The sequence below is a fragment of the Hymenobacter miniatus genome (assembly GCF_016427455.1).
Lineage (GTDB): Bacteria > Bacteroidota > Bacteroidia > Cytophagales > Hymenobacteraceae > Hymenobacter > Hymenobacter armeniacus.
The window spans coordinates 115344-173014 of sequence record NZ_JAELXR010000007.1 but is presented as its reverse complement, the minus strand read 5'-3'; the positions used below and the strand labels follow the sequence as shown (position 1 = coordinate 173014).

47 protein-coding genes (2 of these 47 cut by a window edge) are annotated in these 57671 nt (G+C 62.6%); 23 read left to right on the top strand and 24 right to left on the bottom strand.

Annotated features, from left to right (window positions below; translation table 11 throughout):
* Window positions 1-459, bottom strand: the 5' portion of a protein-coding gene (locus tag JAO73_RS12920) for a M1 family metallopeptidase (RefSeq protein ID WP_198977429.1). 2556 nt of this gene lie to the left of the window's left edge; only the first 459 of its 3015 coding nucleotides appear in the window; the start codon lies at window positions 457-459; its stop codon lies off the left edge, out of view.
* Window positions 460-624: 165 nt separating this feature from the next.
* On the opposite strand from JAO73_RS12920, the gene JAO73_RS12915 reads away from it, so the two are divergent.
* Window positions 625-1053, top strand: coding sequence for a DUF1810 domain-containing protein (locus tag JAO73_RS12915; protein WP_198977428.1), 429 nt, complete (start codon window positions 625-627; stop codon window positions 1051-1053).
* Between the two features lie 12 nt (window positions 1054-1065).
* On the opposite strand, the gene JAO73_RS12910 is transcribed toward JAO73_RS12915, so the two are convergent.
* From JAO73_RS12910 to JAO73_RS12890, 5 genes are all read right to left on the bottom strand, one after another.
* The gene (locus tag JAO73_RS12910) at window positions 1066-1752 is read right to left on the bottom strand and encodes a DUF1361 domain-containing protein (RefSeq protein WP_190922028.1); all 687 of its coding nucleotides are present in this window, start codon (window positions 1750-1752) and stop codon (window positions 1066-1068) included.
* 132 nt (window positions 1753-1884) lie between these two features.
* Window positions 1885-3351, bottom strand: a complete 1467-nt coding sequence (locus JAO73_RS12905; protein ID WP_198977427.1) for a TolC family protein — start codon at window positions 3349-3351, stop codon at window positions 1885-1887.
* The gene (locus JAO73_RS12900; protein WP_198977426.1) at window positions 3335-4729 is read right to left on the bottom strand and encodes an HlyD family secretion protein; all 1395 of its coding nucleotides are present in this window, start codon (window positions 4727-4729) and stop codon (window positions 3335-3337) included. Before JAO73_RS12900 ends, JAO73_RS12905 begins: the two co-directional genes overlap by 17 nt.
* 147 nt (window positions 4730-4876) lie before the next feature.
* Window positions 4877-6607, bottom strand: a complete 1731-nt coding sequence (locus tag JAO73_RS12895; protein WP_198977425.1) for a peptidase domain-containing ABC transporter — start codon at window positions 6605-6607, stop codon at window positions 4877-4879.
* Between the two features lie 24 nt (window positions 6608-6631).
* Window positions 6632-7288: a TetR/AcrR family transcriptional regulator gene (locus tag JAO73_RS12890; RefSeq protein ID WP_198977424.1), complete on the bottom strand. Its 657-nt coding sequence runs from the start codon at window positions 7286-7288 to the stop codon at window positions 6632-6634.
* Window positions 7289-7502: 214 nt separating this feature from the next.
* Here JAO73_RS12890 and JAO73_RS12885 point away from each other — a divergent pair, with 214 nt between their 5' ends.
* The 5 genes from JAO73_RS12885 (at window position 7503) to JAO73_RS12865 (ending at window position 12957) form a co-directional block, all read left to right on the top strand.
* Window positions 7503-9245 carry an ABC transporter substrate-binding protein gene (locus JAO73_RS12885; protein WP_198977423.1) on the top strand — a complete coding sequence of 581 codons (1743 nt, stop codon included), beginning with the start codon at window positions 7503-7505 and terminating at the stop codon, window positions 9243-9245.
* A 142-nt stretch (window positions 9246-9387) separates the two neighbouring features.
* Window positions 9388-10686 carry a glutamate-1-semialdehyde 2,1-aminomutase gene (gene hemL, locus JAO73_RS12880; protein WP_198977422.1) on the top strand — a complete coding sequence of 433 codons (1299 nt, stop codon included), beginning with the start codon at window positions 9388-9390 and terminating at the stop codon, window positions 10684-10686.
* Window positions 10687-10802: 116 nt separating this feature from the next.
* Window positions 10803-11699, top strand: a complete 897-nt coding sequence (locus JAO73_RS12875) for a hypothetical protein (RefSeq protein WP_198977421.1) — start codon at window positions 10803-10805, stop codon at window positions 11697-11699.
* Window positions 11700-11740: 41 nt separating this feature from the next.
* A complete protein-coding gene (dcd, locus tag JAO73_RS12870) occupies window positions 11741-12277 on the top strand; it encodes a dCTP deaminase (RefSeq protein WP_190922036.1) in 537 nt (178 codons plus the stop codon).
* A 131-nt stretch (window positions 12278-12408) separates the two neighbouring features.
* The gene (locus JAO73_RS12865; RefSeq protein WP_198977420.1) at window positions 12409-12957 is read left to right on the top strand and encodes a DUF4890 domain-containing protein; all 549 of its coding nucleotides are present in this window, start codon (window positions 12409-12411) and stop codon (window positions 12955-12957) included.
* 84 nt (window positions 12958-13041) lie between these two features.
* Here JAO73_RS12865 and gldC read toward each other — a convergent pair whose 3' ends face one another.
* Together gldC and dnaN are read right to left on the bottom strand one after the other, a co-directional pair.
* On the bottom strand, window positions 13042-13377 hold the full coding sequence (gene gldC, locus JAO73_RS12860) for a gliding motility protein GldC (protein WP_190922038.1): 336 nt from the start codon (window positions 13375-13377) through the stop codon (window positions 13042-13044).
* A 119-nt stretch (window positions 13378-13496) separates the two neighbouring features.
* Entirely contained in the window at window positions 13497-14621 is a 1125-nt protein-coding gene (gene dnaN / locus JAO73_RS12855) for a DNA polymerase III subunit beta (protein ID WP_190922039.1), read from the bottom strand.
* A gap of 149 nt (window positions 14622-14770) precedes the next feature.
* On the opposite strand from dnaN, the gene JAO73_RS12850 reads away from it, so the two are divergent.
* On the top strand, window positions 14771-17023 hold the full coding sequence (locus JAO73_RS12850; RefSeq protein WP_198977419.1) for an NACHT domain-containing protein: 2253 nt from the start codon (window positions 14771-14773) through the stop codon (window positions 17021-17023).
* A gap of 87 nt (window positions 17024-17110) precedes the next feature.
* Here the strand turns inward: JAO73_RS12850 and gldG are convergent, their stop codons facing one another.
* From gldG to JAO73_RS12830, 4 genes are all read right to left on the bottom strand, one after another.
* The gene (gene gldG, locus JAO73_RS12845) at window positions 17111-18841 is read right to left on the bottom strand and encodes a gliding motility-associated ABC transporter substrate-binding protein GldG (RefSeq protein ID WP_198977418.1); all 1731 of its coding nucleotides are present in this window, start codon (window positions 18839-18841) and stop codon (window positions 17111-17113) included.
* Window positions 18841-19566: a gliding motility-associated ABC transporter permease subunit GldF gene (gene gldF / locus JAO73_RS12840; RefSeq protein ID WP_198977417.1), complete on the bottom strand. Its 726-nt coding sequence runs from the start codon at window positions 19564-19566 to the stop codon at window positions 18841-18843. Before gldF ends, gldG begins: the two co-directional genes overlap by 1 nt.
* Window positions 19567-19718: 152 nt before the next feature.
* Window positions 19719-20627, bottom strand: a complete 909-nt coding sequence (gene gldA, locus JAO73_RS12835) for a gliding motility-associated ABC transporter ATP-binding subunit GldA (protein ID WP_198977416.1) — start codon at window positions 20625-20627, stop codon at window positions 19719-19721.
* 141 nt (window positions 20628-20768) lie between these two features.
* Window positions 20769-21461: an SDR family oxidoreductase gene (locus JAO73_RS12830; protein ID WP_198977415.1), complete on the bottom strand. Its 693-nt coding sequence runs from the start codon at window positions 21459-21461 to the stop codon at window positions 20769-20771.
* 81 nt (window positions 21462-21542) lie between these two features.
* On the opposite strand from JAO73_RS12830, the gene JAO73_RS12825 reads away from it, so the two are divergent.
* Window positions 21543-22280: a GIN domain-containing protein gene (locus JAO73_RS12825; RefSeq protein WP_198977414.1), complete on the top strand. Its 738-nt coding sequence runs from the start codon at window positions 21543-21545 to the stop codon at window positions 22278-22280.
* A gap of 29 nt (window positions 22281-22309) precedes the next feature.
* Window positions 22310-22771, top strand: coding sequence for a hypothetical protein (locus JAO73_RS12820; protein ID WP_198977413.1), 462 nt, complete (start codon window positions 22310-22312; stop codon window positions 22769-22771).
* Window positions 22772-22773: 2 nt separating this feature from the next.
* On the opposite strand, the gene JAO73_RS12815 is transcribed toward JAO73_RS12820, so the two are convergent.
* The gene (locus tag JAO73_RS12815) at window positions 22774-23496 is read right to left on the bottom strand and encodes an SDR family oxidoreductase (protein ID WP_198977412.1); all 723 of its coding nucleotides are present in this window, start codon (window positions 23494-23496) and stop codon (window positions 22774-22776) included.
* Window positions 23497-23594: 98 nt separating this feature from the next.
* On the opposite strand from JAO73_RS12815, the gene JAO73_RS12810 reads away from it, so the two are divergent.
* Complete coding sequence (locus JAO73_RS12810) at window positions 23595-24326, top strand: MlaE family ABC transporter permease (protein WP_190922047.1); 732 nt, start codon at window positions 23595-23597, stop codon at window positions 24324-24326.
* Between the two features lie 91 nt (window positions 24327-24417).
* On the top strand, window positions 24418-25233 hold the full coding sequence (locus JAO73_RS12805) for an ABC transporter ATP-binding protein (protein WP_190922048.1): 816 nt from the start codon (window positions 24418-24420) through the stop codon (window positions 25231-25233).
* Window positions 25234-25286: 53 nt separating this feature from the next.
* Here the strand turns inward: JAO73_RS12805 and JAO73_RS12800 are convergent, their stop codons facing one another.
* From JAO73_RS12800 to JAO73_RS12785, 4 genes are all read right to left on the bottom strand, one after another.
* Window positions 25287-25817 (bottom strand): YfiT family bacillithiol transferase, encoded by a 531-nt coding sequence (locus tag JAO73_RS12800; protein ID WP_198977411.1) that lies wholly within the window; start codon window positions 25815-25817, stop codon window positions 25287-25289.
* A 76-nt stretch (window positions 25818-25893) separates the two neighbouring features.
* Entirely contained in the window at window positions 25894-26526 is a 633-nt protein-coding gene (locus JAO73_RS12795; protein WP_190922050.1) for a bifunctional nuclease family protein, read from the bottom strand.
* 217 nt (window positions 26527-26743) lie between these two features.
* Window positions 26744-27721 (bottom strand): electron transfer flavoprotein subunit alpha/FixB family protein, encoded by a 978-nt coding sequence (locus JAO73_RS12790; protein WP_198977410.1) that lies wholly within the window; start codon window positions 27719-27721, stop codon window positions 26744-26746.
* 124 nt (window positions 27722-27845) lie between these two features.
* Window positions 27846-28586 (bottom strand): electron transfer flavoprotein subunit beta/FixA family protein, encoded by a 741-nt coding sequence (locus JAO73_RS12785; RefSeq protein WP_190922052.1) that lies wholly within the window; start codon window positions 28584-28586, stop codon window positions 27846-27848.
* Window positions 28587-28738: 152 nt separating this feature from the next.
* Between JAO73_RS12785 and JAO73_RS12780 the strand changes: the two genes are divergently transcribed.
* The 6 genes from JAO73_RS12780 (at window position 28739) to JAO73_RS12755 (ending at window position 39480) form a co-directional block, all read left to right on the top strand.
* Window positions 28739-29077: a tetratricopeptide repeat protein gene (locus JAO73_RS12780; RefSeq protein WP_190922053.1), complete on the top strand. Its 339-nt coding sequence runs from the start codon at window positions 28739-28741 to the stop codon at window positions 29075-29077.
* A 303-nt stretch (window positions 29078-29380) separates the two neighbouring features.
* Entirely contained in the window at window positions 29381-30187 is an 807-nt protein-coding gene (locus tag JAO73_RS12775; protein WP_198977409.1) for a DUF937 domain-containing protein, read from the top strand.
* A 123-nt stretch (window positions 30188-30310) separates the two neighbouring features.
* Window positions 30311-31591 (top strand): TolC family protein, encoded by a 1281-nt coding sequence (locus JAO73_RS12770; protein WP_198977408.1) that lies wholly within the window; start codon window positions 30311-30313, stop codon window positions 31589-31591.
* 140 nt (window positions 31592-31731) lie between these two features.
* Window positions 31732-32811 (top strand): efflux RND transporter periplasmic adaptor subunit, encoded by a 1080-nt coding sequence (locus JAO73_RS12765; RefSeq protein WP_198977407.1) that lies wholly within the window; start codon window positions 31732-31734, stop codon window positions 32809-32811.
* Between the two features lie 114 nt (window positions 32812-32925).
* Window positions 32926-36084, top strand: coding sequence for an efflux RND transporter permease subunit (locus tag JAO73_RS12760; protein ID WP_198977406.1), 3159 nt, complete (start codon window positions 32926-32928; stop codon window positions 36082-36084).
* Between the two features lie 249 nt (window positions 36085-36333).
* Entirely contained in the window at window positions 36334-39480 is a 3147-nt protein-coding gene (locus tag JAO73_RS12755) for an efflux RND transporter permease subunit (RefSeq protein WP_198977405.1), read from the top strand.
* 125 nt (window positions 39481-39605) lie between these two features.
* Here the strand turns inward: JAO73_RS12755 and JAO73_RS12750 are convergent, their stop codons facing one another.
* The 5 genes from JAO73_RS12750 to pseI form a co-directional block, all read right to left on the bottom strand.
* Entirely contained in the window at window positions 39606-41081 is a 1476-nt protein-coding gene (locus tag JAO73_RS12750) for a lipopolysaccharide biosynthesis protein (protein ID WP_198977404.1), read from the bottom strand.
* A 38-nt stretch (window positions 41082-41119) separates the two neighbouring features.
* Window positions 41120-42493, bottom strand: coding sequence for a DUF7033 domain-containing protein (locus JAO73_RS12745; protein WP_198977403.1), 1374 nt, complete (start codon window positions 42491-42493; stop codon window positions 41120-41122).
* A 31-nt stretch (window positions 42494-42524) separates the two neighbouring features.
* On the bottom strand, window positions 42525-44516 hold the full coding sequence (locus tag JAO73_RS12740; protein WP_198977402.1) for a LamG-like jellyroll fold domain-containing protein: 1992 nt from the start codon (window positions 44514-44516) through the stop codon (window positions 42525-42527).
* Window positions 44517-44640: 124 nt separating this feature from the next.
* Window positions 44641-45930, bottom strand: coding sequence for a glycosyltransferase family protein (locus JAO73_RS12735; RefSeq protein ID WP_233169188.1), 1290 nt, complete (start codon window positions 45928-45930; stop codon window positions 44641-44643).
* Window positions 45930-46973 carry a pseudaminic acid synthase gene (gene pseI, locus JAO73_RS12730; protein ID WP_190922062.1) on the bottom strand — a complete coding sequence of 348 codons (1044 nt, stop codon included), beginning with the start codon at window positions 46971-46973 and terminating at the stop codon, window positions 45930-45932. The genes JAO73_RS12735 and pseI overlap by 1 nt, the downstream gene beginning before the upstream one ends.
* Window positions 46974-47136: 163 nt before the next feature.
* Here pseI and JAO73_RS12725 point away from each other — a divergent pair, with 163 nt between their 5' ends.
* From JAO73_RS12725 to JAO73_RS12700, 6 genes are all read left to right on the top strand, one after another.
* A complete protein-coding gene (locus JAO73_RS12725) occupies window positions 47137-47811 on the top strand; it encodes a response regulator transcription factor (protein WP_190922063.1) in 675 nt (224 codons plus the stop codon).
* A gap of 33 nt (window positions 47812-47844) precedes the next feature.
* Window positions 47845-49203 (top strand): sensor histidine kinase, encoded by a 1359-nt coding sequence (locus JAO73_RS12720; RefSeq protein WP_198977401.1) that lies wholly within the window; start codon window positions 47845-47847, stop codon window positions 49201-49203.
* Between the two features lie 175 nt (window positions 49204-49378).
* The gene (locus tag JAO73_RS12715; RefSeq protein WP_198977400.1) at window positions 49379-49648 is read left to right on the top strand and encodes a hypothetical protein; all 270 of its coding nucleotides are present in this window, start codon (window positions 49379-49381) and stop codon (window positions 49646-49648) included.
* A 16-nt stretch (window positions 49649-49664) separates the two neighbouring features.
* Entirely contained in the window at window positions 49665-50858 is a 1194-nt protein-coding gene (locus tag JAO73_RS12710; protein ID WP_198977399.1) for an efflux RND transporter periplasmic adaptor subunit, read from the top strand.
* Window positions 50859-51038: 180 nt separating this feature from the next.
* Complete coding sequence (locus JAO73_RS12705; protein ID WP_198977398.1) at window positions 51039-54206, top strand: efflux RND transporter permease subunit; 3168 nt, start codon at window positions 51039-51041, stop codon at window positions 54204-54206.
* Between the two features lie 196 nt (window positions 54207-54402).
* Window positions 54403-55836: an efflux transporter outer membrane subunit gene (locus tag JAO73_RS12700; RefSeq protein WP_198977397.1), complete on the top strand. Its 1434-nt coding sequence runs from the start codon at window positions 54403-54405 to the stop codon at window positions 55834-55836.
* Between the two features lie 4 nt (window positions 55837-55840).
* Here JAO73_RS12700 and JAO73_RS12695 read toward each other — a convergent pair whose 3' ends face one another.
* Entirely contained in the window at window positions 55841-56515 is a 675-nt protein-coding gene (locus JAO73_RS12695) for an HAD family hydrolase (RefSeq protein WP_198977396.1), read from the bottom strand.
* A 5-nt stretch (window positions 56516-56520) separates the two neighbouring features.
* On the bottom strand, window positions 56521-57671 hold the 3' portion of the coding sequence (locus tag JAO73_RS12690; protein ID WP_198977395.1) for an NAD-dependent epimerase/dehydratase family protein. 793 nt of this gene lie beyond the right edge of the window; the window shows 1151 of its 1944 coding nt (coding positions 794-1944); the start codon falls outside the window, past its right edge — the gene reads right to left on this strand; its stop codon occupies window positions 56521-56523.

Below are 57671 nucleotides of genomic sequence, written 5' to 3'. Positions count from 1 at the left end.
CGACGCGCCCGGCGCCAGCGCCTGCGGCAGCACCAGCTTGGCAATGTCGGGGTTCTGGGGGTCGAATTCGAGCTTGGCCGCCTGCCCGTTCACCACGAAGCCAAGGCTGTCGATGAAGCCCCGGTCCTGGGCTTTGGCAAACAAAAACTTGCGGCTGCCGTGGCGCTGCTGCTCCTGGCCAAACGCCGTGTGGTTGTCGCGGTAGGCGTTGGGCCACAGGTGAAACCAGATAAAGCTCAGCGCCTGGGGCGAGTTGTTGAGGTAGGTCAGCTCTTCGCGGCCGCGCAGGTAGTGGGCGCGGTCGTCGAGCTTCACGTCGATGGAATAGGTGACTTCCTGCTGGAAGTAAGGCACCGCGGCGGCTTTGGCCGGGGCGGCGGGCTTGGGTTTGGGGCGGCGCTGGCCCAGGGCCAGGCCCGGCAGGAGGGCCAACAGGCCGAAGAGGAAACGTTTTCTCATGCGAAACAGGAAGAGCCGGGAGTAGAGCCGCGCCCCGGGGCGAAGCTACGGCGCGCCGGAGAACAGCACGGCGAAAGGCGACGCCGTAAGCGCCGGTTGCCACCAGGAAATGGCATCGGTAAGCGGCAAAATTCCGTTCAACGGAGCTCACCCGCCCTTTGCTTCATGCCCAGCGAAAACTCCCTGCAACGCTTTCTCGACGCCCAGCAAGCGTCTTACCCGACGGCCCTGGCCGAAATCAACAGCGGCCGCAAGCGCACGCATTGGATGTGGTACATCTTTCCGCAGATTCAGGGCCTGGGCCTGAGCGAAACCGCCCGGTTCTACGCGTTGCGCGACCGGGCCGAAGCCGCCGCGTTTTTGCAGCATCCGGTGTTGGGCGCGCGCCTGCTGGAAATCAGCCAGGCTCTGCTTGATTTGCCGTCGAACGACCCTTACCGCATCCTCGGCAGCCCCGACGATATGAAGCTCAAATCCTCGATGACGCTGTTTGCAAACCTGCAAGCCCACCCGGTTTTTCAGCGGGTGCTCGACAAGTTTTACGCCGGCGCATCAGACGACAAGACGCTGCAGATTCTGGCAAAACAACAGTAGCGCGGCTACTTGCTACGCCTCCTCCTCGTGCGCCCGGCCCAGCAGCCGCACCGTGCCGTAGCCCACCAGCAAAAACAAGCCGAAAACCAGCGTAACGCCCCAGGTGCCGGGAAAAGAGAAGGGGTGCAGAATGCGGTTCACAATGTCGTAAAACAGCGTGAGTGGGTTCGTGAGCACGTCCCAGGAATTGAAGCGCAGGTAGCGGCCCAGGTAGATGCCAAAGCTGCTGAGCAGCAGCGCCAGCGTGGCAAACACCCAGCCCGTCCAGAAGCCCAGCCGCGCCTGCACCAGCCGCTGCATGTCCGACAGCGAGGCGTAGGCCAGCATCAGCCCGTTCCAGGCGCAGCTCAGAATGAGGGCCAGGTCGTACCAGAGCGGCACGCCGGGGCGGGCATCGAGGTGGAAAAGGTCGGTGAGGATGTAAGGGGCGTTTGGGAAAAACAGCAGCCAGGCCGCGCCCACCGGCACCAGCATGCGGGTGCGCAGCGGGGCCTGCGCAATGCCCAGCAAGGTGCTCAGGGCAAAGGGAATGACGGCCAGAAACAGGTTCCAGACTAGAAACAAAAACGTGAGGTGCCCCGTCAGCAGCACCCGTCCCATTATCAGCAACATGCTGAGCGTGAGCGAAGCGCCCAGCACGAACATCAGCGTGAGGCGGGCGCGGGAAACGGGGAGGCTGGAGAGGGACAGTGCTTGCATAAGACTAATATACGGCGGGGCCAATCGGCAGGTCTGCCAGCGGCGGCAGGCACAACTCCAAACCGACCAGGCGTATTGTCCGGGCGGGCGGTTTTCTGTGCATCCTGCCTCCGCTGCTGCCCAAGGTCGCGTTTAGTCGCCACCGGCTGCATACCGCACCTGGGCCTGCGTCTGGGCGTATTTGGCTTGCAGCTCGGCCAGCTTCTGGCGGGCGGCCAGCAGGCTCGCCTCGCGGGAGTTGATGAAGAACACGGTGCTTTCGCCGCTCTCGAAGCGGATGAGCTCGCCGTCGCGCAAGCGTTGGTAGTTCACGGTGGCCTGCTGCTGCAGGCGCAGCTGCTCCAGCAGCGCCTGCCAGTCGTTGGCGGCAGTTTGCAAAGCGTTGGTTACCTGGCGCTGTTCGTTGCTGAGCTGGTAGCCGGCATCGCGCAGCTTGAGCTGCACCAGCTGGCGTTTAGCCCGCTCGGCCCGCAGCAAAATGGGTTGCGAGAAGCTGATGCCCAGCTTGTAGTTGTTGGTGGAATACGCGCCCGTGAAGGGGCTAGGGTTGCCTTCCAGGGCAAACGGCTGGCCCGGCAGCAGCAGGTTGTAGTCCACGCTGAGCTTGGGCAGCAGCTTGTTGAGCGCGAGGCGGTTTTCCAAGCCCAATTGCACCTGCTTGGCGCGGGTTTTGGCCAGGTCGGGGTGGCGCTGCAGGGCCTGCTCGGTGAGCTGGGCCAGCGAATCGGGCAGGAGCGGACGCCAGGCCGGCGCGGCCGGCAGCGGCTGCGGCTGCGCCGTGGGCGGCAGCTCGCGCGGGCGCCCCTCGGCGTCCCAGAGGTAGCTTGACGCCACCAAAGCGGCGTTTTGCCACTGCACGCGGGCGGCCACGCGCTGGGCCTGCCGGTTTTGCAACTCCGTGAGGGCTTCCACCGAGTCGATGGCGGCCAAGTCGCCGGCCAGCACGCGCTGGCGCGTGGCGGCAAAGCGCGTGCCGGCCACCCGCTCGTTGGCCGAGAGCAGGCGCAGGCGCTGCGTGGCCAGGGCCCATTCCCAGTAGTCCTTGCTGGCGCTCAGGCGCAGCTTGTTCAGCACCGCCCGGCGCTCGGCCTCGGCCAGGCCGGCGAGGGCCTGGGCCACGCGCACGGCCGTGCGCCGCTCGTCGATGAGCAGGCCCTGGCTCAGGGGCACGCTCAGGCCCACGTAGCTCAGGCCGCTGCTGGCAGTGTACTCCTGCGGGTTCACGTAGGGGCCCACGCCCCGGTCCCAGCCGGCTTTCACGTCCACGCCAAACCAGGTGGGAATGCGCAAGGCCGTTTCCCAGTCGTGGTAATAGTCTTTGCCTTTCAGCTCTTTGCCGTAGTACTTGCCCGTGAGCGCGGGGTCGAAGGCGCCGCGGGCCTGGCGAATTTCCTGCTGGGCGCGCTCCGGGTTCAGGTTGGCCTGCCGGGCCACCGGGTGAAACTGGTCGAGCACCGCCAGAAACTCGGCGTGGCTGATGACCACGGAATCGGCCGGGGGCGTGGGTTGGGCCTGAGATGCCCAGGGCAGCAGCAGGAGCAGGGCGGCCAGCAGCCCCCACCTCCGCGCCGCCCGCAAGCCCTTATTCCTCGTTTCCATAATCCGCACTTTTGGCTTTCTTCACATCCTTGCTGTCTTTGCCGCCCGCGTAGGCCGGCTCGGCGCCCACGTAGTTGGGCGGGAAGCCGTTGATTTGGCGCCACAGCTCATACCACACCGGCACATCGTCGAGCAGGGCCCAGCCGTACACGCCCGAGCCCACGCGCAGCGGGGCAGGCCAGGGCTCCGTGCCGGGCTCGTGCGTCACCAGAATGCGGTACTGGCCCTGCGAGTCAATGTTGTCAATCACTTGCACCACGCCGCCGAAGGTGCCGAAGCTGCTACCCGGCCAGCCCGTGAACACCAGCGCCGGCCAGCCGTCGAACTGCAGGCGCACCCGCCGGCCCACCCGCAGCAGCGGGATGTCCATGGGCTTCACGTAGAGCTCGGCGGCCAGGCGCGGGTTGGCGGGCATCAGCGTCACCAGGTCTTCGCCTTCTTTCACAATCTCGCCCTGGCCCTCCTTCAGGGCCCGCACCACGTAGCCGGTTTGGGGCGCCGTGATGAAGTAATAGCCCGCCCGGATGCTCAGGTTGGCCAGCTCGTTACGCATCTTGGCAATCTGCCCCTCGGTGTCGAACTGGTAGCCCGTGGCCGAGCGCCGGTCGCTCTCGCTCTTGGCAATTTTGTCGGCATACTCGGCGTCCAGCGACTGCAGCTCGATGCGCGCGCTCACCGAGTCCTGGCGCGAGGCCCCCAGCTTGTTCTGCACGGCCTGCAGCTTGGCGGTGCTTTCCTGAAATTTCAGGCGGCGCTGCTCCAGCTCGGTCAGGCTCTTGAGGCCCTGCCGGTAGAGCAGCTCCTGGCGCTCCAGCTGGCGCTGGGCAATGGCGTAGTCGGCGCGGGCCGCCACCAGCTCGGCGCGGTCGGAGCGCACTTTCAGGTCGGCCTGGCGCACCTTGTTGCGGGCCTTGGCCAGGCTGGCCTGCAGGGCCAGGCGCAGGGCGTCCTGCTGGCTGCCCAGGGCGCGGGTTTTGGCGGCGTTCTCGCGCAGGCCGGCAATTTTGGCTTCCAGCTGCTCGCGGGTGCGGGCCAGCAGCTCGGGGTCGAAATACTTGTCTTTGATTTCGACGATTTCGGCCAGCGTGTCGCCTTTTTGCACCAGCTGGCCTTCCTGCACGCGCCAGGTTTTGATGCGGCCCCCGATGGTGCTGGGCACGGTTTGGGGGCGGTCCTGCGGGCGCAGCGTGGTCAGCTTGCCGGTGGAGCGGATGTTCTGCGTCCAGGGCAGAAACCCGCACAGCAGCACCAGCAACCCCAGGCCGCCGGCCCACCGGGCCAGCGTGCGGCCGGCCCGGGGCGTGCGCGCCCGCCGAAACGCCGTGAAGCGCCCCGCGTCGGGGTGGGTTTCAGAGGTGGGATGTTCAGCAAATGGCATATTTCAGTAGGTTGGAGAGGCAGCGAAGCGCCCGTCGAATGAGTAAGGAGAAAAGGGGAGGTAGATGACGGCGGAAGGGTGAGCCGCGACTTGTCAATTCGTTGACTTCGTGCTGTTCATAATCCGCCATTCATTTTCAGCGCATGGCTACGCGCCCAGCAGGGCACGCATCTCGGGGGTTTGGCGCACTTCGTCCAGGGTGCCTTCGGCCACCAGGTGGCCTTCGTCCAGCACGGCCACGCGGGGCATGAGGGCCAGCAGCTCGGGCTGGGTGGTGCCCAGTATCACGGTCCAGGGCAGGCCGGGCGCCAGCAGGCGGCGCAGCACCCGCACCCGCTCGGCCAGCGAGGCGGCCGGCAGCAGGTGGTCGAGCAGGAGCAGGCGCGGGCGCCCCACCAGGGCGCGGGCCAGCAGCAGCTTCTGGGTGATGCCGGCCCCCAGCGGATGGCCCGGGCCCACCGGGGTTTGCAGGCCGCCGGGGCGGGCGTACAGGTTGTCGCGCAGGCCCACCAGCTCCACGGCCCAGGCGGCGTCGGCGGCCGTGAGGTGGGGCTGGTTGAGGGTGATGTTTTCGAGCACCGTGCCCGAAAACAGGTGCTGGTGCGAGAGGTTGTCGCCCACGGCCGCGGCCAGCGCCTCGGGGCCGAGGTCGGCCAGGGGCAGGCCCGCGTACACTATCTGGCCGGAATACCCGTCGAGCAGGCCCGCCAGCAGGCGCAGCAGGGTGGTTTTGCCGGCGCCGTCGGCCCCGGCCAGGGCCAGGTGATTGTCCGGCCCTAGGGTCAGCGACACGTCATCAAGGGTGGTGTGGGTGGCGTTGGGGTAGCTGTAGGAAAGGCCGCGCAGCTCCACCGCCAGGCCCGCGCCGGCCGCGCCCGCAGGCAGCAGCGCCGTGCCCGCCGGGGGCGTCACGGGTTCGAGGTCGAGCACGTGGCCGATTTTGTCGAGCGAGGTGAGGGCGTCGTACACCACGTCGAGCTTGAGCACCAGCTTTTCCACCGCCCCAATGGTGAGGATGATGACGATTTCGGCGGCCACGAACTGGCCGATGTTAATCTGCTTTTCAATCAGAAGCCAGCACCCAATGCCCAGCAGCGACGCGGTGACCAGCGTTTTGAACACCACGAACCCCCACGACTGCGTGAGCAGCACCCGGAAGTGGGCCGCGCGGGCCCCGAGGTAGCCGTTCAGCAGGTCGTCGGTGCGGCCCAGGGCCAGGCCCTGGCGGGGCGGCAGCCGGAAGCTGCTCACGGTGCGGGCCACGTCTTCGAGCCAGGCCACCACGCGGTATTTGTACTGGCTTTCGGTGATGCTGGTGCTCAGGCCTTTGGGGCCGGTGAGGGCTATCAGGCCGTACAGCACCAGCACCAGCGTGAGGCCAAAGGCGATGAAGATGGGGTGGTAGAACGAGAGCAGCAGCAAGCCAAACAGTATCTGGAGGGCGGCGGCCGAAAACTCAATCAGCAGCGTGGCCAGGCCTTTCTGCAGCGTCGGCACGTCGAGCAGGCGGTTCATGAGCTCGGGCAGGTACTCGCCTTCCAAGGCCTCGGCGCGCACCTTGGGCAGGCGCACGGCAAAGTCGAGGGCCACGCGCGCCATCAGGCGCTGCTGCATGTACTCCACCAGCGTCACCTGCATGATTTGCAGGCCGCCCACCAGCAGCGTGCCCAGCACAATGAGCCCGATGAGCACCACCAGCGAGGTGCTCACGGCCCCGCTGCTCACGAAGCCAATCACCGATTGCACCCCCAGCGGCAGGCTCAGGCTGATGACCCCGGCCAGCGCCGCGTACACGTAGAGGTAGACAATGTCGGTGCGCTCGGCCGCGAAGAGGCGGAACAGGCGCTGCATTGGGGTGAGGGAATGAGAAGAAGCCATAGCAGTACGTGGGTATTGAATCAGTTAAGCCAGCGCCGCAAAGGCCAGCTGGGTCAGAAAAGCCGGCACCTGGTCGGCGCCGTCGCTGAGCGAGGGCAGGTGCTGGGCAAAAAAGTGCTGCTTGCGCGCCGATTCCAGCAGCGTGCTCACCAGGGCGTGCGGGTGGGCGTAGCGCGCGTTCACGGCCTGCACCAGGGCCACCAGCTCGGCCACCAGCTGCTTGTATTCCTGAAACAGCCCGGCCCGGTTGTCGGCGTCCACTTCCTTGGTGAGGTAGGCCTTGCTGGCCTCGGCCACCACCACGCGGTAGAGGGCGGCCTCGTCGAAATCGGGCGTGGCGGGGTCGTCCACGCTGGCCTCGCACACGGCCGCCAGGGCCAGGCGCAGGCGCTGCTGCGGGTCGGCCACATTGTGCAGGGCCACCCGCACCCGGAAGCGCAGCCAGGCCCAGTGCCAGCTCACGAGGTAGGTGAGCAGGCGGTGCTTGTTTTCGAAGTAGCGGTAGAGCGAGGCCTCGGTCGAGCCCATGGCCGCGGCCAGCTTCTTAAAAGTGAAGGCCTCAAAGCCGATGTCGTCGAGCAGGCGGACGCTCTCAGCCAGCAGGCGGCGGCCCAAATCGGTGGCCTGCGGGTCGCGCAGGTACAGGTGCTGGTTGAGGTCGGGGCGAAGGGTGGGAAGCATTGGAAACAGCGTTTGTACTGCAAAATTCCGGCGCCCGGACAGCCGATGAAAGCAATACTATCATTTTTAATAGCGATTTAATCCTAGTTTAAGAGGGGTTTAATCTCGGCGGTAGCCAGCGGGGCGGGAACGGGGAGGGGCACCGCCGCGCCGGGGTATTTATGGCTAATTTTGCCCGGCTTTCCGTAGTAGCGGAAGTCTGTTTTTTGCTTCCATGACCCCATTCCCTTCGCTGCGACTTCCGCTTCGGTGGCTGGTGGCCGGCGTGCTGCTCGCTCAGCCTGCCTTGGCCCAAACGCCCGCCAAGCCCCGGCCCGCTGCCCCGCCCGCCGCGGCGGACCCCGCCGCGCGCTACCGCAGCGGCAAGGCCCAGCTCGACCAAGGCAACTACGCCGCGGCCGTGGCCCTGCTGGAGCCGCTGGCCCAGCCCGGCGCCCGCTTCGCCCGCGCCGCCGACGCGGCGTACCTCGGCGCCGTGGCCTACGCCCGCCTCAAGCAGTGGCCCGAAACCGAGCAGCTGCTCAACCTGCTGCGCACCGAGTACCCCGCGTACCCCAACCTGCCCGACGCGCTGCTGCTACAGGGCCAAGCCTCCTTCGAGCAGGAGGACTACGACACCGCCCTCAAAACCCTGGCCCAGCTGCCGGCCGACAAGTTTGTGCCCGAGCGCGAGGCCATGAAGGCCACCTATCTGCCCCGCATCAAGGAGCGCAGCACCTGGCAGCGCAACCTGCGCCGCTACCCCGACGATGCCGCCCTGGCCCGCGCCTACGCCGACAACCTCGTCGTCGGCGGCACCTTCACCGAGGCCGACCGCCCGCAGCTCGACGCCCTGGTGGCGCGCTTCAACCTCGACCGCACCCGCTACACGCCGCGCCCCCGCGCCGTGGTGGCCAAAAAAGCCAGCTACAACGTGGCCGTGCTGCTGCCCTTCGAGCTAAGCGACCCCAGCTGGCAAACCGTCCGGAAAAACCAGTTCGTGACCGACCTCTACGCCGGCCTCCGCCTGGCCCAGGACAGCCTGCAGCGTGCTGGTCACCCCGTCCAGCTCTTCGCCTACGACACTGGGGCCGACACCCTCACGCTCAAGCAGGTGCTGGCCCTGCCCGAGCTGGCCGGCATGGACTTGCTCATCGGGCCGGTGTATAAGTCGGGTGCCAAGCTGCTGGGCCGCTACGCCCGCGAGCACCAGATTGTGTGCGTCAACCCGCTGTCGCAGGACGCGGATTTGGTGCTGAACAACCCCTGGCATTACCTGTTTGCGCCCAGCACGGCCACGCAGGGCCGGGTGGCGGCCCAGTTTGCGCTCAATGCCTTTGGGGCCGGGCGCCCCGGGGTGGTGCTGCACGAAGACAGCAAGGACGACGCCGCCTTTGCCAATTCCTACAAAGCCGCCTACGAAGCCGACGGCGGCAAAATCGGCACGCTGCGCCGCTTCAACCCCGACGTGGACGAAAGCCTGACCGCCGCCTTCACCGGCCTCGACCTGGCCGGCGCCAGCCACCTGGTGGTGTTTTCCGACAACCGCCGCGTGGGGCCCGCCGCGTTCAAACAGTGGCAGCAGCTGCCCGCTGCCACGCGCCCGGCCCTGCTGTGCCCCGGCTCGTGGCTCGACAACGCCCGCCTCGACGTGTCGCAGCTGGCCGCCCCCGGCGTGTACATGCTGCAGCCCAAGTACTACGACGAGCAGGGGCCGGGCTTCCGCCGGTTTCGGCAGCTCTACCTGCAGCGCCAGCATCTGCCGCCCTCGCTCTTTGCCAGCCAGGGTTTCGAGCTGCTGCTGTACTTCGGCACGGCGCTGTTCCAGTACGGCCCCGCTTTCCAGACCAATCTCGCCAATGCCGGGGCCACGCCCGGGGCCATTTTTGAAGGCCAGAACTACGCCGGCGGGGCCCACGACAACCAGACGGTGCCCATCGTCAAGCTCAGCAACCTGGAGCTGCAGGTGCTTCGGTAGAACCTTGAAATCGGCGTAATTGACGACCGTCGTGCTGAGCGCAGTCGACGCATCTCTCCCGCGCAAGTGATGATTCCCGCTGCACGCGAGGTGCTTCGGCGGCGCTCAGCACGACCGTAATTTTTAAACCTAAGACTCAGTAATGCTTAACCTTACCACCTCCGCTGCCCTTTTCGAACGTGCCAAAACCCTTATTCCCGGCGGGGTCAATTCGCCGGTGCGCGCTTTCCGCTCGGTGGGGGGCTCGCCGGTGTTCATGCAAAGCGCCCACGGTGCCTGGCTGACGGACGTGGACGGCAACCGCTACGTGGATTTCATCAACTCCTGGGGCCCCATGATTTTGGGCCACGCCCCGCAGGTGGTGCTCGATGCCGTGGCCAAGGCGCTGCCGCACTCGCTCAGCTTCGGCGCGCCCACCCACCGCGAGGTGGACATGGCCGAGCTGATTCAGAAAATGGTGCCCAGCATCGAGAAAGTGCGCCTCGTGAACTCCGGCACCGAGGCCTGCATGTCGGCCATTCGGGCGGCGCGCGGCTACACGGGCCGCGCCAAAATCATCAAGTTTGAAGGCTGCTACCACGGCCACGGCGACGCCTTCCTCATTGCGGCCGGCAGCGGCGCCCTCACCGCCGGCGAGCCCGACTCGGCCGGCGTGACCCGTGGCGTGGCCCAGGACACGCTTACCGCGCCTTACAACGACCTGCCCGCCGTGGAAGCCCTCATAGCCGCCAACCCCGGCGAGGTGGCCGCGCTCATTTTGGAGCCGGTGGTGGGCAACATGGGCCTCGTGGCCCCGGCCGAAGGCTTCCTGCAAGCCCTGCGTGCCCTGTGCACCGAGCACGGCATTGTGCTCATTTTCGATGAAGTGATGACTGGGTTCCGCCTCGCGCAGGGCGGCGCGCAGGAGCTCTACGGCATCAGGCCCGACATGACCACGCTGGGCAAAATCATCGGCGGCGGCCTGCCCGTGGGCGCCTACGGCGGCCGCGAAGACATCATGAACTGCGTAGCGCCCGCCGGCAAGGTGTACCAGGCCGGCACGCTTTCCGGCAACCCCATGGCCACGGCCGCGGGCATGGCCCAGCTTCGCTACCTGCACGAGCACCCCGAACTGTACACTGCCCTCGACGCCAGCACCGCCCGCCTCGCCGACGGCACCCGCCAGATTGCCGCCGAACTGGGCCTGAACTATACCGTGAACCGTGTGGGCTCCATGTTCAGCCTGTTTTTCACTTCCGAGCCCGTCACCAACCTCGACGACGCCAAAAAGTGCGACACGGCTGCGTTCGGCCGCTATTTCCACGCCATGCTGGAGCGCGGCATCTACCTGGCGCCGTCGCAGTTCGAGGCCCTGTTCGTGTCCACGGCCATCACCGACGAGCTGGTGGAAATGTACCTGACGGCCTGCCGCGAGTCGTTGGTGGAAGCACACGGCTTGTAGGCCGGCATTGGTTTTCGCGCAAAATAGGTGCCGGCCGACCGACGTTGATGTGGCCGCCCGGCACCTATTTTCGCTTCGATTACCCGTGCGCTGAATTAATCAGCGACCTTTGCTCCATGGTAAAACAGCTTTTTCTAGCCCTGCTGCTACTTCTCGGGCCGCTGGCCCACGCCGAAACGCCGGCCCAGGCCAACAAGCGGCTTTTCGATAAAACCATCGACGAGCTGAACTTCCGGACCATGGAAACGGTGTACGACAAGTCGTTCACCCGCGGCAAGTTTCCACTCACGCTGCGCACCGCCGCCGCCCGCCGGCAGTTCGACGGCTTCGGCACCAACACGGCGCTCAAGCAGCTGTTTATGAACTACAACGGCGTGGCCGAGCGCTACAAAAACCGTTTCGGCAACGGCCCCATGACGCTGGCCGAGTTTGAGAAACAGCTCAAGTCGGTGCTGCTGGACAAGAACTTTGAGTTCTTCATTCACAACCTGCCGCGCGACGAGCGGGTGGCCCTCATTCGGGCCGAGCAGCGCCTCATTCAGCAGGCCAGCGCCCAGTTCAACGCCTCGGGCTCGGAAGAAACCGCGGCCGTGCCCCCCGCCGATGCCGACGCCCAGCCCGAAGCCCCCGTGGCGGCCCCCCTCACCACCCACGACGCCGATGGCCAGGAAGCTGCCCCGGTCGCTTCGTCCGACGAAGCCCCGCTCAGCAGCGCGCCGGTGGGGGGCACGGAAGCGCCCGGCGCCGCGCCGCGCCACGACTGGGTCGACTATTTCACGCTATTGCTCAGCCTCGGCAGCTTTCTGACCCTGCTGTACCTCACCACCAGCGTGCTGCCGGGCATGAGCCGCCGCATCAACAACCTGGCGGCCGACCCCGAGCCGGAGCCCGAGCCCCGCAGCATCGTGAGCCGCCTGCGCCCCACCCAGTCGCGAGGCCTGCGCGAAGACAGCTACGAAGACGATGACGACTTCGAGCCCACCGAGCCCGCCCGCCACCACGACGACGACTAGCGCCGCCCGGCCCCATTTTCTGCACCCCGTTTCTCAACCCCATGATTTTAACTGACCAGCAAATCCTCGCGGAAATCGAAAAAGGCACCATCGTCATCGAACCCTACGACCGCAGCTGCCTGGGCACCAATTCCTACGACGTGCACCTGGGCCCGTACCTGGCCACTTACCGCGACGAGGTGCTGGACGCGCGCAAGCACAACGAAATCGACACGTTTGAAATCCCGGAAGAAGGCTACGTGTTGCAGCCCGGCAAGCTCTATCTGGGCGTGACACAGGAATACACCGAAACCCACGCCACCGTGCCCTTCCTCGAAGGCAAGAGCAGCGTGGGCCGCCTCGGCATCGACATTCACGCCACCGCCGGCAAGGGCGACGTGGGTTTCTGCAACTACTGGACCCTGGAAATCAGCGTGTCGATGCCGGTGCGCGTGTACCGCCACATGCCCATTGGCCAGCTGATTTATTTCACGGTGCAGGGCGACGTCAACAACTATTACAACCGCAAGCAGAACGCCAAATACAACGAGCGGACCGACAAACCGGTGGAGTCGATGATGTGGAAAAATAACTGGTAGCATATTCGGCGCGCCCTATGTGCGCCGGCCGATTCCGAACCGTTCGGGCTTTTCCTGCGTTTAAATGAGCAACTGAGCCGCCTTTCCTCTGGCCCGGTCCTTGCGTAAGTGTGCACCAAAACCCCACGACGATGACGACGAAATCAGCATTTGCTTCCCTGCTGCTGGCGCTGATGGCCGGCACCGCTTCTGCCCAGCAAGCCTCCCGCGCTACCACCGTGGAGCCCCAGGATAAAACCCAATCTTCGCCGCGCCTCAACCCGGTGCAGGTGCGGGCCGACCGCCTGAGCAACCAGATGGTGCGCGACCTGCGCCTCAACAATTACCAGGCCGCCAAGCTGCGCGCTGTGAACGCCGACAAAATCGCCAAGATGGCGGCCATCGAGCGCAAAAATGCCGGCAACCCCAGCCTCATCGATGCCGAGTGCAACGGCGTGTGCAAGGAGCGCGACAAGGAACTGCAGGCTTTTCTCAGCAACGACCAGTACAGCAGCTATTTCGGCTCGCGTGCCACGTACTACAAGTACGACAAGGACTACGCCGCCCAGTCGGCCAGCATCCTGCTCACCAACTCGGTGCAGAACCCAGCCCCGGCCCGGGCCAACGACGCCACCATTGCGCCCACCAGCACCAAGCCCGTCAACCGGCCGGCCGGCAACCTGGGCCGCAACGCCCGGTAAAAGTTACCCTACTTGACACACAAAAGCCCCGCCGGAATATTCCGACGGGGCTTTTTAGCGTCTGGGCGGGCCGGAAACCTCTGGCTATTGGCCTTGTTCCTGCTTGTCGAGGTACTCCGACAGCTCTTTGCAAAGGGCACGCATCTTAGCCGCCATTTCCTTGTCGTCGGTGGCCGTTACGATGTTCTCGGCCATGGAGCCGATGTTGTCGACCACGAAGCGCTTCATCTCGTCAACGGGCATGTCCTTAGTCCAGAGGTCAATTTTCATGGTGCCCACCTGTTCCCGGTCCCACAGCGCAATGTTGATGGCTTTGGCAAAGTGAATGTCCGGGCCCGCGTCGGTAGCCGACCAACTGATGGCCTCAGGTACTTTATTGTCGTCCAGCGCAATGCTGAAGCGGATTTCTGATTTTTTCATGTTTGGTAAAAATGTGTCATCCTGAGCGGAGCGAAGGACCTCACCCTTGCCGAACGATTGGCGTTCTGACTTGAGTAGGTCCTTCGCTGCGCTCAGGATGACAGTTTTGAGGGCAAGATTTAAACGTAGTTGTTCAGCATCACCGGCATTACCAGCATGAGGATGCTCTCGTTGTCGTCGGGGGTGGTGGGCATGAGCAGGCCGGCGCGGTTGGGCGTGCTCAGTTCCAGCGTGATTTCCTCGGAGTCTATGTTCGAGAGCATTTCGAGGAGGAAGCGGGCATTGAAGCCGATTTCCATGTCTTCGCCGTCGTACTGGCAGGTGAGGGTTTCCTTGGCTTCGTTGCTGAAATCCAGGTCCTCGGCCGATACCACCAGCTCAGAGCCGGCGAGACGCAGGCGCACCTGGTGGGTGGTTTTATTGGAGTAGATGCTGATGCGGCGCACCGAGTTCAGCAGCTCTTGGCGGTTGATGACCAGCTTGTTGGGGTTGCTCACCGGAATCACGTTCTCGTAGTCCGGGTACCGCTCGTCAATCAGGCGGCACACGAGGCGCATCTGGTTGAACGAGAAGAAGGCGTTGCTTTGGTTGAACTCCATCTTCACCGGCGTGGCCTCCGAGGGCAGCGTGCCTTTCAGCAGGTTGAAGGCTTTGCGCGGGATGATGAGGTTGGCGGTTTGGCCGGCGCCCACGTCCTGGCGGCGGTAGCGGAGCAGGCGGTGCCCGTCGGTGGCCACGAAGGTCACCTGCGAGTCGGCCAGCTGCACCAGAATGCCGGTCATGGCCGGGCGCAGCTCGTCGGTGCTCACCGCGAAGATGGTTTTGTTGATGGCCCGGGCCAGCGACGAGGAGGGCATCTCAATCGGGGCCGAGCCCTTCACCACCGGCACGCGGGGGAAGTCGGCGGCGTTCTCGCCAGCCAGCTTGTAGCGGCCGTTGGCCGAGCTGATTTCGATGGTGTAAGTTTCCTCGTCCAGCGTGAAGGTCACGGGCTGGTCGGGCAGGTTCTTGAGGGTGTCGAGCAGGATGCGGGCGGGCGCGGCAATGCGGCCGGTGTCGCGGGCCTCCACGGGCAGCTCCGTAATCATGCTCGTCTCCAGGTCAGAGGCGGTGATGGTGAGCTTACCGGCCTCAATCTCAAAGAGAAAGTTCTCCAGAATGGGCACCACGGGGTTGTTCGTAACCACGCCGTTGATGCTTTGCAGCTGCTTGAGCAGCGCGGAGGAAGAGACGATGAATTTCATGGTGCGAGGCTAAGGCTGGGAGTAAGGGAGGGCAAAGATAGGGGGTGCGGTTGGGCTTTGGAAGGGGCGCGATGAGGCATTCAGAGTTTCATCCGCTCTAATACTATCTTAGCAACTCCATAAAACTTAAAAGCAATCCACATAATAGAATGGACCCTCACGAATTTGAAAGAGAAGTACTGCGCATTGCATCTCATATTTGGGCTGATGCCGAAAATGGCGGGTCTCTAATGGTAGATGGGCAAGAAAGAGATGGCGTTTATATAACGTCAGATACTGTACATCTGATTGAATGCACTACGTCTAGAACAAAAGAAAAAGCCGTAAAAGATGTAGGCAAGTTGTCAAAACTGACAAAGCAAATGCAGCGTTCATATCCTGATAAGGCTGTAAAGGGATGGTTTATTACTAAAGATGAACTTACTGCTGACCAAAGAACTGAAGTTACAAGTAATGGTTATTTAGTAGTTGGAATGTCTTTCAATCGGTTTCAAGCCAGGCTTATAGATGCAAGTTTGTATTTTTCTTGTAGAAACGATTATGCATTTGGTAGTGTAAGAGACCCTAAAACAGGAGATAATAATTACAAAGGCCCCTTCGTTCATATTGATTTGATTGAAAAGTCATCAAGCGGAGCCTTATGGTCTTTTACAAATATTGTTGACTCGTTAGGTAACGGAGTAAAAATTGTGGTGCAAGGTCATTATGGTGTTGGAAAAAGTATGTCTTTAAGAGAGATATATAAAGTTTTTATGGTTAATTATAAAAATAATAACACATCGAAATTTTGTATTTATTTAAATCTTAGAGACCATCATGGACAAACCAATCCTGTTGAGGCCATTGAGCGGCACGCTCGCAATATAGGTTTTAGCCATCCTTCACATTTGGTTAGAGCTTGGCGTGCAGGGTATTGCTCAATTATTCTTGATGGTTTCGATGAGATTGCTGCGCTAGGTTGGGCGGATAAAATATCTAAGCTCAAGGAAATTAGATATAATTCAGTACAACTAATCAGAGAGTTTGTAAAAAATACTCCTTCAAGTAGTGGCGTGCTTGTTGCTGGGAGAATTAACTTTTTTGACTCTTTAGAAGAATGCAAAGCTTCCTTCTCATTGAATTCAGAAGCTAGGATACTCTCTATTGGCGATTTTAGCGAGGCTCAAATTGAAGATTACTTAAAAAAGAATAAGATTTCAGGCGAAATTCCCGACTGGGTACCGTCGAGGCCTTTATTGCTTGGCTACTTAGTAGCCAAAGGAATATTATCAAATGTGCTGCAAGGCGAAACAGGGTTTTCTCCAGCAGAGGGTTGGGACTTTCTTTTAGATGAAGTGACGAAAAGAGAGTCAGATATTGAAGCTGGATTGATTGGCTCAACTATTCGAAGCTTAATAGAAGGTCTTGCTTCTTACGCTAGGAGATTTCAGTCGGGTTTAGGACCTATTTACCAGAAGGATTTAGAAGACGTATTTTTCGAAAAATGTGGTTACAAGCCAGATGACCGTGCCCTTGTGCTACTTCAACGCCTGCCTGGATTAGGTCCGCTTGACCAGCAAGATGGCTCAAGATATTTCATTGATAATACTTTTGCAGAAGTAGCGAAAGCCGGTGAAATAGCAAGATTTGTAACAGACCCCTACAATACTCCAAACTCATATGACCCAAGGAACTGGCAAGAATCATTAGATGAGCTAGCAATACAAGTGCTTGCTAATAAACTGACAGGTGAAAAATTGGGTTTGCTTGAGGAGGCAGTAATTGTTGCGAAAAGCAATGGTGCTGACGTGTTATCGGCTGATATAATTTCTTGTCTGAATTACCGAGGTAATATATGGAACAGAAATAATTTTATCGCTAGTAATGTAGTTATTCCTTCATTCGATTTGAAGCCTTGTAAAGGATGGAATAACATTACTTTCAAGGATATCATCTTTAAAAGATTATATATTGACGTGGATTCTGTAGGGGATTTACTTCCAAGTTTCGAATCATGCATAATCGGTGAGGTAGTTGGCTGCTTTAGTGAAGCTACTCTGCCACAAGGGATTTTTAATGACTGTCTATTTGATAAGTTTGAGGAAAAGTTGGAAACTACCTCAGCACTTCTGGATTTGGAATTGCCTACCGCTGTAAAAGTCGGATTAACAATCTTAAAGAAACTTTACTTACAGTCAGGAGGTGGTCGCCAAGAAAACGCCTTTTTTAGAGGCCTAAGCCCTAACGACCAACGTTATGTTGCTGATGTTTTAAAAGTTCTTAAGCAGGAGGAATTTACGCTTGAATCAAGCAGTAATAGCAAAGTGTGGCTACCGATTAGGAGCAAAACAGAGCGTGTAAAAACTGTGCTTTGGAGCAGGTCTTTAAAAGACCCGCTTATGGTGCGGTTATCAAAAATTTAGCAGCATTGCGTGAGAATCTTATTTCGTGAAAAGCCATTGTTTAAAATTGAGATTCTTACACAAGAAAAAATGAACTCGTAATCGCTCTCAATTGCTAAACCCCGCATATCGACGCTTGCGGCGCCACGCCCGCACGGCCCCAAACACGCCTAGCAGCGCCAGCGGCGCCCCAATGTTCAGCAGCTGCCAGCTGCGGCGCTGCTCAGCTAATTTCACTTTATCCAGCGGACGCAGGGTGATTTGCTTGCCGCGCACGGCGATGAGGCCGGTTTCGTCGAGCAGGTAGTCAGTGGCGTTGAGGACCAGCTCGCGGTTGGCGAATTCGGTGTTGGCGAGGCGGTCAAAGCCCAAGCGGTAGGGGTTGCCGGTTTTGGGGTCGATGTCGGAGCGGATAAAGTCGCCATCGGACACGACTAGGATTTTGCTAGGCTTGGCGTTGGCCGGCTTTTCGGGCTGGAATTGCAGGGTGCCGGGCCGTGCACGGTTGGCAAAGAGCGAGGTGAACTGGCCTTCGAGCAAATACGCCACCGGCTGAAAGCCCTTCTGGTAGAGCTTGGGGTTGGGCTCTAGGCGGGCGTCGTTGAAGTTGATGGGCACCGGGGCGGGCAGCACGCGGGTGTAGCGCGAGGTGGTCATCAGGGCGGTTTTGCGGATGCCGGTGGCCTTCACCGTGTCCAGGTTGCCAACGAACTTCAGGTACACCGCGTCGAGGTTGCGGGTGATGGGGTGGGGGCTGAACTTGTTGATGAGCGGGTAGAGCTGCCAGGGCATGGGCTCGATTTTGGGCTTGTTGCCGTCCATGCCGGTCACCAGCGGAATCTGGCCGCTGTTCAGGTCGAGCAGCAGGTTCTGGTTCAGGCGCAGGCCGTACTTGAAGAACAGGTCGTCGAGGTTGAGATTGTAAGGCGTGGCCAGGGCTACGCCGTTGCGGCTCACGCTGTCGAGGTCCACCCGTAGCGCATCGATGAAAAACAGGGCCCGGCCGCCGTTGGTGATGAACTGGTCGAGCTTGAACTTCTCGTCCTCGGTGTAGGGCGTTTTGGGTTGGGCCACTACCACAGCATCGAGCGCGCTGAGGTCCTTCACCTTGCTCAGCGTCACGCGAAACACGTCGTACTGCTGCTGCCAGGTGCCAAGGATGTCGCCGGCCTGCGCGTTGGTGAGTTCACCGTGGCCTTCCACCACACCGATGCGCTTGCGCAGGGCCGGCACCAGCGTGCGGATGGTACTGGCCAGCTCATATTCCAGCCCTTCAATGCTTTGGTTGAGGCGCACGTCGGCGGGGGCGGCCTGGTTGCCGCGCAGCAACAGCACGTTACGGTCTTTGCCGCCCACGCTCACCACCGCCCAGGGAAAGATGATTTTCTCGACGCGCTTACCGTTTTCGGTGGCGCCGAGGTTGGTGGGTTTCAGTCCCTTTTTGAAGAGGGTGGTGTAAAAGGCGTTGCGCGCCGCCTCGGTGCCGCCCGCGCTGGGGTCGATGAAAATGTAGTTCAGATTGGCCCCGCCGTACACCTGAAACTCGTTCAGCGTTTCGCGCACGCCCTGCTCCAGGCGGCGGAAAGCTGGCGGAAAATCGCCGGTGAGGTAGACCGTGATGGTGACCGGCTGCTTCAGGTCGCGCAGCAGCTTCTTGGTCGCGTCGGACATGGTGTAGCGCTTTTCCTCGGTCAAGTCGACGCGAAAAAAGAACCGCTGCGCAATGAAATTGAACAACAGCAGCCCGCCCAGTACGGCGGCAAACGCCAACAGGTCGCGCTGTTTGCGCGAAGCAGGAACGGGGGCCGTGGCCGGCGAATTAGTCAACGTATTTTCCATTACCAATTGCGGCTCCGTAACACCAGCCGCGTGGCCTGCAACGCCACCGCAACCACACTGAAGAAATACACCACGTCGCGCGAGTCAATCAGGCCCTTGCTCAGGTCGCGGTAGTGGGCCGCAATGCCCAGCTGGCTGATGTAATAAGCCGGGCTGCCCTCCAACACCGAAGCCAGCGAGTCGAAGCCTGAGTAAATCAGAAAGCACCCCACCACCGCCACCAGAAACGCAATAATCTGGTCGCGGGTAAGGGCCGAAGCCAGGATGCCGATGGCCGCAAACACCGCTGCCAGCAGCGCCAGGCCCAGATACGAGCCCACCGTGGCGGCCGAGTCGATGTTGCCCTCGGGGCTGCCCAGCTTGTACACCGAGAAGTAGTAGAGCAGCGTCGGAATCAGGGCCAGCAACGCCAGTAGCAAACAAGCCAGGTATTTGCCGCCGATAATCTGGCCATCGGTGAGCGGGCGCGTCAGGAGCAGTTCAATGGTGCCGGCCTTTTTCTCCTCGGCGAAGGTGCGCATGGTAATGGCCGGAATGAGAAACAGGAAAATCCACGGGGCCAGATTAAACAGCGTCTGCAGGTCGGCGTAACCGTAGTCGAGCACGCTGCTATCGGGAAATACCCAAACGAACAGGCCTGTCGCAATCAGGAAAACCCCCAGCACCACGTAGGCCACGGGGGAGTTCAGGAAGGCGTTGAATTCTTTTTGAAGGATGGTAAGCATTTATTCTCGTTTGTCATCCTGAGCGCAGCGAAGGACCTTATCACGTCCGCCTCGCCTCAATGATGTCGGCTGAATCTAATGATTTACTGCAAGCTGTTCAGTTGTCAGAAGGTCCTTCGCTGCGCTCAGGATGACAAATGATTTATTCGTTCTTACTTCGTCAGTTCCCCAAACACCTCTTCCAGGCTCTGGTGCTCCTGCCGCAGCCCCAGCAGTATCCAGCCTTCCTGGCCCGCCAGGCGCGACACGGCCGCGCGCACGTCCACGCCCGGGGCGGTGCGTAGCAGCACCACGCCACCCGGCGCGGCTTCCACGTGGCGCACGCCCGGCAGCTGCGCCAGCTTGGCAGAATCCACGGCGCCTTCGAATTCGGCGCGCACCACCGTTTCGCCAGCGGCGCGGGCGGCTAGTTCGGCCACCGGGCTGTCGGCCACCAGCTTGCCCCGGCTGATGATGAGCACGCGCGAGCATAGCGCCGTGACTTCGGGCAGGATGTGGGTGCTGAAAATGACGGTTTTGTCCTCGCCCACTTCCCGAATGAGCTGGCGGATTTCCAGAATCTGGTTGGGGTCGAGGCCGGTGGTGGGCTCGTCGAGGATGAGCACGTCGGGGTCGTGGATGAGGGCCTGGGCCAGGCCCACGCGCTGCCGGTAGCCCTTGCTGAGCGCCCCAATCTGCTTGTTCTGCTCGCGGCTCAACCCCACGCGGCGCACCAGTTCACCCACGCGGGTGCGCAGGTTTTTGCCACCGAGGCCGTGCACCGAGCCGATGAATTCGAGGTACTCGTGCACGTACATGTCGAGGTACAGCGGGTTGTGCTCGGGCAGGTAGCCCACGTGGCGCCGCACGGCCAAGCTGTCGGTCAGCACGTCGTGGCCGGCCACGCGCACGGTGCCGGCGGTGGGAGGGAGGTAGCCGGTGGCAATTTTCATGGTCGTGCTTTTGCCCGCGCCGTTTGGCCCGAGGAAACCCACAATCTCACCCTTGCCCGCCGTGAAGCTGATGTTGTCCACGGCGTTTTGGGCGCCGTAGGTTTTGGTCAGGTGCTCAATTTCTACCATTGATTGGTTTTGATTATCAAATAGAACGTCATGCTGAGCGTAGCCGAAGCATCTCGCGTGCTGTTACTAATTAATGACGTTTTATCAATTGAATTACTACCACACGCGAGATGCTTCGGCTGCGCTCAGCATGACGTTCTTTTACTTCACATTCGCCGGCCGCAGCTGGATTTCCGATATCATCGTCGTGTCCGGTGCCTCGATGGCATGCACAATGGCGTCGGCAATGGCTTCGGGCTGCATCTTGTAAGGGCTGGGCTCGGCGCCGGGCTCGTTGCCGTTGAAGTTGGTTTCCACCGAACCCGGCATCACGCACGTGACGCGGATGCCGGCCGGACGCACCTCTTTAAACAGGGCGTCCGAAAAGCCGCGCACGGCATATTTGGTGGCGCAGTAGCCGCTCATGCCGGCCGTGCCCGCCGTGGCGGCCAGCGAGGCCACGTTCACGATGTGGCCCTGGTGCTGCCGCTTCATCTGCGGCAGCACGGCGCGGGTGCACAGGAACGTGCCCAGCACGTTGGTGTCGAACATGGTTTTCCAGTCCTCCGTTTTGAAACCGTCGACTGCGCCCATGATGCCCAGACCGGCGTTGTTTACCAGGATGTGGATGTCGGGCCCCAGTTCGCGCTGCGTGTTGGTGAAAGCTTCGGCCACGGAGTGCTCGTCCTGCACATCGCAGGCAAAAAACTGAAACCGGTCGTGCACCAGCCCGGCGGGGGCCGTGCGCGCCCAGCCGGCCACGGCGGCCCCGTGCGCCAGCAAGGCCTCCACGGTGGCGCGGCCTATTCCTTTGCTTGCGCCGGTAACGATGGCGACTTTGCCGGTGAGGTCCATTTATCTTTGGGAAAAGTAAGGATGCAAATGCGCTATACGAGTTTGCGGCCGCAAGTTAGCGGCCTGGGGTGGTTTGAGGGAATGCGTGCCGCCGTCCGCAGCGCGGTGGCCGTGGGGCTGGCCGTGGGGCTGAGCACCTGCAACTCGGGGCCCGACTGCCTCAAGAGCACGGGCACCATCGTCACGCAGCAGCGGGCCGTGGATGCGGGCTTGGCCACCGTCACGGTTTTCGACAACGTGGACCTGCGCCTGGTGCAGGACGCCAAAACCTACGCCGAAGTGCGCGCCGGCGAAAACCTGATTAGCGAAATCGTGCTCACGCGCAAAGGCAATTCCCTCGAAATCAACAACACCAGCACCTGCAACTGGACCCGCAGCTACGACTCGCCCCGCGAAGTCACGCTGCACCTGCCGCGCATCACCAACGTGTTTATGCGCGGCCAGGGCAACGGCAGCACCGTGGGCGAATTCGTGCAAGACACCGTTTTCTTCCACCTCATCGGGGCCGGCGACTACGACCTCACGGTGCGGGCCAAGCAGCTGTTCCTAGACCAGTACGAGCTAGGCGACATCACCGTGCGCGGCACGACCACCGAAATGAACTTCACGCTGGGTGGCTCCGGCCGGCTGTTTGCCCAGGGCCTGACTGCCCGGCGCTGCTACTTCACGATGACGCGCGACAGCGACGGCGACGCCCGGGTGCGCGCCACCGACGCCATTGGCGGTACCGTGGCCGGCAACGGCACCCTCTACTACAGCGGCGCGCCCACCTTCACCGACATCCGCGTAACGGGTCGGGGCGGGAAAAAGGCGGAATAATTCGCCCAAATGCTTCAGTATAGCCCCGCATGCAACTGCAAAATTTTCAATTTACTTCGGGCCTGGACCAGGCTTACCCGGTGATAAAATTCGGGCTGCTGGTTCTGATGGCGTTTAGCAGTGCCATGTGGCGCGAAAGCCGCTGGCCGGTGATAATGGCTTTGGCTGCTGGCATTGGGCTGACGGCCATAGGCGCCCTATTCAAAATTGAGCACTGGACATCGGGCGATGAAATTCTGCTGGCCGGAGTTGCCTTGGTGGCGGGCAGCTACGCCTGGTGGTACCGGGTCAAGCCGCAGCGCTGCCTGCTCGACCACCTCAAGCTTGCCTGGGTAGGTGCTGCCTGCGCCTCGCTGGCGTTTCTGGCAGTTTATCCGCCCATGATACGGCCGCTGGCCGGCCTAGCCGAAGCGCTGTTTTGGGCCATGGCGTTGCTCTTTGTGTACGAGCGGTGGATGCGGAAGCCCAAGCCAGCGGCGCCCGACGCTTGAGCTTACAAATCACCCAGCTGCGGCCGAATCAGCAATTCCTCCACCACGGCGTGGGGCGAGAGCGAGTACGTGCCAAACACGGCCTCGGCCACGTCTTCGGACTGCACGAACCGCTCGGCGGGCAGGTCTACGCCGGCCCAGCTGGCCGTGAGGGTGGGGCCGGGCAGCACGGCCGTGACGCGCACGCCGCTGGGCTTGAGCTCTTCGCGCAGGTTTTTGGTGAAGCCCAGCAGGGCGTGCTTGGCGATGCCGTAGGAGCCGCCGTTGGGGTAGGCCGTGATGCTGGCCGTGGAACAGATGGTGAAAATGTGCCCCCGGCCCTGGGCAACGAAACCCGGCAGCAGGGGCAGGGTCACGTCGTAGGCGCTGAGCAGGTTCACGGCCAGCATCTGGCGCAGCTGCGAGCCGTCGGCGGGCTCGTCCTGCAGGCGGCCGGGCACGAAGGCCCCGGCATTGTTCACCAGCACCTCCACGGGCAGGCCCAGGCCCAGTACAAACGCGGCAAAGCGCGCGCAGTCGGCGGCGAGGCTGAGGTCGGCGGGAAAGGTGTGCAAGGTGGCGCCGGGAATAGCGGCGGTTAGCTCGGCGGTGAGGGCCGCTAAGTCGTCGGCCGAGCGCGCGCAGGTGGCCACCGGATACCCGGCCCGCAGAAAGCGCGACACGACGGCGCGGCCAATACCTTTGCTGCCGCCGGTCACGACAATTAATTTTTCGGTTGCTTCCACTTTCTTCTCCTGATTTTACGTAAAGTCCCGCGGCGCTTCATACGTCTTGCTCCGCAACACCGGGCCCCAAACTTCGGTTTTAATTCTCACCCCACCTCATGCTAACAACTTTCGGCTCGTTCGTCCTCTTTCTGCGCGGCATGGTCACGCGCACCGAGCGGTTCCGCGTCCTCTGGAATCGCACCATCGACGAAGCCATCCTCATCGGGGTCGATTCTGTGGTCATCGTTTCCATCGTGTCGGCCTTCATCGGCGCCGTTACCTGCGTCCAAATTGCCTACAACCTCACCAACCCGCTCATTCCGCAGTCCACCATCGGCTACATGGTGCGCGAAATGACCATTCTGGAACTCGCGCCCACCATCACCAGCATCGTGCTGGCCGGCAAGGTAGGTTCCAGCATCGCCGGCGGCCTGGGCACCATGCGCATCACCGAGCAGATTTCGGCCCTGGAGGTAATGGGCATCAATTCGACTTCGTACTTGGTGCTGCCGCGCATTCTGGCGGCCGTCCTCATGTTTCCGCTGCTGGTCATCATGGCCATGCTGCTGTCCATTCTGGGCGGCTACCTGGCCGGCACGCTCACCGGCGTGATGACGGCCCAGGATTACGTGGAAGGCATTCGCACCGATTTCATTCCCTACAACATCCTGTTTGCCCTCATCAAGGCCGTGGTGTTTGCCTTCCTCGTGTCGGGCATCTCGTCGTTTAAGGGCTATTACACCACCGGCGGCGCCCTCGAAGTGGGCGCGGCCAGCACCGGCGCCGTCACCAACTCCATCATCGCCATCCTGATTGCCGACTTCGCCCTGGCGGCCCTGCTGCTCTGATTGGTTGTCAGTTGCTGGTTGTCAGTTGTCAGCATTGGCAATGCGCAACCAGCACGAACTGCCAACTGACAACCAACAACTGACAACTATCATGATTGAAGTATCCAATATCGAAAAGTCCTTCAACGGCACGCCTGTGCTGAAAGGCATTTCGTGCGTGTTCGAATCGGGCAAGTGCAACCTGCTGCTCGGCGGCTCGGGCACCGGCAAAAGCGTGCTCCTGCAGTGCATCGTGGGCCTGATGAAGCCCGACATCGGCTCCATCACTTTCGACGGCACCGTGTACACCAACAGCAAGATTGACATCCGGCAGGAAATCCGGCGCAAAATCGGGATGCTGTTCCAGGGCTCGGCCCTGTTCGACTCCATGACCGTGGCCCAGAACGTGGAATTCCCGCTGCAGATGCTGACGCCCGAAATGAGCCCCGAAGAGCGCCGCGAGCGGGTCGAGTTCTGCCTCAAGCGCGTGGGCCTCGAAAACGCCGGCAACAAGATGCCCGCCGAGATTTCGGGCGGCATGAAAAAGCGCGTGGGCATTGCCCGCGCCATCGCGCCGCAGTGTACCTACCTGTTTTGCGACGAGCCCAACTCCGGCCTCGACCCCGCCACCAGCATCAAGATTGACGAGCTGATTCACGAAATCACGCACGAATACAACATCACCACCGTCATCGTGACCCACGACATGAACTCGGTGATTGAAATCGGCGAGCACATCATCTTCCTGCACCAGGGCAAAAAGCTCTGGGACGGCACCAAGGACGAAATCCTCAACGCCACCGTGCCCGAGCTCAAAGAGTTCATCTTCAGCAGTAGCTTGGTGCGCGCCGCCAAACGCATCGACGAAGAAACCGAAGGTGGCATGGCCGCTTTCACCGAAGAAAGCGAAGCCGGCGGCGGAATCTAGCATTAAGCAAAACACTACCCCGAAGCTCTGCTTCGGGGTAGTGTTTTATTAGCCTATGCCTGCAGCAACTGCAAGTGCCCCAGGTGGTGCCGGCCGTGCCAGGCATAGAGCGCCAGCGTCTGGTCAAGCGTCAAAGTGCGTTGGTTGCCGGGGTGGTAAAAAGTGCGTTGCCATTGCTCTTCGGTGAGGTGGTGCAGCAGCGTCACAAACCGCGAATGCAGCGCCTCCAGCAAGGTGAGCGACACGGTGATGGGCGTGGCCGCCACGTCTGGTAGTTCGGCCCAGGCCGCTTCCTCGTAAGGTTTAATGGTGGGATTGTCCTCGGTCAGCGCCAGCCGGAACCGCACGTAGGCGTTCAGGTGCGAGTCGGCTACGTGGTGTATCACCTGACGGCCATTCCAACCGCCGGGGCGGTAGGGGCGCTCCAGGCCCACGCCGCCCACGGCCTTGGCGGCCGCCGTGAGCTGGGCCGGCAGGTCGGCAATTTGCTGAATAAGGGCCGTGCGCTCGGCGGCGGTCAGGGGGCCGTTGGGTAGCTGCGGCCGCCCAACGGGGTACTTCAGAGAGTCTTCGGATGCATTCATGTTGGCAAAGAAAGCAAAAGCGCCGCCTCTGGGTGAGGCGGCGCTTTTACTTGTGATAAAATCGACGGCTTAAGACTTAGCCGTTGCGCTTGTTGAGTTCGTCGCGGATTTTGGCCGCTTTTTCATAATCTTCTTTTTCAAGCGCCTGGGCCAGCATTTTGGTCAGTTCGTCCAACGACACCTGGCCGCTGGGCTCGCGCGGCTCGGGCTGGGCCCGGCTGGGCCGCGGGGCGTCCGAATCGTCGTCCTCGTCGTCTTCGTCCTCGTCTTCCTCCACCTCGCTTTCGGCCTCGTCGAGGTCAGAAAGAATGATGCCGGCCTCGCTCAGCACGCTTTCCACGGTGTAGATGGGCACGCCGAAGCGCAGGCCGATGGCAATGGCATCGGAGGGCCGGGCGTCGATGTCGAACGTGGTGGCGCCGTCGGAGCACACGATGCGCGAATAGAACACGCCTTCCTTCAAATCGGAAATCACCACTTCCAGAATCACCACGTGCACGTGCTCGGCAAAGGACTTGAACAAGTCGTGCGTGAGCGGGCGGTTGGGGCTGATTTTTTCGATTTGGATGGCAATGCTCTGGGCCTCGAACATGCCGATGATGATGGGCAGGCGGCGGTTGCCGCCCTTCTCGCCCAGAATCAGCGCGAAGGAGCCAGACTGCGACTGGCTGGACGACAGGCCCAGAATTTCAAGCTGGATTTTTTTCAAGGGAATGGGTACTGTGTGTCTTGGGTGGCTTGGGAAGGATGGGCAGGGCCCGGCCGCGGCCGGTGGGCAGGATGTACGTGCAAATAAAGAAAAGTCCCGGCATCTGCCGCCAAATCCTGCCCGGTAATACGGGATTACCGAAAAAAGATTGGGGGCTTAAGCCCCGGCATTCTTGCGAAAACCAGCTGCCTAAGCCCCCATTCCTTTGCAAGCGAAATTAATTCAGCGCTTTAACGGCCGCCGTCAGTTTGGGCAATACGTCGAACACGTCGCCCACAATGCCGTAATCCGCCGCTTTGAAGAAGGGGGCTTCGGGGTCTTTGTTGATAACCACGATGACCTTGCTGCTGTTCACGCCGGCCAGGTGCTGGATGGCGCCCGAAATGCCGCAGGCAATGTAGAGGTTCGGCGACACGGTGATGCCCGTTTGGCCCACGTGCTCGTGGTGGGGGCGCCAGTCCACGTCGCTCACCGGCTTGGAGCAGGCCGTGGCCGCGCCCAGGGCCTTGGCCAAGTCCTCAATCAGGCCCCAGTTTTCGGGGCCTTTCATGCCGCGGCCGCCCGATACCACGCGCTCGGCCTCGGGCAGCAGCACGCCGCCGGCCTGGTCCTGCATGATGACCTGCTTGGGGGCGTCGGCAAAGTCGGCGTCGCTCAGCTGGGCCGAGAAGCTGGTTACTTCGGCCGTCTTGCCAGCCTCGTGCTGGGCCTCGGTCGAGTTTTTCTTCACGGCAATGATTTTGCGGTCGCCGCTGAGCACCACGTCCGAAAACGCCTTGCCCGAAAACGCGCCGCGCTTCACCGTGAACTGGTCGCCGCTGATTTTGGGCAGCTCCACCACGTTGGTGGCCAGGCTGGCCTTCAGGCGCACCGACAGGCGCGAGCCCACGGCGGCGCCAATGTTGCTGTTGGCCAGCACAATGATTTTGGCCTGTTCCTGCTCGGCCGCCGTGGCGATGAGCTTGGTGTAGGCGTTGTTCACGAAGTCTTTCAGGCGCGGCTCGGCGTCGTAGAGCACTTTCGAGATGCCCTGCTCGCCCAGCTTGGCCAGGTTGGCCTCATTGGCTTCGCCCACGGCGATGGCCGTGGCGGTGGTGCCCAGCTGTGCGGCCACTTGCGCGCCGTACGAGGCCACTTCCAGCGACGACTTCTTTACTTCGCCGTCGGCGCATTCAACTACAACTAATACAGACATGGTTTTATGTTTTTTGTCATCCTGAGCGCAGCGAAGGACCTTATCACGCTTGCGCCGTTGGGTTAGTTAAAGTAGACAAAGGCCGCCGTGATAAGATGCTTCCTTCGTCAGCATGACAGACGAATTAAATAACCTTTGCTTCGTTGCGGAGCAGTTTGATGAGCTCGCCGGCGTTTTCGGCGTCGATGAGCTTCACGCCCTGCTTCTTGGGCGGCAGCGCGTACTCGGCCACGGTGGTGCGGGCGGGCTCGCCCACGGCGGGCACCACTTTTAGGGGCTTGGTGCGGGCCGTCATGATGCCGCGCATGTTGGGAATGCGGGGCTCGCACATGGGCTGCTGGCACGACGCCACGAAGGGCGTGTTGACGGTCACAATCTCCTTGCCGCCCTCAATTTCGCGCTCCAGCGTGGCGGTGTTGCCGCTCAGGTCCAGCTTCATGGCCGGGGCCACCGTGGGGATGCCCAGCATCTCGCCCACCATGCCGTGCACCTGGAAGCCGTTGTAATCGATGCTTTCCTTGCCCATCAAAATCACGTCGTAGGCACCTTCCTTGGCGATGGCGGCAATCTGCTCGGCCACAAAGTAGGCGTCGGTGGGAGCAGCGTCGACGCGGATGGCGTCGTCGGCGCCAATGGCCAGGGCCTTGCGGATGTTGGGCTCGGTGTCGGCCTGGCCCACGTTCAGCACCGTGACGGTGCCGCTGCCGGCGGCTTCTTTCAGCTCAATGGCGCGGGTGAGGGCGTATTCGTCCCAGGGGTTAATCACGAACTGCACCCCGGCCTTGTTAAACTCCTTGTTATCAGGAGTGAAGGTGATTTTGGTGGTCGTGTCGGGCACGTTGGAAATGCAAACCAGAAACTTCATCTAAACGGGGCTTGAGTGGGCGAAAAAGCGAAAAAAAGGCTGCATGCATAACAACCTATGAGAGCTTACCGTTTCCGGAAGCCCATCTTTGTCAGGGCAAGTGCGGGGAAAAGCCGCAATTTCGCCCCAAAGGTAAACAAAACTTGCGCCCTATGAACACCCCGGCCACCCGTTTGCAGCAGCTGCTGGCTTTCTACGAAGACGACCCGACCGACGCCTTCACCATTTACGCCATCGCCACCGAATACCGGGCCCAGGAGCCGGAGCGGGCCTGGGAGTTTTACGAAAAGCTGCTCACGGAGCATCCCGATTACGTGGGCACGTATTACCACGCCGGCAAGCTCCTGGAGCAGTTTGGTAAGAAAGACGAAGCCGAAAAGGTTTACCGCACCGGCCTGGCCACGGCCAAAAAAGCCGGCCAGCAGCACGCCGCCAGCGAATTGCTGCAAGCTTTGAACCAGTGCCTGGGTCTGGATTACGAAGATGATTAACGGCCTGCGCAGCACATTCGGAACGAGGCACCAACCTGAGCCGCGCTAGCACCGTGTATTCTAATACCTCGATGTGGTAGCTTATGCAACAATCCAGCGGTTTATTACCGAATGGTATAGTAACTACGCTACATAGCGGTAGTAACCATGCTTCTGCGTTCGGCGGGAGCTGGGCCAGGTTTAGCGGGTAAAAAGTACGGTTTATCGGCAAGCCCCTCGGTAGAGAAAATGTGGTAAGCACCTTTGTTAGCACCCACGCCCAAAAATCTGCCCATAGGAAAATCACCTTCTTACTCTACCCGCATGAAGACTTTACCTACTACCGTAAAAAGTACTTTTTCCCCGGAACTGACCGGGCATCTGGCCGCGCGGCTGGGCGAAGGGGAAAGCCGAATCCGAAAAGTGCTCGACGCCGCCGTGCCGCTGGTGCTGGGTGCAATTGTCAGGCGGGCACAGTCGGGCGCGGCCCTGCAGGTGCACACCCTGAGCCTGCAAGCCCTGCACAAAGCTCCCGTCTGCGCCAACCCCGTGACCTGTGCCCTCGGCATGCTAGGCAGCGGCCCGGCAGCGGGCGGTGCCCTGCGGCAGGCAGAAGTGCTGCTGTTTGCGCTATTTGGTGCCGAGGCGACGCAGGTGGCCGGTCATCTCACCGCGCACGCGGGCGTGCGGCCGGCTGCGGCGGAGGCGCTGCTTAAACTGGTAGGAGCGGTGGCGGCGGCCACCCTCGGCCAGCAAATTGCGGCGCAGCACGCCACGGCGGCCGAATTGGCCGTGAGCCTTGCGAGCCTCAAAGAACCCGTGACGGAGTTGCTCGCTGCCACTCCTCCCGCCGTGCGTGCCATGCTGGAGCCCCTCGGCGACAAGCGCGCTGCTGGTTCAGGCCTGATGGGGACACTGCAGCAGGAGGGAGGTTTGCGAAAACTGCACGTGCGGGTTGGCCAGTCGTTGCTGGCTTTGGTGGGCGCCGTGACGGGCGCCGCCTACTTCTGGGATGCTGTGTGCGGTGTGGCCGCTGCGACTTACTGGGGCGCCGATGCTTTGCCGGTGCTGAAGCCGGCTGTGCCAGTGGCGCTGCTTCGGCTGGGCACGATGGGCATTTTCGCTTGGTAAATCGGGCCTTTCGCCGAGGCTGAGCGGCTGTTGACGGCCTAGCCGGAGGATTCATTTTATCCTCATGCGCCCCCGGTCACCTTTGTTGAGTAATCAACATTGGATATGTTTCGTGTAAGTCTAATGGCGCTTTTGGGGGCCTGGGCCCTGGCCGGGCCGGCGCCAGCCCTCGCCGCCCCCGCGGCCCCCGCCGATACCGTTCGCCTCACGCTGCCCGAAGCCGAGCAGCGGTTCTTCCAAAACAACCTGGCCGTGCTGGCCCAACAGTACAACGTGACGGTGGCCCAGGCCCAGGCCGTGCAGGCGCGCCTCATCGACAACCCGACCATTTACGTGGAGCAGGACGTGCTGCGCCGCCGCATCAGCCGGCCCACGGTGCCAGAAGGCACGGCGGGCAGCGAAGCCGTGGTGACGGTGCAGCAGCTGTTTTCGCTGGCCGGGCGCCGCAAGGCTGCCGGGCAAGCCGCTCGGCAGGGCGCGGTGGTGGAGCAGTACAACCTGCAGGACCTGCTGCGCAACCTGCGCTACCAGCTACGCACCACCTACTACGACGTCTTTTTCAAGCAGCAGACGCTGAAGGCGTACGCCACGGAAATCAACTCGCTGACGCGCACCGTGGGCCTCTACCAAACGCAGTTCGAGAAAGGCAACATTGCGCTGAAAGAGGTGATTCGCCTGCGGGCCTTCCTCTTCACGCTGCAGAGCGAGCGCCAAAACCTGCTCAACGACGTGGCCACCGACCAAACCGACCTGCACGTGCTGCTGCACGACGCCACGGGGGCCCAATACGTGCCCGTGGTGGACATCCGCCGCACCCGCGACCTGAGCCTGAACGGCTACTCGGAGCAACAACTGGTGGACACGGCCCTCGTGCGCCGCACCGACCTCAACGCCCGCCGGGCCACCCTGGAGCAGCAAAACCTGAACCTCCGCCTGCAGCAGAAGCTGGCCAGGCCCGACCTGGCCGTGGGCTACACCTACGACAAGGCCGGTTCCTACATCAATAACTACCAAGCCCTCACGCTGGGCATTGCGGTGCCGCTCTTCAACCGCAACCAGGGCAACATCCAGGCGGCCAAGGCTCAGATTGCCGGCAGCAAGCTGCTCGTCGACCAGCAGCAGCTCATTGTGCAGAGCGAAGTGCACCAAGCCTACGAGCTGGCGGCTCGCAACGACGAGCTATTTCAGAACACCGACCGCGACACGGCGCCGTTTACCCGGCTCATGGTGGGCATCGAGCAGAGCTACGCCAAGCGCATTCTGTCGGTGGTGGAATACATCGACTTCTTTGAGTCCTACAAAAACAACCTCGTGCAGCTCAACACCCTGCGGGCCAACCGCGTGCGGGCTTTCGAGCAGCTGAATTTCGCCGTGGGCAAGCCGGTGTTCCGCGCCGACCAATAACTGAACCCGAAAAGAACGTCGGGCTGAGCTGGCCGCAGCCTCTCGCATGAAGGAATAAATCAATCGATTGGATTAGTTGCGCGAGCCAGATGCTGCGGCCGGCTCAGCCCGACGTTCTACCCAAGCCATTACCACACCCCATGAACCGCACCTTTCTGGCATTGCTCACCGCCGTAACCTTGGTTAGCTGCTCCAAAACCGAAGTCAAAGAAGAGAAGAAGGAAGGCTTCCGCCTTTCCGACACCATGATGCAGCAAATTGTGCTGGATACCGTGCGCCTGCGCCCGGTGCAGGACGAGCTGGTGCTGACCGGCGAAATTGCCACCGACGGCGACAAAACCGTGAAGGTGTACCCGCTGGTGGGCGGCGTGGTGGAGCAGCTGAAAGTGCAGCTCGGCGACAAGGTGACCAAGGGCCAGGTGCTGGCCGTCATCAAGTCGGGCGAGATTGCCGACGTCCAAAACCAGACCACCGCCGCCAGTTCCGACCTGGATATTGCCCGCAAGAACCTGGCCGTGGCCGAGGACATGTTCAAGGCCGGCCTGAACTCGGAGCGCGACGTGGTGCTGGCCCGCGCCGAAGTGACCAAAGCCCGCGGCACCGTGGGCAAGAACGTGAAGCAGCTCAGCGTGTACGGCATCGGCAAGGATGGCATGTACGAGCTGCGGGCCCCAATTTCGGGCTTCATCACGGAGAAGAATGCCACCGACCACGAGCAGTTCAACAACGACAACGTGGGCAACCTGTTCACGGTGAGCAACCTCGACGATGTATGGATTATGGCCAACGTGTTCGAGTCGGACATTTCGAAAGTGAAGGAAGGCTACTCGGCCGACGTGACCACGCTGAGCTACCCAGACAAGCATTTCCGGGGCAAGATTGACAAGGTGTTCAACGTGCTCGACCCCGACAGCAAGGTGATGAAGGTGCGCGTGCGCCTCGAAAACCCCGGCTACCTGCTCAAACCCGAGATGTACGCCCAGGTGCGCGTCGAGAACACGGAAGGGGCGAAGGCCCTGGCCGTGCCCGCCAAATCGGTCGTGTTTGACAAGGACCGCAACTTCGTGATGGTGTACAAGGACCGCACCCACGTGGAAACCCGCCCCGTGACCATCAGCAAAACGGTGGGCGACTACAGCTACGTGAGCTCCGGCCTGAAGCCCGGCGACGTGGTGATTGCCAAGGACCAGCTGCTGGTGTACGACGAGCTGAACGATTAAGCTTTTTTCAACTAACAGTGACGCTGAACACGAGCTTTTTGGCCGTGTTCGGGGTCACTGTTGCCGTTAAAGTCGGCGCCATCTTCATCGTTTCCTCATTGCTAGAAACTGAAAATGAATAAGTTCATTCAAAGCATCATCGCCTTTTCGCTTAAGAATAAAGGCTTCATCTTCCTCATGACCTTGGTGGTGATTGTGATGGGCGTGGTGAGCTACCGGAACACGCCCATCGAGGCGTTTCCGGACGTGACCAACACCGAAATCACCATCATCACGCAGTGGCCCGGCCGCTCGGCCGAGGAGATGGAGAAATTCGTGACCGTGCCCATCGAAATTGCCCTGAACCCGGTGCAGAAAAAGGCCTCGGTGCGCAGCACCACGCTGTTTGGCCTGTCGGTGGTGAAGGTAATTTTCGACGACGGCGTGGACGACGCCTTCGCCCGCCCGCAGGTGAACAACCTGCTGCGGGAGGTGGATTTGCCTGATGGCATTACCCCTGACGTGCAGCCTCCGTACGGCCCGACCGGCGAAATCTACCGCTATACGCTGGAGAGTAAAACCAAGACCGTGCGCGAGCTCAAAACTCTGCAGGACTGGGTGATTGAGCGCAACCTGAAGGCCGTGCCCGGCGTGGCCGACGTGAACAGCTTCGGCGGCGAGGTGAAGGACTACGAAATTTCAGTGAACCCCGGCAAGCTGCAGGATTTCGGCCTCACGCCGCTCGACCTCTATAGCGCCGTGCAGCGCTCTAACATCAACGTGGGCGGCGACGTGATAAACGAGGGCCAGCAGAACTACGTGGTGCGCGGCATCGGCCTGCTGAACAACATCTCGGACATCACCAACACGGTGATTAAGAACGTGAACGGGGTGCCGATTCTGGTGCGCGATGTGGCGAAAGTGACCGAAAGCGCCCTGCCGCGCCTGGGCCAGGTGGGCCGCGGCCTGGAGGACGACAAGCTGGAAGGCATCGTGGTGATGCGCAAGGGCGAAAACCCGTCGGAAGTCATTGCCCGCCTGCACGATAAGGTGGCCGAGCTGAACTCGAAAATCCTGCCGCCCGACGTGAAGATGAAAACCTTCTACGACCGGCAGCAGCTCATCGATTTCTCCACGGAAACGGTGATTCACAACCTGATGGAAGGCATTGTGCTGGTCACGCTCATCGTGTTCCTGTTCATGGCCGACTGGCGCACGACGGTGATTGTGTCGGTGATTATCCCGCTGGCGCTGCTGTTTGCCTTCATCTGCCTGCGGTTGCGCGGCATGAGCGCCAACCTGCTGAGCATGGGCGCCATCGACTTCGGCATCATCATCGACGGGGCCGTGGTGATGGTGGAAGGGCTGTTCGTAGCCCTTGACCACAAGGCCCACCAAGTGGGCATGGAGCGGTTTAACAAACTTTCCAAGCTAGGTCTGATTAAGAAGTCGGGCCGCGACATGGGCAAGTCCATCTTCTTCGCCAAAGCCATTATTATTACGGCCTTGCTGCCGATTTTCTCCTTCGAGAAAGTGGAAGGTAAGGTGTTCAGCCCATTGGCCTGGACGCTGGGCTTTGCCCTGCTGGGCGCGCTGATTTTCACGCTCACCCTGGTGCCGGTGCTGGTGAGCATCCTGCTGAAAAAGGACGTGAAGGAGAAGGAAAACTTCTTCGTGCGGGCCGTAAACCGGGGTGCCGCGCGCTTCTTCGTCTTCACCTACGCCCGCAAAACGGCCAGCCTGGTCATCGCCTTCGCGGTGACGGCGGTGGGTTTGTATTCGTTCTCCTTCCTGGGCTCGGAGTTCCTGCCGGAGCTGAACGAGGGCTCAATTTACGTGCGCGCCCAATTGCCGCTTAGCATCAGCCTGCAGTCGAGTAACGAGCTGTGTAACCAGATGCGGCGCGACTTCCTGAGCTTCCCCGAAGTGAGCGACGTGGTGAGCCAGACCGGCCGCCCCAACGACGGCACCGACCCCACGGGCTTCTACAACAACGAGTTTCTGGTGCAGCTCAAGCACACGTCGGAGGTGGAAAAGAAGATGAAATCCAAAGCCTACCGCGAGGATTTGGTGGCGCGCATGAAAGCCAAGCTCGACAAGTTTACCGGCGTAGACTTCAACTTCTCGCAGCCCATTACCGACAACGTGGAGGAAGCCGCCTCGGGCGTGAAAGGCTCGATTGCCGTGAAGATTTACGGCACCGACCTGGCCACGCTGGAAGCTAAGGCTCGCGAAGTTTATGAGGTGCTAAAAACGGTGAAAGGCATCGACGACTTGGGAGTGTTGCGCAACATTGGCCAGCCGGAGTTCCACGTTGACCTCGACGAGCGCCGCATGGCCAGCTACGGCGTGAATAAATCGGACGCCAACTCGGTACTGGAAATGGCCGTGGGCGGCAAGGAAGCCACGCAGTTGTACGAGGGCGAGCGTAAATTTCCCATCCGCGTGCGCTACGAGCCCCAGTTCCGCCAGACGCCGGCCGAAATCGCGGCCTTGATGGTGCCCACCCAATCGGGCAAAACCATTCCGCTCTCCGAAATCGCCAACATCGGCTCCGTGACGGGCCCGAGCCTGATTTATCGCGACGACAACCGCCGCTTCGCCGCTGTCAAGTTCTCCATCCGCGGCCGCGACATGGGCTCGACCATCAAGGAAGCGCAGGAAAAAGTGAACCGCCACGTGAAGCTGCCCGCCGGCTACGAGCAGAAATGGACCGGCGACTTTGAGAACCAGCGCCGCGCCCAGCAGCGCCTCACGCAGGTAGTGCCCATTTCGCTGGGCCTCATCTTCTTCATCCTATTCGTCCTGTTCAGCAACCTGAAAGATGCCGGGCTGGTGCTGCTTAATGTGCCGTTTGCCATCATCGGCGGCATTGCGGCGCTGCTACTCACGCACACCAACTTCTCGATTTCGGCCGGCATCGGCTTTATCGCCCTGTTCGGTATCTGTATTCAGAACGGCGTGATTCTTATCTCCGTTTTCAAACAAAATCTGGTGAAAAAGCACACGCTTGACCACAGCATCAATGAAGGCGTGATTTCGCGGGTGCGCCCGGTGGTGATGACGGCCCTCATGGCCACCATCGGCCTGATGCCGGCCGCCATCTCGACGGGCATTGGCTCAGAAACGTCCAAGCCGCTGGCCATCGTGGTCATCGGCGGACTGATAACGGGTACCATTCTCACGCTCTTCGTGTTCCCGCTGGTGTTCGAGCGCTTTTACCGCTCGGAGCACACCAAGTACGTGCCGCTGCCCGGTGAAAAGGGCTACGTGGAGCCGGTAGCGGTGCACTAATTGTAGGGTGGACTCTGCGAGTCCGCGCCTGTTCGAACGACACCCGCCAGGCACGGACTCGCAGAGTCCACCCTACACAAAAAAGCCCGCTGCCTAATGAGGCAGCGGGCTTTTTTGTGCTTGGCTCTTCATTCAACCCTCATTGTTTTCTCATCAACTTTTCACCAGATTCTCATTTTCCGGCCGGCAAGTAATCAAACAGACTGCCCGGGCCGCCCGCTGCTCTGTTGCTTCCCACCCCGCCCTTGCATGAATAAGTTTATTTCCGGCATCGTTGCCTTCTCGCTGAAGAACCGCTTTTTCGTCTTTTTCATGACGGCCCTGCTGGTGGCAGGGGGCACTTACAGCTACGTCCACACGCCCATCGAAGCCTTTCCCGACGTCACGAATACCCAGATGATTATCGTGAGCCTCTGGCCCGGCCGCTCGGCCGAAGAGGTGGAGCGGTTCGTGAGCACGCCCATCGAGGTGGCCATGAACTCGGTGCAGATGAAGAGCAACATGCGCTCTATCAGCATGTTTGGCCTGTCGGTGCTGAAGATAAACTTCGAGGACAACGTGGAAGATTTCTTTGCCCGGCAGCAGGTGAACAACCTACTAAGCGGGGTGAACCTACCGGCCGGCTGCGACTCGCACGTGCAGCCGCCCTACGGCCCGACGGGCGAGATATTCCGCTACACGGTGCAGAGCCGCGCCGGCCGCAGCACCAACGAGCTACTGGCCATTCAGGACTGGACGGTGGAGCGGCAGCTGAAATCGGTGCCCGGCGTGGCTGACATTGCGGCCTTCGGCGGCACGCGTAAGGTGTACGAAATCAGCGTGAACCCTGCGATGCTGGCCAAGTACGACATGACGCCGCTGGAGGTGTACGACGCCGTGCAGAAGAGCAACATGAACGTGGGCGGCGACGTGATTGAGAAGAACTCGCAGAGCTACGTGGTGCGCGGCATCGGCCTGCTCACCAAGCCCGAAGACATCGGCAACATCATCGTCAAGGACATCAACAACGTGCCCGTGCTGGTGCGCAACGTGGCCAACGTGACCGAAAGCCACGCCCCGCGCGTGGGCCAGGCCGGGCTGGACGACCAGAGCGACGTGGTGGAGGGCATCGTGATTATGCGCAAGGGCGAAAACCCCGCCGAGGTGCTGGGCCGCGTGAAAGCCAAAATCGCGGAGCTAAATGAGAAGGTGCTGCCCAACGACGTGTACCTCAAAACGTTCTACGACCGCGACGTGCTGATGGACCACTGCACGCACACCGTGATTCACAACCTGATTGAGGGCATTGTGCTGGTGACGCTGATTGTGCTGCTGTTTATGGCCGACTGGCGCACCACGCTCACGGTGGGCGTGGTGGTGCCGCTGGCACTGCTGTTTGCCTTCGTGTGCCTACGGCTGAAGGGCATGAGTGCCAACCTGCTAAGCATGGGGGCCATCGACTTCGGCATCATCATCGACGGGGCCGTGGTGATGGTGGAGGGCATCTTCGTGGTGCTCGACCACAAGGCGGAAAAAGTCGGGATGGAGAAATTCAACAAGCTGGCTAAGCTGGGGCTGATTCGGAAAACTGGGGGCGAGCTGGGCAAGGCTATTTTCTTCTCTAAGCTGATTATTCTGACCTGCCTGCTGCCCATTTTCGCCTTCGAGAAAGTGGAGGGCAAGATGTTCAGCCCTTTGGCCTACACGCTGGGCTTTGCCTTGGTGGGCGCCTTGATTCTGACGCTGACGCTGGTGCCGGTGCTGTGTTCGCTGCTGCTGAACAAGAACGTGAAGGAGAAGCACAACCCGATTGTGAGCTTCTTCGACACCATTGTGACCAAGGCGTTCGGCTTTACCTACCGCCACAAGCTGCTCAGCTTCGGGGTGGCCATGGCCATTGTGGTGGCGGGGCTGTATTCGTTCAAATTCCTGGGCTCGGAGTTTCTGCCGGAACTGAACGAGGGCGCGCTGTGGGTGGAAACCAAGCTGCCGATGTCGTCTTCGCTGACGGAGACGAACAAAATGGCGGCCAACTACCGCCGCATCCTGCGCTCGTTTCCGGAAGTGGTATCAGTGCTGAGCCAGACCGGCCGCTCCAATGACGGCACCGACCCCTCGGGCATTTACTACGTGCAGGCGCAGGTCAACCTCAAGCCCAAGGAGGAATGGAAGCGCAACATCACCAAGGAGCAGCTGATTGACGAGATGGACAAGAAGCTGAAGGAGTACCCCGGCATCATTTTCAACTACTCGCAGCCCATCATCGACAACGTGGAGGAGGCCGTGGCGGGCATCAACGCGGCGCTGGCCGTGAAAATTTTCGGCAACGACCTGAAGGAGCTTGACGGCAAGGCCAATGAGGTGATGAAGGTGCTGGCCGGCGTGCGCGGCGTGAAGGACCTGGGCATTCTGCGCAACCTGGGCCAGCCCGAAATGAGCGTGCGCCTCGACCAAACCCGCATGGCTGCCTATGGCGTGCAAACCGCCGACGCCCAAACCGTAGTGGAGATGGCCGTGGGCGGCAAGGCCGCCACCCAGATTTACGAAGGCGAGCGCAAGTTTGACGTGACGGTGCGCTACCCCAAGCAGGACCGCGACACCGAAGCCAAAATCGGCGAGCTGCGCGTGCCCACCATCCGCGGCGGCAAGGTGGCCCTGAAGGAAATTGCCGACATCGGCACGGCCAACGGTCCGGCCTTCGTGTACCACGACAACGGCCAGCGCTTCATCGCCGTGAAGTTTTCCATCCGCGACCGCGACATGGGTTCCACCATTGCCGAGGCCCAGAAGAAGATGGACCAGACCATCAAACTTGGCAAGGGCTACCGCATCGAGTGGGCCGGCGAGTTTGAAAACCAGGTGCGGGCTACCAAGCGGCTCAGCCAGGTGGTGCCGGTGTCGCTGGTCATCATTTTCATCCTGTTGTTCATCACCTTCGGCAACGGCAAGGATGCCGCGCTGGTGCTGGCCAATGTGCCGTTTGCCCTCATCGGCGGCATCGCGGCACTGCACCTCACGGGCGTCAACTTCTCGATTTCGGCCGGCATCGGCTTCATCGCATTGCTGGGGATATGTATTCAGAACGGCATCGTGCTCATCACCGTGTTCAAGGAGAACCTGCGCAAGAAGCTTAGCCTGGCCGAGAGCCTGCGCCTGGGCGTGGCCTCGCGCGTGCGCCCCGTGGTGATGACGGCCCTCATGGCCATGATTGGTCTGTTCCCGGCGGCCCTCAGCACCGGCATCGGCTCCGAAACGCAGAAGCCGCTGGCCATCGTCGTCATCGGCGGGCTGGTGACGGCCACCATCCTCACGCTGCTCATTTTCCCGCTCATTTTCGCCTTTTTCTATCGCGAGATGAACCAGAACGGCCCGGCCCCGAAACGCCGGAAGCGGCAGCCGGAGCTGGTTGGGGCGTAGCGGCAGAACATTGTAGAGACGCAATATTTTGCGTCTCGTCGTTGCAGATGTTGTTATGGCTGCGCATCTCAGCGCGGTCTTGGTCGTTCAACGACGAGACGCAAGATGTTGCGTCTCTACTCCCTTCAACGGCGGCGCAGTTTGCGCAGCAGGGCCACGGCTTCCGGGGCGGTGCCCGTCAGGAGCACGCCCGCGCCGTAGAGCACCGTGAGCACGCCGCCGCGCATGAGCATGGTGAGCCACAGGTTGGGCAAGGTGGGCAGGGCCCAGGTGGCCAGCCCGGCCACGGCCGCCACCAGCAGCAGGCGCGGAATGTGGCCATCGAAGGGTTGCAGGCGGTAGAAATGCCACACAAACCACGTGCGCACGGTGTTGATGCTCACCAGCGCCACGCAGTACGCCAGGGCCGCGCCTACCAACTCGTAGCGCGGGATGAGCAGCCAGTTCAGGCCTACCACGGCCGAGGCCAGAAGGACGTTGAACAGCAAATCGAAGCGGTAGTGGGGCGAGGTGACGACGATGGTGCCATTGACGCCCGTGATGCCATCGAACAGCCGCCCCACCAGCAACAGCACCACGGCCCCGGCGCCGGCAGCGTATTCGGGCCGGTGAATAAGGCTGAAAATGAAGTCGAGGTTCAGCCCAATGCCGAGGGCCAAGTAACAGCCCACCACGGTATTAACGCGCGTAACGCGCTGATAGAAAGCCCCCATTTTACCCAGGTCTTGCTCCTTCCAATACTCGGCAATGAGCGAGAAGGCCGTTTTGTTGAGGGCCCGGAAGGGGAGCGTGAGGGCCGTGCTCACGTTGGTGGCCACCAAATAGATACCGGCCGCCGCCAAGCTCACCTTGGCGCCCACCATGATGTTGTCGATGTTGAGCAGCACCGTGCCCGAGATGTTGCTCAGCAGCGCGAAGCCGCCGAATCCCAGCATTTCGCCCAGCGGCTTCACGCGCAAGGCCGCCCGGGTGGGCCGCAAGTGCAGCTCGCCAATGGCCGCCGCATAGGCCACCAGCAGCACCGCCACCACCGCGTAGGCACTCGCGTAGGCCACCACAAAGCCCGCAAAGCTCAGGTAATGCGCGCTGTAGGCCAGGGCCGAGCCCACGATGAGCAGGCGCAGCAGAATTTCCTGGCAGAACGACGCAAAAGAGGTGTGAAATAGTGACTTGAGATACGCATCGAGCAGCCCGCCCAGCATGATGGCGCCCGCCAGCCCCACAGCCACGCCGTAGTGCTGGCCCAACAGGGCGGCGTCAGCGGGCCCGTACCAGCGCAGCACCAGGGGCTGGCCCAGGCTCATGACCACCGTCATGGCCGCAAAGCCCAGCAGCGGCAGCCCCAGCAGCAGCGGCAGAAACCCGGCGTGGTTGCGCCCCTGGTTGCGGAAATACGGGAAATAGCGCAAGCCGGTGCTGGCAAAGCCAAACGCGCTGAGCTGGGCCCCGATGGTGGCAAACGACACCAGCAAACTCGTCAGGCCAATCTGGCCCGGCGTGAGCAGCCGCGGCAGCACGAAAATGGTGTTGGCGAAGCCAATGCCCATGCCGACGTAGGAAATCAGGGTGTTGCGGATGCCCTGGCGCAGAACGATGCCCAAAAGTGCGGGAATAAGGGAATGAGAAGGGTCGGTTTACGCTACAAAAGTGCACCCGTCGCCAGTTCTTTGCCCGTCACGAATGCCGCCCCGAGGCGCCGCAGCTCCTGCATGAGGGCCGCAAACTCGCGCGGGCCGTTGAGCCGGTTGGCGGGGTCGAAATTCTCGTTGTGCCACAGCACCGACACCACCCCGCCAAACCGGGCCACCTGTTCGAGCATGGGCCGCAGCGCGGGCACCACCTCCTCGGGCGGCAGCTGCAGGTAATTGGGGTGGTGCAGGGTGGCGTCCATCACGTTCAGGGGGATTTCCAGAAAGCGGTGGGCCTCGCCGGTAACGAAGTCGAACGGATAGAACGGGTGGCAGTAGGAGTGGCGAAAGCCAAAATGCTCGGCAAAGCCCAGCGTAGAATCGAAATCAACGCCCGCTTCCTCCACCAGCCGGGGCGTGCGGCGGGGCTCCCAGCGCAGGTAGTGAAAGCGCAGGCCGTGGGCCGGCAGCTTCAGCCGCTGCCATTCCCGCAGCAGCTGGTTGCCGTCTTCGGCCGTGCCAATGCTGCCGTGCAGGCCCACTTCGTGCCCCTGCATCGCAAGCCGGAGCAGGCGCCGCCGCAGCGAAGTGCTCAGGGCGTAATCGGCGTTGGGCGTGCCATCGACGCCCTTGCGGTGCTCGGGCAGCAGGAAAAAAGTGGACTTTGCGCCGTGCGCCGCGGTGGCCGCCGCCACGGCTTCCAGGTTGTCCCAGGCGTCGGGCCGGGCCAAGTGCTGCGCCAGCTGCCGGGCAAAAGACCAGAGCCGACCCTGCGTGAGCGCGGCTTTGGCTGGCGCTTTCCAAGCGCTGCGCAGGTTGTCGATATCGTGGGAAATGAAGGCGGCAAACGGCGCAGTCCCGGCCCAGCGGCGCGGTTGCAAGCGCTGGCCGCTGACGTGCTCCACGGCTGTTTTCAGCACGTCGAAGTAGTAGTTGACCACGGGCACGCCCACGAAGCCGTATTGTTTCTGCACGCTGGCTGCGTAGGGGAAACGGCCGTGCCGGTCCCGCTCGTCCGAGAAATATTCCTGCCAGCCGCTCAGCAAGTAGAACGCGCTGGAGATGACATCGGCCCGAATGTGCGCCGTGCCCGGGCCCAGCGCCAGGAGGTCGGCGGGCGGGGCGGCGTCGAAGAAGAAGGGCACCGGCTGGCCCATCCATTCGCGCCAGTGCGGCGCGGTCGGGTAGGGCTGGCCTTCGGCGAAGAAGGTGCCGGCGCCATCGGCCACGGTGATGGCGGCCCCCGAACCGGCGTACCCAATCGAAACCGGCGCCGCTTCGGGAAAAGCCTGCCAAAAATGTCCCAGCACGTACGCCAGCCGTACCTCGGCCGTGATGGGCACGGCGGGCGCAGGCAAAGGCAGGGCAGAGGAATGGGCCGGCATGGCCGCGAAGATAGGCCGCCGGCTCACGCCCTTAGCGCAGCACTTCCACCCAGCCTTTGTAGACGTAGCCCGTGGCGGGCCGGCGCAACAGCACGAAATACAACCCCGGGGCTGCCTCGGCGCCCCAGTCGTTGCGGTAGTTCGCGGTTTGGAAAACGGCGCGGCCCCAGCGGTTGTACACGTCCAGCGCCCAGCCATCACCCTTCAGCCCCTTGATGGCGAAGAAGTCGTTTTTCTTATCTGCATCGGCCGTCACGACGTTGGGCACTTTCAGGCAGTTGTTCACGGCTACGGTGCGGCTGGCGCTCTGCTCGCCGCAGGCCGTGATGACGCGCAAGGTGTAGCGCCCCGACGTCTGCACAAGCAGCTGCCGATTGGCCGAACCGTCTGACCAAAGGTAGCGGTACGACGCGCCTACGGGCCCCTGAAGCAGCACTTGGTCGCCCTCGCATAGCGTCGTGTCGGCGCCGAGCGTGAAAGCCGCCGGAACCCCCGCCGAATTAAGCCGCACCGTGCGCCGAGCCACAACCGTACAGCCCGAGCCATAAGTTGCCGTCACGGTATAGGTGCCCGGTTGCGTGATGGAAGCCGTCGCCGTGGTCGCGCCGGTCGACCACAAATAGGCGGTGGCTCCGCTGGCCGCTGCCGTGAGGGAAGTGCCCGTTCCGGGACACACCGCGGAATCGCCGCTGATGGCCATGCTCGGCACTTGAAACGCGCGCACCGTGCGGCGCAACACCCGCGAACAGCCCGTAGCAAAGCTGACCGTGGCCGTATAAACGCCGGGTGCCAGGTTGGAAAGCGTGGGAGTAGTGGCTCCTGTGTTCCAGAGCACCGTGAAAGTGGCGGGCGAGGTTAGCGTTAGCTGCGTGCGGGCGCTGGCGCATATGGTTGAGTCCCCGGTGATGTCGGCAGAAGTAATGACTCCCGGGCTCAGAATGTATTCGTTCCTGTAAACCGCATTGGGAAACAAGAGCGAGGTGCTGGACGTCGGCGGTTGGGCCACCGCATTCCAGCCCAGGTCGTTGCTGGTACGGCTGTAAGCATTACGACAGTTTGGGCCGAGCTGAGGCCGTATGCGCAGGGCATAAGTGGTGGCAGTAGCCGGGGCCCCCACTGTGAAAACCCCAACATACGAAGGCGTAGCCACGCCCGGTGGCGCAATGGACGGCGCGCTGTTCACGGCATACACCTGAACGCCACGCGACTGGGCAGACACGCCGCTCACGATGGCCGAGTCGCCCGAGGCGGTGCCCAGCGCCACCCGACTGCCTGCCGGCCAGGCGCTGGCGTAAAGGTTGGAACTCTCGTCGCCCAGCGGCGCTCCCGATAAGTGCCAATTCGTCGCCGCAATATTGACCAGGTTGCCAGTAGTTGGCACTGAGCCGTTGTCGGGGGCCGTTGAGCCGGAGGCCTGGTCCAGGCGATAATACGCAGCCAGGCCCGTGGGCGCTGCGGCAAACTTGCGGCACATGTTGTCGCGGATTTCGGCCTGCGTGCGGGCGGTGCGCCACACTCGTACCTCATCGATGTCGCCGTTAAAAAACTGGCCGCTCTGCACATCGTAGCACCCTATAACCATGGGCGTTGTGGTGGTGAGGTCCGATTGGGAGGCCGGGTAAACGCCGGTGTTTTCCAAGATGCCGTCCACGTAAATCTGCCAGGTGCTGAAGTTGCATACCCCCGCCAAGTGGTGCCATTTTCCGTCGTCAATTCGAGCCGCTGACGGGCCGGAACTCATGTAGACGCCAATCCCGATGCGGCCATTGAAATAGGCATTGCCTCCCGATACCACGAGGTGGTAGCCTTTCTCTTCAAACACGGAGTTGAAGTATTTGCCCAATATCCACTGGTAAGCGTTGCTCGAAGTCTTTATCCAGGCCTCCACCGTGACCTGCTGCGTGATGCCCCGATTGCCCGGGCCGCAATTGATGTAGCTGTTAAAGCCGTTAAACGTCAAGGCGTTGCCAGGACCGGGCAAAGTTTGCGCGCGGGCGCTGAAGCCGATGACAACCAAGGTCATCAGTAAAAACAAGCTTAAGGCCTGTTGGCGTAGCCGTAAACCAGTTAGTAGTGCGGAGAAGTGTTTCATTAACAGGTAGAAATTAGCCAAGCTAAAGGTAAGCCCAGAGCAACAACGGGGAATTTTAGTGTAGCCAATCGGCCAATAGCGCCAACGCCAGCGCCTGGCTGCGTCCTTCGTTCGCGGTGCCTAGCGTGGCGTTGTAGTAAGCCGCCCGGCGGTAGTGGCCGGCCGGCTTCTGCGCCCGGTACCGCAACAACAGGTCCCGCAGCTCGGGCAGGTCGCGGGCCTCATCCACAAGGCCGTGGGCTGCGTAGCCGTAGTAGTCGTGGATAAGCGGGTTGGCGCTGAAGCGGTAGTAAATGCTGACCAGATTCAGCAGCGTGGCTTCCAGGTGCGTGGAAGTGTCGGCGGCTATCAGTGCGTCGTGGGTTTGGAGAAAGGCAAACACGTTTTCCTGCCGCGCATCCGACCACTGCAAGGCGGGCAGGGCGCGGCGCAGGGGCCCGAAGTCGCGCGGGTCGCTGGGGTGGGGGCGCAGCGTGAAAGAGAGGTCCGGAAACTCCTGTAGCAGAAAGCGCAGCGCCTCCGTCAGGGCCGGAATGGGGTCGTGCACGTTGCTGGCCACGCCCACGCGCCGCACCGCCGGCTCGGTGTTTTTCAGGCCCAGGAAGGCATCGGCCTTGGGCATGCCCACCAACTCTACCCGGCCGTGCACGGGGCCGCACTGCCGGTACTTGTCCAGCGCGTCCTGGCCTTCGAGCAGGTTCAGGTCGAAGCCCAGCGGCGGAAAGCTCGTGCTCACGCTGGCGTGCTGCACGTAGGCCGTGGGCACGCCCTCGGCGCGGCAGGCCAGCAGCAGGGAGCGGGTGTCGTCGTTGTGGTCGTTGGAAAACACCACGGCCCGCGGCCGGTAGTGGCGCAGGGCCCGCCGGTACACTTCGTAGTAACCGATGGCGTAAAAGATGAAGTCGAAAAAACGCCACGCTCGCCAGCCTTCCGTGCGCAGCAGCCCCAGTAATGCCACCGGAAATTGCCAGTAGTACAGCAGCTTGCGCCGGAGCGACAACCGGTTCACGGCCCCGTTGTAGCGGCCGATGTTCTTGGCCTGCCCGGCGAGCAGCACGGCGTCGGGCCGCGCTTGGCGGATGAAATTCAGGGCGTCGTAATTGTTGGCGCTCACCACGTAGAGCCACACTTTGCCGCGCAAGTCTTCCTGGTTTTTTATCGGCTTAAAGACGTTGCCCACCAGCCGTAGGCCCGCGTAGCCCAGCACCCGGGCCAGGCGCTTGAGGGGGTTGGCGGGCGAAATGCTGGCCATGGCCGCCGCTGGCAGCGTGGCAAACACGGCCGAGAAGCGCAGCTGCAAAATGTCGCGCAGCCGCGGCAGCAGGGGCAGCGTGGGACCCGGCATTACAGCGAGTCCCAGGTGAGCGGGGTGCCGGGCTGGAGGGCGTGCGTGGCCTTGCGGCCCAACACGGTTTCCCAGTGGCGGGGCCAGAGGCCGTCGCCGGGCCGAATGATTTTCAGGTTGTCGGTGGTGAAGGCCTCGCCCGCGGCAATGGGCTTGGCCACGTAGATGCTGCGCTTGTAGAGGCGGCTTTTCTCCTCCCCGGTCTGAATGCACAGCTGCACGGTGCCCAGCGCCTGGTGGGCGCGCTCGGTCTCAACGACCAAGGCTTTCAGCTCGTGCGGCTCCAGCGAAAACGCCGAGTCGACGCCGCCCTCGGCGCGGCTCAGGGTGAAGTGCTTTTCGATGACGCAGGCGCCCAGGGCCACGGCCGCCACGCTGGCGCCCACGCCCATGGTGTGGTCGCTCAGGCCAATGGGGCAGCCGAAGGTTTCGGCCAGCACCGGGATGGTGCGCAGGTTGGTGTTGGCGGGCGAGGCGGGGTAGGTGCTGGTGCATTTCAGCAGCACCAGCTCGCGGCAGCCCGCCTCGCGCAGCACCCGCACCGCGTCGTCGATTTCGGCCAGCGTGGCGGCGCCCGTGCTCACGATGACGGGCTTGCCGGTGGCGGCCACTTTGCGCAGCAGCGGCCAGTGGGCGTTTTCGAAGGAGGCAATTTTGTAGGCCGGCACGTCCAGCGTTTCCAGAAAGTCCACCGCCGTCTCGTCAAACGGCGAGCTGAAGGCCAGCATGCCGTGCTGCCGGGCGCGGGCAAACAGCTCGGCGTGCCATTCCCAGGGCGTGTGGGCTTCCTCGTAGAGCTTGTACAGGTTTTTGCCTTCCCACAGGCTCTGCCCTTCCTCGTCGATGGCGAAGCCGGTGTCCATGGTGATGGTGTCGGCGGTGTAGGTCTGCAGCTTGAGGGCGTCCACGCCGGCTTCGGCGGCGGCATCTACCAGGGCCAGGGCGCGCTCCAGGCTCTGGTTGTGGTTGCCCGACATTTCGGCGATGATGAAGGGCTTGTGGGCGGGGCCCACCGGCCGGCCACCAATTGATATTTCGGTCATTTCAGGACAAGTCAAATCGAACCGTAAAGGTAGCGGCGGAAGGGAGCAAGCGCGGCGCCTGGGAAGGGCAGGGCCAGAGGTCGGCCCGGGCCCCGGCGGGCCGCGTTGCGGACCGGTGCGTACTTTCGCCTCGCTTACGGGCGCCTGCACCGCCTCTCCGGGTATGAAAATTCTGCTGGTCGAAGATGAGCCCCAGGTGGCGTCCTTTATCAAAAAAGGGTTTGAGCACGAAGGCTACGAGCTGACCGTGGGCTACGACGGCAGCACGGGCTGGTCGTTGTACCAGCAGCAGCCCTACGACCTGGTCATTCTCGACGTGAACCTGCCGCACCTCAACGGCGTGGAGCTGTGCCGGCTCATCCGGGCGGGGCGGCACCGCGTGCCCGTGCTCATGCTCACTGCCCTCGACAGCCTGGCCGACAAGGAAGCCGGCTTTGAGGCCGGGGCCGACGACTACCTCGCCAAGCCCTTCGCGTTCAGGGAACTGCTGCTGCGCGCCCGCGCCCTCACCAAGCGCTACGCCGAAACCGGCGCCCCCCAATTGCTGCGCCTGGCCGACCTGGAGCTGAACCTGGACTCGAAAATCGTGACCCGCGCCGGGCGCCGCATCGACCTCACCACCCGCGAGTATTCGCTGCTCGAACACCTGCTGCTGAACCAGGGCCGCATCGTGTCGCGCGTCGACATTGCCGAGCGGGTGTGGGAAGTTGATTTTGACACCACGACCAACATCATCGACGTGTACATCGGCTACCTGCGCAAAAAGATTGACAAAGGCTTCGAGCCCAAGCTCATTCATACCGTGGTGGGCATGGGCTATGTGATGCGGGAGCAATAACCGGTTGAGCCCATGTTGATTCGGAACAGGCTGATGCTGCGCTTTACCCTGCTCGTGCTCGGCATTCAGCTCAGCTTTTCCACGTTCATCTACCTGTTTCACGCCAACGCCCGCACCCAGCGCTTTGCCCATCGCTTGGCCAACAGCGCCACGCTGGCGGGCCGCCTGCTGGTGCGCACCCACAAGCTAGAAAAGGGGATTATGGGGTCATTGCGCCGCGACGACCTGCTCATTCTCTCCCGCGAGCAAATCAGCATCTACGGCCCCGACAACACCCTGCGCTACAGCAGCGACGACCACATCGACCAAGCCACCAACCGCAAGCGCCTGCGCGGGCTGGGCCCCGGCCAGCAGCGCACCTACCCGGCCGAAGGCCACCGCGAAACCCTGGGCTTGTCGTTTGCGCACCCGCCGCATGGGTACTACCGCATTTTCGTGTCGGCCGAAGACCGGGTGGGGTGGACGCAGCACCGGCAACTGGGCTGGCTGCTGCTGCTCGGCAACCTGGGGGCGTTGGCGGTTACGGTGGTGGCCGGCTGGTTTTTTGCTGGCTCGGCCCTGCGGCCCATTGCCCGCATCAGTCGGCAGACCCGGCGCATCTCGGCGGCCAGCCTGGGGCGGCGCCTGTCGGAGGGCAACGGCCGCGACGAGCTGGCCCAGCTGAGCCGCGTCATTAATACCATGCTGGCCGGGCTCGAACAAGCCTTTGAGGTGCAGCGCAGCTTTCTCTCGCAGGCTTCGCACGAGTTGCGTACCCCGCTCACCACCCTAGCGGGCACGCTCGAAACCGCCCTGGAGTACGACCGCACCCTCCCCGACGCCCAGCAGAGCCTGGCCCAGGCCCTGAGCGCCGCCCGCCACCTCAGCGCCCTCACCAACGGCCTGCTCAACCTGGCCCGGGCCGACGGCGCCCTGCCGGCCTTCGCCCCCGTGCGACTCGACGAGTGCCTCAACCAAGCCCTGGACTTTGCCCGCGCCAAGTACCCCGGCCGGGAATGGCGGCTGTCCATCGGTGATTTTCCGGCCGAGGCCGAAGGCGACCTGTTCACGCTGCTGGGCAACGCCGAACTGCTGACCACCGCCGTGCTGAACCTACTCGACAACGCCGGCAAATATTCCTCGGGGCCGGTGCGCACGGAGCTGGCCTACAGCGACGCGCACACCCTGCGCGTGCGCGTGCAGGACGCGGGGCCCGGCCTTTCGCCCGAGGAGCTGCAGAAAATTTACGAGCCCCTGTACCGCGCCACGGGCGCCCTGGGCCGCCCCGGCTACGGCCTGGGCCTGCCCCTGACGCAGCGCGTGGTGCAGCGCCACGGCGGCCGTCTCGACATCGCCTCGGCGCCGGGGCAGGGCACCACGGCCACCATGTGGCTGCCGGCCCTGCCGCTGTAGCGGAGCCGTGGTGACGGATGCGGGTCCCGGAGTTGCCCGCACAAAGCAGGGGAGGGCAGGGCTACGAGGCGCATGAGCGGGGCTCTCATGTTTTCTCATACGCTTCTCATCTCATTCTAATGCGAGGTCGGGTCCTTTGTGGCACGTTTCACCTGGCTTCGGCTGCCCGACCCTGATGACCCGCTCAGACGCCCGCTCCCTCAATTTCCTGACGCTGCTGCTCGGCGGCGTGCTCGCCCTGTCGCTGGGGCTGAACGCGCTGCTGATGGCGGGCTGGATTGAGGCCTGGCCCGACGACGTCAGCGCCGAGCTGGCCGCCACTACCGCCGACCTGCACCAAACGCAGCGCCTGCTGGCCAGCTGCCAGCAGCACCAGCAGCAGCAAGACAGTCTGCTCACCCTCACCCGCCACCTCGCCCCCGGCCCGTCCCTGGTCACCCAGTAGCCGCCATTCTTTCACCATGACTCCAAACCCCTTGCTTAAGTTGGCGCGCCGCGTCCCCATTGCCCCCCAAAGCCGGCTGCGCACCTGCCTGCTGGGCGGCGCCCTATTCACGGCCCTGGCCGCCGGCCTGAGCAGTTGCTCGGCCGACGGAAAGACCGCCGAGCAGTCCGCCGCGCCGGAAGTGCTGCCCGTGGTAGCCCTCAAAACCACCGAGCAGGAGCTATTTCGGGACTACGTGGCCGATGTGCAGGCCGTGCGCAACGTGGAAGTGCGGGCCCAGGTAGCGGGCTTTCTGGAGGAGATTTTTGTGGATGAGGGGCGGCCGGTGAAGAAGGGCCAGCCCCTGTTCCGCCTCAACGCCAGCGCCCACCAGAACCGGCTGAGCCAAGCCCAGGCGGCGCTGGCCGGCGCGCAAGCCCAGGCCAGCGCCGCGCGGCTAGAGCGCGAGCGGGTGCGCCTGCTGGTGCAGGAAAACATCATTGCCAAAACTGAATTAGCCCTGACCACTAGCAAGGTGAAGGACGCCGAAGCCCGCGTGGCCGAGGCCCGGGCCGGCGAGGCCGCCGCCCGCCTGAGCCTGGGCTACACGCTGGTGCGGGCACCGTTCGATGGCATCATCGACCGGATTCCGCTCAAGCGCGGCAGCGTGGTGGAAGAAGGCACGCTACTCACCACCGTATCGGATTTGCACGAGGTGTACGCCTACTTCAACGTGGGCGAGGGCGAGTACTTGCAATACGTGAAGGCCCGGGAGCGCCACCCCGACCGCCACTCCGATTCGGTGCGGCTCACGCTGGCCGACGGCTCGGCCTACCCGCTGGCGGGCCGCATCGAAACCACCGAGAGCGAGTTCAACCCCAACACGGGCTCACTGGCGTTCCGGGCGCGGTTTGCCAACCCGCAGCGCATGCTCAAGCACGGCGCTTCGGGCCGCGTGCGTCTGACCACTACCCTGCCAGCGGCCCTGCTGCTGCCGCAGAAGTCGGTGTTCGAGATTCAGGACAAAAACTACGTGTACGTGGTGGATGGGCAGGGCGTGGTGCACATGCGCAACTTCCACCCCCAGGCGCGCACCGGCGATTTCTACGTGGTGAAGGATGGGCTGAAGCCCGGTGAGCGGGTGGTGTACGAGGGCGCAGCCAGTCTGAAAGACGGGCAGCGCATCAGCCCGCGCCCGGTGACGCTGGATTCGCTGCTGGCGGCGCGGTAGGGCTGTATAATCCCATTCGCAAACCCGTCATGCTGAGCGAAGCCGAAGCATCTCTACCGCTTCGGCTGGCTCCCCTCTCCTTTGGGAGAGGGGCCGGGGGTGAGGCGCCACGTTCGAGCGAGATGCTTCGACTTCGCTCAGCATGACGTGCTGTTTTCATGTGTTTTAATAAAGACATTCATGTTCAATATCTTCATTCGCCGGCCGATACTCTCGCTGGTTATTTCGGTGTTTCTGGTGCTGCTGGGGGCCCTGGCGCTGTTCACGCTGCCCATCACGCAGTTTCCGGACATTGTGCCGCCCTCGGTGACGGTGACGGCCAAGTACACCGGCGCCAACGCCGAGGTGTGCGCCAAGGCCGTGGCCACGCCGCTGGAACGCGCCATCAACGGCGTGCCGGGCATGACCTACATGAACTCGGTGAGCTCCAACAACGGCGTGACGCTCATCACCGTGTTTTTCAAGGTGGGCACCGACCCGGACCTGGCCGCCGTGGGCGTGCAGAACCGGGTGACGACTATCTTGGACGAATTGCCGGAGGAAGTCATCAAGGCCGGGGTGACCACGGAAAAGGAGGTGAACTCCATGCTGCTTTACCTCAACGTGACGAGCGACGACAAGGCCGTGGGCGAGAAATTCATCTACAACTTCGCCGACATCAACGTGTTGCAGGAGCTCAAGCGCATTGACGGCGTGGGCTTTGCCGAAATCATGGGCTCGCGCGAGTACTCGATGCGGGTATGGCTGAAGCCCGACCGGATGGCGGCCTACGACGTGGGCACCGATGAGGTAGTGGCGGCCATTCGGGCCCAGAACGTGGAGGCCGCGCCGGGCAAATCGGGCGAAAGCTCGGGGGCTGAGAAGGCGCAGGCCATGCAGTACGTGCTGCGCTACACGGGCAAGTTTTTCGAGCCCGAGGAGTACCGCAACATCGTGGTGCGGGCCAATGCCGACGGCTCGGTGCTGCGCCTGCGCGAGGTGGCCGACGTGGAATTTGGCTCCCTGACCTACAGCATGGCCTCCAAAACCGACGGCCGGCCCTCGGCGGCCATCATGCTCAAGCAGCGGCCCGGCTCCAATGCTTCAGACGTTATTGCCAACGTGAAAAAGCGCATGGCCGAGCTGCAGGAAACGAGCTTCCCGCCCGGCATGAAGTATAGCATTGCCTACGACGTGTCGCGCTTCCTCGACGCCTCTATTCACGAGGTGCTGCGCACGCTGGTGGAGGCCTTTTTGCTGGTATTCGTGATTGTGTATCTGTTTCTGCAGGACTGGCGCTCGACGCTGATTCCGGCGCTGGCGGTGCCGGTGGCGCTGGTGGGCACGCTGGCATTCATGCAGATGCTGGGCTTCTCAATTAACCTACTCACGCTGTTTGCGCTGGTGCTGGCCATTGGCATTGTGGTCGATAACGCCATTGTGGTGGTGGAAGCCGTGCACGCCAAGATGCAGGAGAAGCACCTGCCGGCCCGCGCCGCCACCTTCGAGGCCATGGGCGAAATCAGCTCCTCGCTCATTGCCATCACGCTGGTGATGTCGGCCGTGTTCATCCCGGTTTCCTTCATGGATGGGCCGGTGGGCGTGTTCTACCGGCAGTTCTCGCTCACGCTGGCCATTGCCATCGTCATCTCGGGCGTGAATGCCGTGACGCTGACGCCGGCCCTGTGCGCGCTTATGCTCAAGCACACGCCGCTGGCGGAGGGTGAGCAACCCAAGGGCTTGATGGGCAGGTTTTTTGCCGGTTTCAACAAGCGTTATGACGCATTGGCGGGGCGCTACCAGGGCCTGCTACGGGCCGTGGCCGGGCGGCGCCTGGTGACGCTGCTGGTGCTGGCAGGCTTCTGCGCGGCTACCTGGGGCGTGAATAAAATTCTGCCTTCGGGCTTTATCCCAACCGAGGACCAGGGCATGGTGTACGTGAACGTGACCACGCCCGCCGGCGCCACCGTGGAGCGCACCGAGGCCGTGCTCGACGAGGTGCAGCGCATTGCCAGCCGCCTGGGCCCGGTAGAATCGGTTTCGACGCTGGCGGGCTATAGCCTGGTGAACGAGGTGGCTGGTTCCAGCTACGGCATGGGCATGATTAATCTCAAGGCCTGGGACAAGCGCGAGCAGTCGGTGGCGCAGTTCATTGCTGAATTGGAAGAAAAAACCAGGAACATTGCTGACGCCGACATTCAGTTTCTGCCGCCGCCCACGGTGCCGGGCTTCGGCAACAGTAGCGGCTTCGAGCTGCGGCTGCTGGACAAGTCGGGCACCGGCGACTTGCAGAAAACGGCCGCCGTGTCGCAAACCTTCCTGACTGCCTTGCGCAAGGACCCGGCCATCGGCGGGGCCTTCACCTCCTTCGACCCCAACTTCCCGCAGTACCTCATCCACGTCGACCAGGACATGGCCGCCAAGAAGGGCGTGACCGTGGACGCGGCCATGAGCACCCTGCAAACGCTGATGGGCAGCTACTACGCCTCGAATTTCATCCGCTTCGGGCAGATGTACAAGGTGATGGTGCAGGCCGGCCCCGAGTACCGCACGCGCCCCGACGACCTGCTGGCTTTGCACGTGAAAAACAACCGCGGCGAGATGGTGCCCTTCTCCACCTTCATCAAGCTGGAGCGCGTGTTCGGGCCCGACCAGCTCACGCGCTACAACATGTACACCTCGGCCATGCTCAACGGCGACTCAGCCCCCGGCTTCTCGTCGGGCGACGCCATCACGGCCATCGAAAAAGTGGCCGCCAGGGAGCTGCCGCGCGGCTACGCCTACGAGTGGAGCGGCATGACGCGCGAGCAAATCCTGAGCGGCGACCAGGCCCTGTACGTGTTCGGCGTGGTACTCATTTTCGTGTACCTGCTGCTGGCCGCCCAGTACGAAAGCCTATTGCTGCCGCTGCCCGTGCTGCTGAGCCTGCCCACCGGCATCTTCGGCGCCTTCCTCAGCCTCAAACTGTTGGGGTTGGAAAATAACATCTACGCCCAGGTGGCGCTGGTGATGCTGGTGGGTTTGCTGGGCAAAAACGCCATCCTCATCATCGAATTTGCCGAGCAGCGGCGCCGGGCCGGGGCCAGCGTGCTGGCCGCGGCCGTGGAAGGCGCCGGCTCGCGCCTTCGCCCCATCCTGATGACCTCTTTCGCCTTCATCGCCGGCCTGATTCCGCTAGTGGTGGCCAGTGGCGCTGGTGCCCTCGGCAACCGCTCCATCGGCACGGCGGCGGCGGGCGGCATGCTCATCGGCACGCTGTTCGGCATGGTGCTCATTCCGGGGCTGTACGTGCTGTTTGCTTCGTTTGAGAAGGTGAAGAACCTAGAGGAGAACGAGGTAGAGGAAGTGCGGGAGTTGGTGGCGCATTGACGCCTCACCCCCGGCCCCTCTCCTCAGGGAGAGGGGAGCCTGACGATTTGTAGCGTGGACTCTGTGAGTCCGCGCATTAATTGACAAAACCGCCTACTCGCGGACCACAAAGTCCGCGCTACACCCCGCGCCGCCGTGGCTCCCCCTCTCCGCGGGAGAGGGGGACGGGGGTGAGGTGACCCATCAGAACATTCCCATGCGCCTACTTCCTGCCCTTCTCTCCGTACTCCTCCTCGCCGCCAGCTGCCGCGTGGCCGCCCCCGCCGACCCCACCGGCGCCCCGGCCGTACCCACCGCCTTTACCCAGCCCACGGCCGACACCACCAGCGCCGGCCGCCAGCCCTGGCGCCAGTTCTTTCAGGACCCGGCTCTGACGGCCCTCATCGACATGGCCCTGCGCCAGAACCTGGACTTGCAAGTGGCGTTGCAGCGCGTCGAAACCGCCCGCGCCAACTACCTGGCCCGGCGCGGCGCCCTGCTGCCCACCGTAGCCGCCGCCGCCTCGGCCGGGGCCGACCGGTATGGGCGCTACACCTTGAACGGCGTGGGCAACTTCGACACCAACCTCTCGCCCAACATCGACGGGCAGCAGCGCATCCCGGGCCCGCTGACGCCGGATTTTTTCGTGGGCTTGCGTAGTTCCTGGGAAATTGACATCTGGGGCAAGCTGAAGCAGCGCCGCCAGGCCGCCTACCTGCGCGTGCTGGCCTCGGAACAGGGCCGCCACCTCGTCACGACCAACGTGGTGGCCGAGGTGGCCCGCCTCTACTACGAGCTACTGACGGCCGATAACCAGCTAGCCGTGCTCGACCGCAACATTGCCCTGCAGCGCGAGGCCCTGAAGCTGATGCGCATCCAGAAGCAGGCCGGTCGTGCTAATGAGCTGGCCGTGCAGCAGTTTGCCGCCCAGGTGGCCCGCACCGAAAGCCTCCTGCACGAAGCCCGCCAGCGCGTGACCGAAGCCGAAACCGGCCTCAACCAGCTGCTGGGGCGCTACCAGCAGCCCATCACGCGGGGCCAGCCGCTGCCCGGGCAGGTGCTGCCCGAACGTCTGAGTGCCGGCGTGCCGGCCTCCGCCCTGCTGCGCCGCCCCGACGTGCGCCAGGCCGAGCTGGAGCTGCAGGCCACCCGCGCCGACGTGGCCGCCGCCCGCGCCGCCTTCCTGCCCTCGCTCACCCTCACGCCCTACGTGGGCTTCAACTCCTACCGCACCGGCACGCTCTTCGACCCCACCTCGCTGGCCTACGGGGCGCTGGCCGGCCTCACCGGCCCGCTGCTCAACCGGGCCCAATTCAAGGCCGATTTCCGACTGGCCACGGCCGGCAGTTACGAGGCCTACTACCGCTACCAGCAGAGCCTGCAAACCGGCTTCCGCGAAGTGGTAAACGGCCTGCAGGGGCTGGAAAACTACCGCGCCGCCTCGGCCGCCCGCCAGGAGGAAGTGGAGCTGCTCACCAAGGCCGTGACGACCTCCAACAAGCTATTTGTGGCCGGCTACGCTACTTACCTGGAAGTAATTACCGCTCAGCGCAGCGTGTTGGAAGCTGAGTTGAGCTTGGCCGAGTCGCGCCAGCGGCAGCTGCTGCAAAGCGTGAGCCTGTACCGGGCGCTGGGGGGCGGCTGGCAGTAAGCGGCTAGCCCACTAACTCGGCCACGAATTCCGCGGTCAGTTCGTCCAGGGTGTGAATGCGTCGATGGGCCTCGTGGGCCGCATCGGCTTCGAGGTGGGCGTAGTTGCCCCGCAGGATGCGCACCGTACGGAAACCCAGCGGCTTGATGCCCACGAAATCCTTACGCGGGTTGTCGCCTACGTAAATCACCTGGCCGGGCGGTACGCCTTCGCGCCGGCAAATCAGCTCAAACACGTGCGGGGAGGGCTTGGCCCGGTGGCGGCCGTAGCGGTTGGTGAGGTAGGCGTGGCGCACGTGCCGGGCTACTGCCAAGGCGGCCACTTTGCGGGCCTGCACCTCCTTGTGCCCGTCGGTGACGAGGTAGAGCGGCCATGCCGCAAACCGGGCCAGGCAGCGCTCAGCATCGGGGTAGAGCGCGAGCTGGGGACGGTGCTGGCGGTAGTGGCGCAGGCAGGCCGCCACCAGGGTTTTGGTCCAGCGCCCGTGCCGGCGCAGCACGTTGTCGAACACCTGGCCGCGGCCCTGTTCGGCTTCTTCGGCAATCATGCCCGCGGCCAGGGTTTCGGCCGGCTGGTGCAGCAGCGGGCTCAGAAACTCCGCCACGGCCCGGAAGCCGCTGTGCACGTAGCTCAGCTCGGGGTAGAGGGTGTCGTCGAGGTCGAAAACGAGGACGGGCATGGCGGCTATTCGGGCGTGGGGGCCGGCATCACCACATCGGCGGCGGCGCGAACCTGGCGCAGCGGCTCAGCCGCCGGACGGAAGGGGTACTGGCTCAAATCAGCCCCGGCCGCTTCCTGCAAAAACCAGAAAAACGAGTCGACGCCCGCCGCAATGCCCAGCGTTGAGGCGCCCCCAAACCGGCAATTGCACTCGATGAGGTGCAGGCCGCCATCGTCGGTGAGCAGGGCTTGCAGCACCAGCGGCCCGTAGAGGTCGAGTTTCTCCACCAGGGGCGTGAGGCGGGCTACCAAAGCGGGGTCGGGGAGCGTGGTGCTCACCTGCGATTCGCCGTGCACGATGATGTCGCGGGTGCGCGGCACCAGGCCGTGCACGCGGCCGGCGCGGTCCACGTAGGCGTCCACGCTGATTTCGCGTCCCTGAATAAAAGGTTGAAACACCGGCTCCTGCAGCGCCTGGGCGTGGGTCAGGGCCGTGGCTTCGGGCAGGTTCAGGCCCAGGCTGAGCGAGCCGGCACCGTGGCGCTCTTTCACCACAAAGCCGGTGCTGCCCGGGGCGGCCGGCAGCGCATCCAGGCCCAGCGCGGTGGGGATGACCGGCAGGCCGTGTTCCTGCCCAAATACGGCAAACTCAATCTTGTCCAGGCAGTGGCTCACGGCCTCGGGCGGGCTCACCAGCACCGCGATGCCGGCCACGGCCAGCGCGGCGCGGTGCCGGCTCCAAAACGCCAGCTCGCCGTCGCGCGTGGGAATGACGTGCCCGATGCCGCGGGCCTGGCACTGGGCAATGATGTCGGCCAGGTTCTGGTCGGCGGTGGCGGGCATTTGCCAAAAGTCGTCGGTGAAATGCTGGGCCAGGCAGGCGGGGTTCATGTCGCCGCCGATGACCTTCATCTCCGGGTGCAGGCGCTGGGCGGCGGCTTTCACGGCCCGCACCAGCGGCACCTTGGCCGCCACGCTGCTGATGAGCACGTGGCCGGGCGCCTTGGCGGCGGCCGGGCCTTCCAGGCGCGCGCGCTCGAAGGCAATGATTTCGGGAATGGCCTGCTCCAGTGTCGTGGACGGCAGCCAGTCTATCTGGCTGCGCCACAAGGTCATGTCGGCCTGCGAGGCCTCGAAGGGAATATCCGAGGCTACGTAGGTGGCGCGCAGGTCGG

Bases quoted from the DNA above. Each gene is read 5' to 3' on its own strand.
- JAO73_RS12900 (WP_198977426.1), bottom strand. From the start codon at position 4,729: ATGCCATTTGCTGAACATCCCACCTCTGAAACCCACCCCGACGCGGGG.
- gldA (WP_198977416.1), bottom strand. From the start codon at position 20,627: ATGGTAGAAATTGAGCACCTGACCAAAACCTACGGCGCCCAAAACGCC.
- gldC (WP_190922038.1), bottom strand. From the start codon at position 13,377: ATGAAAAAATCAGAAATCCGCTTCAGCATTGCGCTGGACGACAATAAA.
- JAO73_RS12755 (WP_198977405.1), top strand. From the start codon at position 36,334: ATGAATAAGTTTATTTCCGGCATCGTTGCCTTCTCGCTGAAGAACCGC.
- dcd (WP_190922036.1), top strand. From the start codon at position 11,741: ATGATTTTAACTGACCAGCAAATCCTCGCGGAAATCGAAAAAGGCACC.
- JAO73_RS12890 (WP_198977424.1), bottom strand. From the start codon at position 7,288: ATGCTTCCCACCCTTCGCCCCGACCTCAACCAGCACCTGTACCTGCGC.
- JAO73_RS12720 (WP_198977401.1), top strand. From the start codon at position 47,845: ATGCTGCGCTTTACCCTGCTCGTGCTCGGCATTCAGCTCAGCTTTTCC.
- JAO73_RS12875 (WP_198977421.1), top strand. From the start codon at position 10,803: ATGGTAAAACAGCTTTTTCTAGCCCTGCTGCTACTTCTCGGGCCGCTG.
- JAO73_RS12725 (WP_190922063.1), top strand. From the start codon at position 47,137: ATGAAAATTCTGCTGGTCGAAGATGAGCCCCAGGTGGCGTCCTTTATC.
- JAO73_RS12710 (WP_198977399.1), top strand. From the start codon at position 49,665: ATGACTCCAAACCCCTTGCTTAAGTTGGCGCGCCGCGTCCCCATTGCC.
- JAO73_RS12825 (WP_198977414.1), top strand. From the start codon at position 21,543: ATGCGTGCCGCCGTCCGCAGCGCGGTGGCCGTGGGGCTGGCCGTGGGG.
- gldF (WP_198977417.1), bottom strand. From the start codon at position 19,566: ATGCTTACCATCCTTCAAAAAGAATTCAACGCCTTCCTGAACTCCCCC.
- JAO73_RS12775 (WP_198977409.1), top strand. From the start codon at position 29,381: ATGAAGACTTTACCTACTACCGTAAAAAGTACTTTTTCCCCGGAACTG.
- JAO73_RS12780 (WP_190922053.1), top strand. From the start codon at position 28,739: ATGAACACCCCGGCCACCCGTTTGCAGCAGCTGCTGGCTTTCTACGAA.
- JAO73_RS12910 (WP_190922028.1), bottom strand. From the start codon at position 1,752: ATGCAAGCACTGTCCCTCTCCAGCCTCCCCGTTTCCCGCGCCCGCCTC.
- JAO73_RS12745 (WP_198977403.1), bottom strand. From the start codon at position 42,493: ATGCCGGCCCATTCCTCTGCCCTGCCTTTGCCTGCGCCCGCCGTGCCC.
- JAO73_RS12790 (WP_198977410.1), bottom strand. From the start codon at position 27,721: ATGTCTGTATTAGTTGTAGTTGAATGCGCCGACGGCGAAGTAAAGAAG.
- JAO73_RS12705 (WP_198977398.1), top strand. From the start codon at position 51,039: ATGTTCAATATCTTCATTCGCCGGCCGATACTCTCGCTGGTTATTTCG.
- dnaN (WP_190922039.1), bottom strand. From the start codon at position 14,621: ATGAAATTCATCGTCTCTTCCTCCGCGCTGCTCAAGCAGCTGCAAAGC.
- JAO73_RS12895 (WP_198977425.1), bottom strand. From the start codon at position 6,607: ATGGCTTCTTCTCATTCCCTCACCCCAATGCAGCGCCTGTTCCGCCTC.
- JAO73_RS12800 (WP_198977411.1), bottom strand. From the start codon at position 25,817: ATGAATGCATCCGAAGACTCTCTGAAGTACCCCGTTGGGCGGCCGCAG.
- JAO73_RS12850 (WP_198977419.1), top strand. From the start codon at position 14,771: ATGGACCCTCACGAATTTGAAAGAGAAGTACTGCGCATTGCATCTCAT.
- JAO73_RS12770 (WP_198977408.1), top strand. From the start codon at position 30,311: ATGGCGCTTTTGGGGGCCTGGGCCCTGGCCGGGCCGGCGCCAGCCCTC.
- JAO73_RS12785 (WP_190922052.1), bottom strand. From the start codon at position 28,586: ATGAAGTTTCTGGTTTGCATTTCCAACGTGCCCGACACGACCACCAAA.
- JAO73_RS12715 (WP_198977400.1), top strand. From the start codon at position 49,379: ATGACCCGCTCAGACGCCCGCTCCCTCAATTTCCTGACGCTGCTGCTC.
- hemL (WP_198977422.1), top strand. From the start codon at position 9,388: ATGCTTAACCTTACCACCTCCGCTGCCCTTTTCGAACGTGCCAAAACC.
- pseI (WP_190922062.1), bottom strand. From the start codon at position 46,973: ATGACCGAAATATCAATTGGTGGCCGGCCGGTGGGCCCCGCCCACAAG.
- JAO73_RS12740 (WP_198977402.1), bottom strand. From the start codon at position 44,516: ATGACCTTGGTTGTCATCGGCTTCAGCGCCCGCGCGCAAACTTTGCCC.
- JAO73_RS12810 (WP_190922047.1), top strand. From the start codon at position 23,595: ATGCTAACAACTTTCGGCTCGTTCGTCCTCTTTCTGCGCGGCATGGTC.
- JAO73_RS12805 (WP_190922048.1), top strand. From the start codon at position 24,418: ATGATTGAAGTATCCAATATCGAAAAGTCCTTCAACGGCACGCCTGTG.
- JAO73_RS12915 (WP_198977428.1), top strand. From the start codon at position 625: ATGCCCAGCGAAAACTCCCTGCAACGCTTTCTCGACGCCCAGCAAGCG.
- JAO73_RS12830 (WP_198977415.1), bottom strand. From the start codon at position 21,461: ATGGACCTCACCGGCAAAGTCGCCATCGTTACCGGCGCAAGCAAAGGA.
- JAO73_RS12885 (WP_198977423.1), top strand. From the start codon at position 7,503: ATGACCCCATTCCCTTCGCTGCGACTTCCGCTTCGGTGGCTGGTGGCC.
- JAO73_RS12820 (WP_198977413.1), top strand. From the start codon at position 22,310: ATGCAACTGCAAAATTTTCAATTTACTTCGGGCCTGGACCAGGCTTAC.
- JAO73_RS12905 (WP_198977427.1), bottom strand. From the start codon at position 3,351: ATGGAAACGAGGAATAAGGGCTTGCGGGCGGCGCGGAGGTGGGGGCTG.
- JAO73_RS12760 (WP_198977406.1), top strand. From the start codon at position 32,926: ATGAATAAGTTCATTCAAAGCATCATCGCCTTTTCGCTTAAGAATAAA.
- gldG (WP_198977418.1), bottom strand. From the start codon at position 18,841: ATGGAAAATACGTTGACTAATTCGCCGGCCACGGCCCCCGTTCCTGCT.
- JAO73_RS12695 (WP_198977396.1), bottom strand. From the start codon at position 56,515: ATGCCCGTCCTCGTTTTCGACCTCGACGACACCCTCTACCCCGAGCTG.
- JAO73_RS12765 (WP_198977407.1), top strand. From the start codon at position 31,732: ATGAACCGCACCTTTCTGGCATTGCTCACCGCCGTAACCTTGGTTAGC.
- JAO73_RS12865 (WP_198977420.1), top strand. From the start codon at position 12,409: ATGACGACGAAATCAGCATTTGCTTCCCTGCTGCTGGCGCTGATGGCC.
- JAO73_RS12735 (WP_233169188.1), bottom strand. From the start codon at position 45,930: ATGCCGGGTCCCACGCTGCCCCTGCTGCCGCGGCTGCGCGACATTTTG.
- JAO73_RS12700 (WP_198977397.1), top strand. From the start codon at position 54,403: ATGCGCCTACTTCCTGCCCTTCTCTCCGTACTCCTCCTCGCCGCCAGC.